The organism is Acinetobacter sp. YH12096 (assembly GCF_013419215.1).
GTDB lineage: Bacteria > Pseudomonadota > Gammaproteobacteria > Pseudomonadales > Moraxellaceae > Acinetobacter > Acinetobacter amyesii.
On record NZ_VPAM01000001.1, the window covers coordinates 1 to 57,671 of the forward strand.

At 37.9% G+C, this 57,671-nt stretch carries 46 protein-coding genes and 1 tRNA gene; 18 read left to right on the top strand and 29 right to left on the bottom strand.

The window, feature by feature from the left end; genetic code table 11:
- Positions 1–164 precede the first annotated feature (164 nt).
- From FTU36_RS16860 to FTU36_RS00020, 4 genes are all read left to right on the top strand, one after another.
- Positions 165–3,026, top strand: coding sequence for a phage tail protein (locus FTU36_RS16860; protein ID WP_180116574.1), 2,862 nt, complete (start codon positions 165–167; stop codon positions 3,024–3,026).
- 6 nt (positions 3,027–3,032) lie between these two features.
- Positions 3,033–4,043, top strand: a complete 1,011-nt coding sequence (locus FTU36_RS00010; protein WP_180022567.1) for a leucine-rich repeat domain-containing protein — start codon at positions 3,033–3,035, stop codon at positions 4,041–4,043.
- Between the two features lie 173 nt (positions 4,044–4,216).
- Positions 4,217–4,510 carry a phage holin family protein gene (locus FTU36_RS00015; RefSeq protein ID WP_131275820.1) on the top strand — a complete coding sequence of 98 codons (294 nt, stop codon included), beginning with the start codon at positions 4,217–4,219 and terminating at the stop codon, positions 4,508–4,510.
- Positions 4,494–5,270: an N-acetylmuramoyl-L-alanine amidase gene (locus tag FTU36_RS00020; RefSeq protein WP_180022565.1), complete on the top strand. Its 777-nt coding sequence runs from the start codon at positions 4,494–4,496 to the stop codon at positions 5,268–5,270. Before FTU36_RS00015 ends, FTU36_RS00020 begins: the two co-directional genes overlap by 17 nt.
- Positions 5,271–5,354: 84 nt before the next feature.
- Here FTU36_RS00020 and FTU36_RS00025 read toward each other — a convergent pair whose 3' ends face one another.
- Entirely contained in the window at positions 5,355–6,566 is a 1,212-nt protein-coding gene (locus FTU36_RS00025) for an integrase arm-type DNA-binding domain-containing protein (protein WP_180116575.1), read from the bottom strand.
- Between the two features lie 378 nt (positions 6,567–6,944).
- On the opposite strand from FTU36_RS00025, the gene icd reads away from it, so the two are divergent.
- Positions 6,945–8,198: an NADP-dependent isocitrate dehydrogenase gene (gene icd / locus FTU36_RS00030; protein ID WP_180004095.1), complete on the top strand. Its 1,254-nt coding sequence runs from the start codon at positions 6,945–6,947 to the stop codon at positions 8,196–8,198.
- A gap of 405 nt (positions 8,199–8,603) precedes the next feature.
- The gene (locus tag FTU36_RS00035; RefSeq protein ID WP_180116576.1) at positions 8,604–8,768 is read left to right on the top strand and encodes a hypothetical protein; all 165 of its coding nucleotides are present in this window, start codon (positions 8,604–8,606) and stop codon (positions 8,766–8,768) included.
- Positions 8,769–9,085: 317 nt separating this feature from the next.
- Here the strand turns inward: FTU36_RS00035 and FTU36_RS00040 are convergent, their stop codons facing one another.
- Positions 9,086–10,261 (bottom strand): YbfB/YjiJ family MFS transporter, encoded by a 1,176-nt coding sequence (locus FTU36_RS00040; protein ID WP_180116577.1) that lies wholly within the window; start codon positions 10,259–10,261, stop codon positions 9,086–9,088.
- Positions 10,262–10,494: 233 nt separating this feature from the next.
- Positions 10,495–11,925 (bottom strand): pyridoxal phosphate-dependent aminotransferase, encoded by a 1,431-nt coding sequence (locus FTU36_RS00045; protein WP_078189059.1) that lies wholly within the window; start codon positions 11,923–11,925, stop codon positions 10,495–10,497.
- Positions 11,926–12,154: 229 nt separating this feature from the next.
- Here FTU36_RS00045 and msrB point away from each other — a divergent pair, with 229 nt between their 5' ends.
- The 4 genes from msrB (at position 12,155) to FTU36_RS00065 (ending at position 16,195) form a co-directional block, all read left to right on the top strand.
- Entirely contained in the window at positions 12,155–12,574 is a 420-nt protein-coding gene (gene msrB, locus FTU36_RS00050) for a peptide-methionine (R)-S-oxide reductase MsrB (RefSeq protein ID WP_078189058.1), read from the top strand.
- Positions 12,571–13,059 (top strand): glutathione peroxidase, encoded by a 489-nt coding sequence (locus tag FTU36_RS00055; RefSeq protein WP_078189057.1) that lies wholly within the window; start codon positions 12,571–12,573, stop codon positions 13,057–13,059. Before msrB ends, FTU36_RS00055 begins: the two co-directional genes overlap by 4 nt.
- Before the next feature lie 115 nt (positions 13,060–13,174).
- Positions 13,175–13,684, top strand: coding sequence for a TonB C-terminal domain-containing protein (locus tag FTU36_RS00060; RefSeq protein ID WP_180116578.1), 510 nt, complete (start codon positions 13,175–13,177; stop codon positions 13,682–13,684).
- A 321-nt stretch (positions 13,685–14,005) separates the two neighbouring features.
- Positions 14,006–16,195 (top strand): TonB-dependent siderophore receptor, encoded by a 2,190-nt coding sequence (locus FTU36_RS00065; protein WP_180116579.1) that lies wholly within the window; start codon positions 14,006–14,008, stop codon positions 16,193–16,195.
- A 143-nt stretch (positions 16,196–16,338) separates the two neighbouring features.
- Here FTU36_RS00065 and dapC read toward each other — a convergent pair whose 3' ends face one another.
- The 6 genes from dapC to FTU36_RS00095 all read right to left on the bottom strand — a co-directional run bounded on the left by dapC (position 16,339) and on the right by FTU36_RS00095 (position 23,439).
- Positions 16,339–17,508: a succinyldiaminopimelate transaminase gene (gene dapC / locus FTU36_RS00070; RefSeq protein WP_168379650.1), complete on the bottom strand. Its 1,170-nt coding sequence runs from the start codon at positions 17,506–17,508 to the stop codon at positions 16,339–16,341.
- Positions 17,509–17,531: 23 nt separating this feature from the next.
- Positions 17,532–20,198 (bottom strand): [protein-PII] uridylyltransferase, encoded by a 2,667-nt coding sequence (gene glnD / locus FTU36_RS00075; protein WP_180009460.1) that lies wholly within the window; start codon positions 20,196–20,198, stop codon positions 17,532–17,534.
- 29 nt (positions 20,199–20,227) lie between these two features.
- Entirely contained in the window at positions 20,228–21,442 is a 1,215-nt protein-coding gene (gene purT / locus FTU36_RS00080) for a formate-dependent phosphoribosylglycinamide formyltransferase (RefSeq protein WP_171263820.1), read from the bottom strand.
- A gap of 158 nt (positions 21,443–21,600) precedes the next feature.
- Positions 21,601–22,218: a hypothetical protein gene (locus tag FTU36_RS00085; RefSeq protein WP_180116580.1), complete on the bottom strand. Its 618-nt coding sequence runs from the start codon at positions 22,216–22,218 to the stop codon at positions 21,601–21,603.
- Between the two features lie 124 nt (positions 22,219–22,342).
- Complete coding sequence (gene ygaH / locus FTU36_RS00090) at positions 22,343–22,690, bottom strand: L-valine transporter subunit YgaH (RefSeq protein WP_078189050.1); 348 nt, start codon at positions 22,688–22,690, stop codon at positions 22,343–22,345.
- Positions 22,687–23,439 carry an AzlC family ABC transporter permease gene (locus FTU36_RS00095; RefSeq protein WP_078194362.1) on the bottom strand — a complete coding sequence of 251 codons (753 nt, stop codon included), beginning with the start codon at positions 23,437–23,439 and terminating at the stop codon, positions 22,687–22,689. Before FTU36_RS00095 ends, ygaH begins: the two co-directional genes overlap by 4 nt.
- 103 nt (positions 23,440–23,542) lie before the next feature.
- Between FTU36_RS00095 and FTU36_RS00100 the strand changes: the two genes are divergently transcribed.
- Together FTU36_RS00100 and FTU36_RS00105 are read left to right on the top strand one after the other, a co-directional pair.
- Positions 23,543–24,022, top strand: coding sequence for a hypothetical protein (locus FTU36_RS00100; RefSeq protein ID WP_180116581.1), 480 nt, complete (start codon positions 23,543–23,545; stop codon positions 24,020–24,022).
- Positions 24,023–24,452: 430 nt separating this feature from the next.
- Positions 24,453–24,611, top strand: a complete 159-nt coding sequence (locus FTU36_RS00105; RefSeq protein WP_180009458.1) for a hypothetical protein — start codon at positions 24,453–24,455, stop codon at positions 24,609–24,611.
- Positions 24,612–24,707: 96 nt separating this feature from the next.
- Here the strand turns inward: FTU36_RS00105 and FTU36_RS00110 are convergent, their stop codons facing one another.
- On the bottom strand, positions 24,708–25,415 hold the full coding sequence (locus tag FTU36_RS00110; RefSeq protein ID WP_180056007.1) for a Crp/Fnr family transcriptional regulator: 708 nt from the start codon (positions 25,413–25,415) through the stop codon (positions 24,708–24,710).
- 100 nt (positions 25,416–25,515) lie between these two features.
- On the opposite strand from FTU36_RS00110, the gene FTU36_RS00115 reads away from it, so the two are divergent.
- The gene (locus FTU36_RS00115; protein ID WP_180116582.1) at positions 25,516–26,055 is read left to right on the top strand and encodes a DUF962 domain-containing protein; all 540 of its coding nucleotides are present in this window, start codon (positions 25,516–25,518) and stop codon (positions 26,053–26,055) included.
- A 66-nt stretch (positions 26,056–26,121) separates the two neighbouring features.
- Here the strand turns inward: FTU36_RS00115 and FTU36_RS00120 are convergent, their stop codons facing one another.
- Both FTU36_RS00120 and ychF read right to left on the bottom strand, forming a co-directional pair.
- Complete coding sequence (locus FTU36_RS00120) at positions 26,122–26,514, bottom strand: hypothetical protein (protein ID WP_257224772.1); 393 nt, start codon at positions 26,512–26,514, stop codon at positions 26,122–26,124.
- Between the two features lie 273 nt (positions 26,515–26,787).
- A complete protein-coding gene (ychF, locus tag FTU36_RS00125; protein ID WP_078189045.1) occupies positions 26,788–27,879 on the bottom strand; it encodes a redox-regulated ATPase YchF in 1,092 nt (363 codons plus the stop codon).
- Positions 27,880–28,148: 269 nt separating this feature from the next.
- Between ychF and FTU36_RS00130 the strand changes: the two genes are divergently transcribed.
- Both FTU36_RS00130 and FTU36_RS00135 read left to right on the top strand, forming a co-directional pair.
- Positions 28,149–28,913, top strand: coding sequence for a glutathione S-transferase family protein (locus tag FTU36_RS00130; protein WP_168379640.1), 765 nt, complete (start codon positions 28,149–28,151; stop codon positions 28,911–28,913).
- 321 nt (positions 28,914–29,234) lie between these two features.
- Entirely contained in the window at positions 29,235–29,705 is a 471-nt protein-coding gene (locus FTU36_RS00135) for an Lrp/AsnC family transcriptional regulator (RefSeq protein WP_111885999.1), read from the top strand.
- A gap of 89 nt (positions 29,706–29,794) precedes the next feature.
- Here FTU36_RS00135 and FTU36_RS00140 read toward each other — a convergent pair whose 3' ends face one another.
- From FTU36_RS00140 to FTU36_RS00195, 12 genes are all read right to left on the bottom strand, one after another.
- Complete coding sequence (locus tag FTU36_RS00140; RefSeq protein ID WP_078189042.1) at positions 29,795–30,547, bottom strand: YebC/PmpR family DNA-binding transcriptional regulator; 753 nt, start codon at positions 30,545–30,547, stop codon at positions 29,795–29,797.
- A gap of 302 nt (positions 30,548–30,849) precedes the next feature.
- The gene (locus FTU36_RS00145; RefSeq protein WP_078189041.1) at positions 30,850–31,419 is read right to left on the bottom strand and encodes a 1-acyl-sn-glycerol-3-phosphate acyltransferase; all 570 of its coding nucleotides are present in this window, start codon (positions 31,417–31,419) and stop codon (positions 30,850–30,852) included.
- 1,245 nt (positions 31,420–32,664) lie between these two features.
- Complete coding sequence (locus tag FTU36_RS00150) at positions 32,665–34,689, bottom strand: DUF3987 domain-containing protein (RefSeq protein ID WP_180115300.1); 2,025 nt, start codon at positions 34,687–34,689, stop codon at positions 32,665–32,667.
- Positions 34,686–34,892, bottom strand: coding sequence for an AlpA family transcriptional regulator (locus FTU36_RS00155; RefSeq protein WP_180115299.1), 207 nt, complete (start codon positions 34,890–34,892; stop codon positions 34,686–34,688). Before FTU36_RS00155 ends, FTU36_RS00150 begins: the two co-directional genes overlap by 4 nt.
- 109 nt (positions 34,893–35,001) lie before the next feature.
- The gene (locus FTU36_RS00160; RefSeq protein ID WP_180115298.1) at positions 35,002–35,976 is read right to left on the bottom strand and encodes a hypothetical protein; all 975 of its coding nucleotides are present in this window, start codon (positions 35,974–35,976) and stop codon (positions 35,002–35,004) included.
- Positions 35,977–36,011: 35 nt separating this feature from the next.
- Positions 36,012–38,888 carry a type I restriction endonuclease subunit R gene (locus tag FTU36_RS00165; protein WP_180116583.1) on the bottom strand — a complete coding sequence of 959 codons (2,877 nt, stop codon included), beginning with the start codon at positions 38,886–38,888 and terminating at the stop codon, positions 36,012–36,014.
- Positions 38,889–38,927: 39 nt separating this feature from the next.
- Entirely contained in the window at positions 38,928–39,755 is an 828-nt protein-coding gene (locus FTU36_RS00170; protein ID WP_180115296.1) for an HNH endonuclease, read from the bottom strand.
- 82 nt (positions 39,756–39,837) lie between these two features.
- Positions 39,838–40,296: a hypothetical protein gene (locus FTU36_RS00175; protein WP_180115295.1), complete on the bottom strand. Its 459-nt coding sequence runs from the start codon at positions 40,294–40,296 to the stop codon at positions 39,838–39,840.
- A 72-nt stretch (positions 40,297–40,368) separates the two neighbouring features.
- The gene (locus FTU36_RS00180) at positions 40,369–41,622 is read right to left on the bottom strand and encodes a restriction endonuclease subunit S (RefSeq protein ID WP_180115294.1); all 1,254 of its coding nucleotides are present in this window, start codon (positions 41,620–41,622) and stop codon (positions 40,369–40,371) included.
- Complete coding sequence (locus FTU36_RS00185; RefSeq protein ID WP_180115293.1) at positions 41,622–43,190, bottom strand: type I restriction-modification system subunit M; 1,569 nt, start codon at positions 43,188–43,190, stop codon at positions 41,622–41,624. The genes FTU36_RS00180 and FTU36_RS00185 overlap by 1 nt, the downstream gene beginning before the upstream one ends.
- A gap of 379 nt (positions 43,191–43,569) precedes the next feature.
- A complete protein-coding gene (locus FTU36_RS00190; RefSeq protein ID WP_180115292.1) occupies positions 43,570–44,442 on the bottom strand; it encodes a hypothetical protein in 873 nt (290 codons plus the stop codon).
- A gap of 78 nt (positions 44,443–44,520) precedes the next feature.
- A complete protein-coding gene (locus FTU36_RS00195; RefSeq protein WP_180115291.1) occupies positions 44,521–45,243 on the bottom strand; it encodes a hypothetical protein in 723 nt (240 codons plus the stop codon).
- A 126-nt stretch (positions 45,244–45,369) separates the two neighbouring features.
- On the opposite strand from FTU36_RS00195, the gene FTU36_RS00200 reads away from it, so the two are divergent.
- A complete protein-coding gene (locus FTU36_RS00200) occupies positions 45,370–45,708 on the top strand; it encodes a helix-turn-helix transcriptional regulator (protein WP_180115290.1) in 339 nt (112 codons plus the stop codon).
- 31 nt (positions 45,709–45,739) lie between these two features.
- Here FTU36_RS00200 and FTU36_RS00205 read toward each other — a convergent pair whose 3' ends face one another.
- From FTU36_RS00205 to FTU36_RS00220, 4 genes are all read right to left on the bottom strand, one after another.
- Positions 45,740–46,738: a hypothetical protein gene (locus FTU36_RS00205; RefSeq protein WP_180115289.1), complete on the bottom strand. Its 999-nt coding sequence runs from the start codon at positions 46,736–46,738 to the stop codon at positions 45,740–45,742.
- A 1,738-nt stretch (positions 46,739–48,476) separates the two neighbouring features.
- Positions 48,477–51,320, bottom strand: coding sequence for an ATP-binding protein (locus tag FTU36_RS00210; RefSeq protein ID WP_180115447.1), 2,844 nt, complete (start codon positions 51,318–51,320; stop codon positions 48,477–48,479).
- 181 nt (positions 51,321–51,501) lie between these two features.
- Positions 51,502–52,731 carry a site-specific integrase gene (locus FTU36_RS00215; protein WP_180115288.1) on the bottom strand — a complete coding sequence of 410 codons (1,230 nt, stop codon included), beginning with the start codon at positions 52,729–52,731 and terminating at the stop codon, positions 51,502–51,504.
- A 194-nt stretch (positions 52,732–52,925) separates the two neighbouring features.
- Positions 52,926–53,002: transfer RNA gene (locus tag FTU36_RS00220), tRNA-Ile, on the bottom strand.
- A 368-nt stretch (positions 53,003–53,370) separates the two neighbouring features.
- On the opposite strand from FTU36_RS00220, the gene FTU36_RS00225 reads away from it, so the two are divergent.
- Positions 53,371–55,575: an OsmC domain/YcaO domain-containing protein gene (locus FTU36_RS00225; protein WP_180116584.1), complete on the top strand. Its 2,205-nt coding sequence runs from the start codon at positions 53,371–53,373 to the stop codon at positions 55,573–55,575.
- A gap of 536 nt (positions 55,576–56,111) precedes the next feature.
- A complete protein-coding gene (locus FTU36_RS00230) occupies positions 56,112–56,336 on the top strand; it encodes a hypothetical protein (RefSeq protein ID WP_180116585.1) in 225 nt (74 codons plus the stop codon).
- A gap of 127 nt (positions 56,337–56,463) precedes the next feature.
- Here FTU36_RS00230 and bioB read toward each other — a convergent pair whose 3' ends face one another.
- Complete coding sequence (gene bioB / locus FTU36_RS00235) at positions 56,464–57,456, bottom strand: biotin synthase BioB (RefSeq protein ID WP_180116586.1); 993 nt, start codon at positions 57,454–57,456, stop codon at positions 56,464–56,466.
- Between the last annotated feature and the right edge of the window lie 215 nt (positions 57,457–57,671).

Sequence of the window (57,671 nt, forward strand, 5' to 3'; positions counted from 1 at the left end):
TGTACACAGCGCATTGGGTTATGTATCGCCTTTTGAGTTTGAAGCAATGTACTATGATAAGATTAACCCGTTAGGTCACGTGGCCTAACTTAAATAAAAATGTCTCCGACAAACCCGGTACGGTTCAGTTTATTGCGATTAATTTTGATAATCGCGGCTGGATTGTGCATGACCCGATAAAACATCCACCTAATTTATTACCTGTGAACAAGCCGAGCCTGTTCGGGCAAGATGCAGGCGGTGTGGTTGGGAATATTGATATTGAATTTGGCTATCCACAGCCACAGCAAAACCTAGCATATAAACAGTATTTTGACTTGGTTTCTGCATACCCTTATCAGTCTTATTTGGTTTTTCGTGGCACTGGAGGGGAAAAATCAAATGAGGGTGGCTTGATTGGTGGCATTATAAATGCACTATCGGTTAGTGATAGAGATGCGTTTTATTTCGGCAACTCAAACTACATGAAAGAGATGTTGCTATGGGTGAAGCGTACGCGTGTTAGAAATGATGGTCAGGGGCAGTGGTATGAAGTTCGCGGAGATGGAGCGGTGGTTTGTGAGATCGGATCATACTACATTAAAACATTAATCGACCATTCAAGAATGGTGGGTAATGGCGTAATGCTGGAAACTAGAATATCTGATAATGAAACGGAAATATTCACAGAGTATAACGATGGTAGCGATTGGAGACTGGAAAATGTTGATAAATACGTCATAGTTGATCATAAAACAAACCATGCTGGTGGTATTTGGGTAGAGAACAATCCAGTCGGCTATGTTGGCTCAACAAGCGCAAGCGCAAATGTTAATTTTGAGATTGACTGTAACTTTTTGGTTGAAGTCACTTTCAACATAGACGGAACGAACTATTCTCCCAAAATAACACACAGTAGAGCTGATATTTTGTCATTTGAGGTGGAGGAATTTGCAGATGGTGACTCTAGTTATAAAATTGTTTTTCTGGCACTAAAAGATTTTAGCTTCAATGTTATCGTTGATCCGCACAGAGTTAATGATACGACAATTTTTTCAAATCACCTGTATCCTTTCTACGTTAGAGTTTTTTATCCTAGATCAGAAATAACAGAAACTATCGAACTTGATTCGCCAGATATTAATCCCATTCATAAAATCCGAGAGATTTTAACCGATGATATAGCAATGGCTAAGCCTGAGATTGATGTAAATGATGCTAATTTCATTAAAGCAGCTAACAGAATTTGGGATGAGGGATTAGGTATCTCATGGGCAATTGATGAGAAATCTTGCATTGATGCAATTGAGGAGCTTTGTTACCACATTGAAGCTGGTATCCGAGTAAACCGCCAAACTGGTTTATATGAGATGGTTTTGTTCCGTGATGATTGGCTTACTGATGAAGAAATACACACAATTGCAGAAAACAAAATCAAAGACTTATCGCTTGAAGTGATGAACTCTGATGATATTGTTAATCAACTAAACGTGACGTATTACGACAGAAAGCGCATTAAAAACTCGACATTCTCGGTTTATGAAAATGGCTCAATTTTAACAATTGGTAAAGCTAATGCAGAATCAATTGATTTTCCGTATTTCATGAATATGCGAAATGCTGAAATTGTAGCGAATTGGAAGTTGAAACAATACTCAACACCAGCATGGAAAGGCACACTCACAACTGGATGGCGTGAAGCTAGAAAGTGGAATCGCTATGACTTAGTTAAAATCAATTGGTCTAAAAAATGGCAAGGCACAATTTTAGCTCGAATTATGAAAATTGATTTGGGTAACGGCTTAAACAATGAGGTGATGATTGATTTTGAGGAAGTTGTACCATATTCAGGAGAAATGAATACAAGCATCGTGGTTGATGACTCTACTGAAGAAAAAGCCGAGCCTGCCATGCCCGCAATTGGTGAAACTTTTGAGGCACCTTACTACATTGCAGTCCAAAATATCGGTCAGCGCAAAATTGATGAGGAACTTGCGCATAATCCAGATGTAGGTTTTACATTCTCAACATATCGAAGACCACAGTGGAATGCTTTATATGCAGAGGTTTTAACTTCGGATGTAGATAAGCCTGAAAATGGATGGGTTGTTGAGGGAAATGCTGAGTTTGTTACAAGCGGTCAATTCGATCAATTGGTCTCAAGAACAGCAACACAGATTCCAGTCAAAAATCTACAGATTGAAGATTACTTGAATCCGAATGACTTGATTGTTGTTGGTACTTGGTTATCAGGTGAATTTGGCTCTTATGAATTTATGATTGTTGAATCGTTTGACGCTGAAACAAGCATCTTAACCGTTAAACGCGGTGCATTGGATACCATTCCAAGGGGTTGGGATAATGGCATGTATTTTTTTAGATCCAATCCTGATGATGGATTATTCTCACTAACTGAATATTCGGCAGATCAGAATGTAAGGGAATCTACATTAACGGTTACACCAAGCTCTAAGCTAGAGCAACTTGGCAGTGCGCCTGTTTATATGCGCTCAAGATTATCTAGACCATACCCACCTGCCAACGTGAAAATTAATGATGTTTATTATCCTGAAACCATTATCACGACAAACGATATTGTATTAACTTGGCTTGGTCGGAATCGCTTGGCGAATCAAATTATTGATTTTTATGATGCTTCAAATGATGCGGAATTAAACACAACATATTCTTATGAATTAATTTCTGAAAATGTTGTTTTGGGTAGTGCAAGCGGAATAACTGGAAATACAGCAACCATTCTATCTAGCGCGTTAATTCCAAATAAACCACATACATTGAGATTATGGTCTGTGCGGGATGGGTATTACTCATATCAAGTATTTGAACATTCATTCTTTGTTGAGTCAGCAAGTTTGATCTTGACTGCAACAACGGACGGCTCAAGCGTTACTGGAAACACAGTTCCGACTTCCAATATCTCTGTAAATGTGGATGAATCACTTAGCGCGAACATGAAATTTGATGGCTCATCAATTTCAGGGAAAGCCGAAGCAGGTGCAACTATTACAATTGAAATTGAGGAATAAGAGATTATGGCAACTTATACAACAGTTGCGGATGGAAACGGTGATTTTGCCGTTTCTTTCCCTGCCAGTTATACAGGTGGTGAAAAAATCACGGTTACATCTGAAAAGGATTCTGCGACAAAAACCATTGAATTGTATGCTCCAAGTGAAGTTATTGGTGGTGGAGCAATTCAATTTAGCGGAACAATGGATAATTTTCCATTAAATATAGGGAATGTAATACTGAGCAATGCTATAAGCGGGGTTATTCAAAATAACGCACTAATAGCAACGCAGCAGGATAATAATATTTTTTACAGAGCAACTGGATTAATCATTAGTGGCAGTGTGACTGAGATTAAAAATTACTCATTTACAGATTGGAGATATGCGTCATTACTGCAACTACCAAGTACATTGCAAAAAATAGGAGAATACGCTTTCCAAAACTTCGGTTCATCTGCACCTGTGTTTTTTGATTGCGTACTACCTAACTCTGTCACAAATTTATCCAACTATTGCTTTAGCAGGGCTGGATTCAAGAACTTTGATATTGGCTCTGGGGTATTAACCATACCTGACAACTCATTTGAATACACATCAAAACTTGAAACATTTAACTACAGAAACGTAAAAACAGTAAACGGTTCTGCTTTTTATAGCTCAGCTATTAAGTACAATATAATTCCAGACACTGTGACAATGATAGGGGGTGGGGCATACCAATATGCTGCTTCTTTGGAAGTAAATACAGGCAATGGAATAACATCAATACCTGCGTTTGCTTTTGCGGGCAATGATAAATGCACAAAATTCACAATTGGATTAAATGTGTTAAGCATACTTTCAAATGGAATTGCGGGGCTGACCAGTTGTAACGAGTTGATATGCCTTCCAGTCAATCCTCCGGACTTAAATTCATCTGGATTGTCTTCATTAAAATCTACATGCGTCATAAAGGTGCCTGTCGCTTCATTATCTGCATACCAAACAGCGCCGAACTGGTCGGCTCATGCCGCAAAAATGGTGGGTGTTTAGTGTTTTGCGCTTCTGGTACTACGTATCATTTAGGTGCCAGAGTTTTTATTACAAACCAAGTTAATTTTCGACCTGCGCCAAGTGGGTCGCATTCAGAAATAAAAGTTTAGATTTAAAAAAAATAAAGCACCTTTCGGGGTGCTTTTTTTATTACCAAAATTTAGGGGAATTTAATGGACGACTTTTCTAAACAAGTCGCTGAATCAGTAAGTCCTTTTTATACAGCCATTGCATCATTTGTAATGGCTTTTTTAATGGCTTTATTTCGTACCGCTAAGAAACGAGGGCAGGCCGATTGGCTTGAAGCGTTTATGTGTGGATTTTTTGCAGTGGGCTTTTGGTCGCTGACAACATGGCTAGGCTTTCCTGAAATCATTTCAGTGGGCTTTGCATCAGTTGTTGGCTACAAAGGCACGCATTTCGTAAGTAAGAAAATAGATAAGGTGAGTGATGAAACTAATCGATAACTGGAAACAAGCTTGGAAACTCAAGTCGATACAAGTAGGCGCATTAAGCGCCTTTTTTTATGCTCTGATTTTATTTTCAGAGCAATTTTTAAATATCTGGAATGTTATTCCACAGGAACTTAAAAACAAGATTCCTGAAAACATTGCAGAGTGGGTTGGTATGTTGGTTGGTGTGGCTATGGTTCTTGCCCGCCTGAAAAAGCAACCTGAACTACACGATGTAAATCAATTTGTGACGATTACCGCAGGGCATAGCAATGCAGATCCGGGTGCTGTCAGCGGCAAATATAAAGAAGCTGAATTGGTGCGACAATTCCGAAATGCTGTAGCACATTATCTTGCAGCCGCAGGTCTGTCTTATAAAACCGATGGCGCAGGAACAATCAACCTTCCTCTAACGAATGCAATTGCCCTAGCCAAGGGTGCATCGATTGCAATTGAATTCCACATGAATGCCTCTGTAAATGATCAGGCGAATGGAATTGAAACGATTGCTCTTCCCAAAGATAAGGTCTTGGCTCAAAAACTATCTAAGGCCGTGGCCGATGTTTTTGGATCTCGATTGCGTGGACAGAATGGTTGGATTGATCAATCAGAGTCAGCACGTGGACGGCTTGGATTCATCAATGCTGGTGGTTTGATTGTGGAGCTAGGCTTTATTTCAAACGCAACAGAACTTGCAGCATTTCATTCAAAATATTGGTCGGCTGCGAAAGCGGTGGCGCAAGTAATTATTGAACATGAAAAAGCCCTCAAGTAAGGGCTTTTGGTGCAAACCCTACGCAACTCGACGTGTTGGGGTTTGCTATTTTAGAATACATTAAATTATTAAAGTATGGATAAATTACCACTCATCTACCATATCAGCCCAATCTTGCATCATTTTTCTACGCTCATTTAGATGTTTGGCGTGATTATATGAAGCTTTAGTTCTATTGCCGCTTACATGGGCCAACTGGAGTTCAATCCAGTCTTCTTTATAACCCTTTTCGTATAAAGCTGTTGAAGCAGTTGCACGAAAATCATGTGCAGTAACTGCTGACATCCCCATGTATTCAAGCATTCTATTTAATGTAGTCCTAGACAACATATTATTGCGCCGTTGAGGTGAAGGGAAAACATAAATTTGATCACCTGATAGTGCGTATTGCTGCTGAAGCAAATCAAAAAGCTGTGACGAAATTGGGACGATATGAGTCCTATTTTTCTTCATAACACGATCTTGCTGCGTTTGTCTTGATGATCGGGGGAGCGTAATAGTCTTGGATTCAAAATCAATGTATGACCATTCTAACTTCCTTATCTCCACCGTCCGCAACATTGAATAAAGCATTGTTAAGCCAGCATTTCTGACAACTGTAGAGCCGTTATAGCTATCAATTTTTCTACGCAGTTCTTTTCTTTCATGTGGATCAAGCGCTCTCGCATGTTCGACTGCTGGTTGAGATACCACACTACGTAATGCGTATGTAGGATCATTATCCAATCGAGATGTGATAATTGCATAACGCATGACTAGGCCGATAAATCTACGATTTAAGTTTGCTGCTGCTTCACCTGTTCCGAATTTAGGGGATGCACTAATGCGACTTATGGTGTTTTTCATCACAGATAATATGTGAGCAGATGTAATGTCCTTAATTGGTAGTGAGCCAATTTCTTTATACACATCCATCTGCATGCAATTTTTAAATCGCTCAACATAATCAGGGGATTTGTGTTTCATTTGCTCAGCTGCATATTCTTCTGCTATAGCCTTGAATGTATTGCTGGCTTTAATTCTTTTTTCTAATTTTTCTTTCTTCTTTTCTTGTGATGGGTTTAATCCTTTAGCTAATTTTGCACGTGCATCATCTTTTAGTTTTCTCGCTTCCTGCAGGGTTACAGCAGGATATTCACCAAAACTAATAGTTCCTTCTTTGCCATTCAGTGTGTATTTGAAGCGCCATATCTTCGTACCAGTAGGGCGAACCTCTATATAAAGCCGCTCAGCATCTAAAATGCGATAAGACTTATCCTTAGGTTTAAGTGTTTTTACTTTTGCATCTGAAAGCATGACGGGTAACACGGGTAATTTTAATGTTACCCGTCAAGATACCCGTTTTTGATACGAATTAAAATGGAATTTATCGAACTGTAGCGAACTTTAATTATTCTAATTTAAAGGTTAATAGCAGACGTGGCGAACTATATAGGATTATAACGAATTATTATTATCAGAATTGTTTAAGATGACGATTTTCATAGGAAATAACTTCTATTAAATACAATAATTCAAATTGGTTAAGATTTATTCAATAGGGAAATGCAGCTATTTCCCATCTAAATCTCAAAAAAGGTAGATTTGCTTTAGAGTATTATGCGTGAAGCGCAATTAAAAGTCTTATCAAACAGCAATTATTTTTTCACTCGCTTCTCAGGGAGGGTCATAAAAATGGGTTATCAAAAGATCGTCGTTCCAGTGGATGGGACAAAAATTACAGTAAATTCAGACTTATCATTCAATGTTCCCAATAATCCAATTATTCCATTTATTGAAGGCGATGGTATTGGTGTTGATATCACTCCAGTGATGAAAACCGTGGTGAATGCCGCAGTACAAAAAGCTTATGGTGGAAAACGTGCCATAGAATGGATGGAAGTTTATTGTGGTGAAAAAGCCAATAAAATTTATGGTACCTATATGCCCGAAGAAACCTTTGAGGCTTTACGCGAATTTGTGGTTTCAATTAAAGGGCCATTAACGACGCCTGTCGGTGGTGGCATTCGTTCGCTAAATGTTGCACTACGTCAAGAATTAGATCTCTACGTCTGTGTGCGCCCAGTACGTTGGTTTAAGGGCGTTCCTTCACCTGTTCAGCATCCTGAACGTACAGACATGGTGATCTTCCGAGAGAACTCAGAAGATATCTACGCTGGGATCGAATGGAAAGCAGATTCACCTGAAGCCAAGAAAATGATCAAATTTCTTAAAGAGGAAATGGGCGTCACTAAGATTCGCTTTGAGGAAAATTGCGGTATCGGTATTAAGCCTGTATCTAAAGAAGGTTCTCAGCGTTTGGTACGTAAAGCTATTCAATTCGCCATTGATAATGATAAGCCGAATGTCACTTTGGTGCACAAAGGTAATATCATGAAATATACCGAAGGGGCGTTTAAAGAGTGGGGTTATGAAGTCGCACTTGAGCGCTTTGGTGGTGAATTGCTAGATGGTGGTCCTTGGGTCAAAATAAAAAATCCAAAAACGGGCAAAGAAATCGTGATTAAAGATGCGATCGCGGACGCTTTTTTACAGCAGATTCTCATGCGTCCGACCGATTATTCAGTCATTGCTACCCTAAATTTAAACGGTGACTATATTTCAGATGCTTTGGCGGCTGAAGTTGGCGGCATTGGTATTGCACCGGGTGCCAATATTGGTGGCGCGGTACAAGTTTATGAAGCGACACATGGCACTGCACCTAAATATGCGGGTCAAGACAAAGTAAACCCTGGGTCTATTATTCTGTCTGCAGAAATGATGCTGCGAAATATGGGCTGGACTGAAGCGGCAGATCTAATTATTAAAGGGATCGCAGGTGCCATTGAAGCCAAAACGGTGACCTATGATTTTGAACGACTCATGCAAGGTGCAAAACTATTACGTTGTTCGGAGTTTGGACAAGCCATCATTGAGCATATGGACTGAGTTTATTTGCCAATCTAAGTGTAAAAAATGCTAGGTGAAAAAAGGACTGAATGATTCAGTCCTTTTTTATGGGAATTAATTAAACACACAGAAAAAGGGTTACTCAAGGCCATTTAAAAATACGAGATAAAAAGATGACTTCACGCAATCAATCAGATGGTTTGGCATGCTTGTCATGTTACCAAAAGTTTAAAACCACACTATTCGAGTGAACTTAGGTAATGCAGAAAATAGAGGGGGATTGATTTCAAATTAATTATTCTCCAGAAATTTTACAATGAAGTAATTCGAAACATTTATCGGCTTGGTTCCTTGAAAATTAGCGGTACATTGGTTGTTGTCCTTTAGTGGAAGTACATCTAGTAGTAGTACATTGCGACACTTGTGATGAAAAGGAGAAATGAAATGTCTCGTAAACAGCATCAACAAAACCAACAATCTGATCAACAACAGCAGCAAAATGATCAGCAACAGCAACAGCAACAGCAACAGCAACAGCAACAGCAACAAGACCAAAAGAAACAGAAACAACAGCCACATCAACGAAATCAGCGTCAACAACATCATTAATAGGCTAAAGACTTTGTGAGTCAAAGTTCATTTGGCCGAACGATTTACTCATTGAACTAAATTTAAGATTTATACGTAGACGAGAAGGAGATGAATTTGTCTAAGAAAACCAAATCACTTAAAAAGGAAATTAAAGCGAGGTTGAACAAAATTTCAAAGCATAATTCTGCTCTGAAAAAATTAAAGAAAAAGCTGAAAAAAGCTTAGCCCATTCACTCTTTATCAAAATGAAAAGACCTATTTATATAGGTCTTTTCTTTGTATGCATGACTTTTGTATGTGTGAATGGTGATGCAGTTGAATGTCTTGTGATCGACCTAGACGGTATTTTTGCTCAATTTTGCTGTGCGAGTAAACCAAAAGAGTTGTAGTGTTCCAATGCAGAGTACGCATGCGGCCAAAATAAATTGCTGTGAATAATCAACACCGATTCGCTGTAAAAAACTAAAGCTTAAACCGCCAATCAATTGAATAGATGCAAAGCACAGGGTTGCAATACTCCAGAGCTTTTTATAGGCGCTACCATAGATTTGCAGAATGGTATAAGAGGTGAGAAAAACCACTGCCGGATTGAGCAAACCTGTAGCAAAAGAAGAAAAAAAAGTAAAAAATGGATGGATATTAATAATCGCTATAAAAATCGCGAAGACATAGCAGCTATATAAAATTTTAAGAGCACTGATATTTCCCTGTTTTTGTGCTAGGCAGTAAGCAGCAAATGCCCCTAAAGCACTCCCTAGACCATATAAAATCCAATTGAAATTGATCCCGATCGGGCTCAGGTGTAGGGTGTGAGTTAAATAGTCAATCCAAAATAATGAATGGGGCACGTAAGCAAAAGCACTGGTGCTATACACGATTAAGAGACAATAGAATATCCCATCAACTTTATGTTCTGCAGCTGAAATCGTGGTGAATGTTGTGAGCTGTGATTTAAAACCTTTTAAAAGCACGCTGAGTAAAATACAAATCAGGCTTGAAAAAGAAAATAAAATCAACCAAGCCCACTTTGTCGGCATTTGTTGGATGTAAGGCAAAAATAGCGTTGCCATTAACACCCCTAAGCCAATACCACTGAAACCAATAAAGTTGATTTTAAAGCGGTCTTGAAGCTGTGAACATTGGGCCACAACACTTGGGGAGAGGATCATTAGTAAGCCGCCGCTGATCCCTGAAATAACGCGCCAAGTGCTATACCAAAGTTCTGAAAAACCTGAAAATGCACAACTGAGTAAACTGAGTGTCCCTGCAATAGCTGCGAGTTGGATATAATTCACCATGCTTTTATTTTGGGGTAATTTCATGGCCCAAAATGCACCGATCAAGTAGCCGAGCAAATTGGCACTGCCTAAGATGCTGGCAAAACTTGGGCTCCAACCAAATGCTTCACGGGTTGAAGGGAGGAGTGCGGTATAGGAAAAACGTAAGATCCCGATGCCAAGGCACATGCTTAGACAGAGAAATAGGCTCAGTTTAATTTTGTTTGAGAACATCCTGTACTCATGTGTTTTTATGATTGGTTAAAAAATAACATGAATATGCTGTAGAAAAATCAACAGATCTTAAAGTTTTGACTAAGGTCTAAGCTCAAAATAAATTATTAAAAACTTAACTATTCAAAAAGATAGCTACGGTGTGAGTACAGTATAGAAATCAAATTTAAGCATACAGTAATAAAAAAACCGTACAGCACGTACGGTTTTTTTATTTTTAAAGCACTTATGAATTAACGCATTTTCGCCAAGAAACGACCTAAACGAGTCAGTGCTTCACGTAGTTCATTTTCAGCAGGCAAGAACACCACACGGAAGTGATCTGGTGTTGGCCAGTTAAAGCCCGTACCTTGAACCAAAAGTACTTTTTCAGCACGGAGGAAATCCAACATGAATTTCTCATCGTCTTGAATTGGGTAAATTTCAGGATCCAGTTTAGGGAAGCAGTACATAGCACCCTCTGGTTTAACACAAGACACACCCGGAATATCATTCAACATTTCCCAAGCAATGTTCCGTTGTTCATATAAACGGCCGCCCGGACGGATGAGATCATTAATCGATTGATAACCGCCTAAAGCTGTTTGAATCGCATATTGCGCTTGGTGGTTGGCACATAGACGCATTGAAGCCAACATGTCTAAACCTTCAATGTAGTCTAGCGCACGTGATTTATCGCCTGTAATTGCCATCCAGCCTGAACGGTAACCGGCAATTCGATACGCTTTAGATAAGCCATTGAATGAAATACATAGCTGATCGCCTGCTAAAGATGCAACAGAGACATGCTCAATGCCGTCATAAACGATCTTGTCGTAAATCTCATCAGCAAATAAAATTAAGTCGTATTTCTTCGCAAGAGCCACAATTTGCTCAAGCACATGACGTGGGTAAACCGCACCTGTTGGGTTATTCGGGTTAATCACCACGATACCGCGAGTATTCGGTGTGATTTTACTTTCCATGTCGGCAATATCTGGATACCAGAAATTTTCTTCATCACATTTATAGTGAATAGCTGTACCGCCAGAAAGGTTAACTGCCGCTGTCCAAAGCGGATAATCCGGCATTGGCACCAGCATTTCATCGCCATCGTCAAGCAAACCTTGCATCGCCATCACGATCAGTTCAGATACGCCATTGCCGACATACACGTCATTCACGTGCATGTTTAAGATGCCTTTTTGTTGATAATACTGACAAATCGCCTTACGCGCAGGGAAGATGCCTTTTGAGTCGGTATAACCAATTGCATTTGGCAAGTTTAATGCCACGTCGTTAATAATTTCTTGAGGCGCTTCAAAACCAAAAGGTGCGGGGTTACCAATATTTAATTTAATAATTTTATGGCCTGCCTCTTCCATCTCATTGGCCGCTCGCAACACTGGTCCGCGAATGTCGTAGCAAACATGCTCGAGCTTAGACGATTTCTTAATTTCGCGTGGGGTGTTAAACGTATTCGGCATTTTTATATTCTCGGAAAGAGTGGAGGTCACTTTTGCATAACGGTATAAATAGCTTTTAAATGTCTCGGTCGTTACTAAATCGAGATGATGTTCGTCTCTGAGTAAAGCAACTATTTTTTCATGCGTAAACCCTGCCTGTTGATATTGTTTGATCACGGGCAGCAGATTTTTAAAAATTACGCTCTTTTTCTGCGACATTTTTTAATCCTGAGCAAGAGTAGCGCTAAGATTATCACTAAAGTTGCTCACAAAAAAGCATTTAATTTGGCATTTTGCTTACCATTGATTTAGATTTGCTTACCTTTTGCTTTTTTTGGTCATTATATAGATTTTGTAAATTGTTGAATAAAGACTAGAAATTTAAGAATGAATGACGTAAATATAGGATTATCCTATTTTAAATACCACGATATAAAGGGACGTCATCATGGGAAAACTCAATAAAACAGAAAGAGAATGGCAAAGAGAATTGTCACCAGAAGAGTTTCGCATAACGCGTCAGAAAGGCACGGAGCAAGCTTTCACTGGAAAATATTGGAATACTAAACAAGCTGGTACTTATGTATGCCGTTGTTGCGGGGAACCGCTTTTTTCTTCTGAAACAAAATACGATAGCGGTTGTGGTTGGCCGAGCTTTTATAAGCCGATTGAACCTGCTGCGGTGGAAGAAAATGTAGATACGACACACGGTATGGTCAGGACAGAAATTGTTTGTCATCATTGTGACGCACATTTAGGGCATGTTTTTGCTGATGGCCCACAGCCGACTGGATTACGTTATTGTATTAATTCGGCATCCTTAGAATTAGAAACAAAAGAAAAAAATGATGAGGAAACTTATCCATGACAACTATTCACCAGTTTGAAGCAGAATTACTGGACGGAAGTAATAAATCCTTTGCAGATTATGAAGGTAAGGTTTTATTAATTGTAAATACCGCCAGCAAATGTGGGTTCACTCCTCAATTTGCAGGTTTGGAGAAAATTTACGAACAATATAAAGATCAAGGTTTGGAAGTTTTAGGCTTTCCATGCAACCAATTTGGCGGACAAGATCCGGGTTCGAATGATCAAATTGGCGCGTTTTGTCAAAAAAACTATGGCGTATCTTTCCCGATGTTTGCCAAAGTGAATGTAAAAGGCCCTGAAGCGCATGTGATTTTCCGTTACTTAACCAATAACTCGAAAGGTGTATTGGGAAATGGCATTAAGTGGAATTTTACGAAGTTTTTAATTGGGAAAAATGGTCAGGTCTTGAACCGCTATGCACCCACGACCAAGCCTGAAACCTTGAATGAAGATATTGAAAAAGCTTTGGCTCAGTCAAAATGATGTGAATCATTGGCTAAACTAAGGTTGATATAAAGGCGCGAAAGCGTCTTTATTTTTTTTTGGATGTTTTATACTGACGGCTCTTTATTTGAAGGTCATCACATTGTTTAAGCAGATGGTTAAACGTCGAATTTGTGTTTTAACGGTTTTTTTACCCGTATGTGTGGGTACAGCTTGGGCAGATAGCAATTTGAATGCTTCTGAATCTGCAGAAACTTCTGTTGATGCTATCAATCTAGACCGCACGACAGATGCTCAGGTCAATGCATTATTGCAATTATTAAAAACACCTGTAGAAGAATACCAACCTACGCGTGTTGCCGATGTAATTGATCCACATGTCAAACCGAAAATGTATGAAGTCTCTTGGGTGAATGCACCACAATATGTGCTATCTGCGTCTGAAATGAAAACATATAAGCATCCCGTCAAACTACAGCTCACCGTGATTGCTGCAACAGGCTATATTGTTAGCTCAAAACTCATTGCAAGTTCGGGCTCTAAAAGCTTTGATCAAAAAGTACAAAAATCCCTATTGGTTGCGCGACTTGAACCCATTCCGATGGTCGATAAAAATCTCAGTTATACCGTTGAACATGAATTTGCTATTCATCCACCTCAATAAGCCTATAGCAGAAGGCATATGTTAATCATTGTTCTAAGCTCCCCGAATGATCTGTCAATGTTTGGGTTTTCATCTGATAGATGAAGCTTGAAAATTGGTTTCATGAGTGGAAATTAAATGACTTAATCCTTGTGTATTTGATGAATGAAATCGCTCTTCGGCAAGCAGGTGGGTGTAATTCATTAAGTTGGGCTTAATAAAAAATTACAATTAAAAAATAAAAAGTAATAAATAAAAAGCATCGTAAAAGATGAAATGAAAGAATAAATGCTAATAATTATCATTTATTATGTGGGCGTATTTTCTAGGATCATTCTCCCAATGTTAAAAATGAAGCAGCTCTGTGTGATGATGGCGTGTGCTACACAAGGGTTCACATATGTTTATGCGAATGAAATCGCTGAAAAGGAACATCCCGCTGCCAATATCGATACTACTGAAGTTCAAACGCTAGAAGCCATTAATGTGGTCGTCAGTGCGGATGCTTCTGCAAATGGTTTAATGAAGCCTTATGCAGGGGGGCAAGTCGCCACAGGTGGTAAAGTGGGTATTTTTGGTAATCAGAAAAATTTAGAAACACCATTTAATATCACCAGTTATACCCAGCAATATATTCAAGACCGCCAAGCGAAAAGCGTCGGGGATGTGCTACAAGCAGATGCGGGTGTGCGTACGGCCAAAGGTTATGGGAACTTTCAAGAAGCTTATTTTATTCGTGGTTTTACATTGGCATCTGATGATACTGCATATAACGGCCTGTATGGCATATTGCCACGCCAATATATTCCAACAGAACTGTTTGAGCGGGTAGAAGTCTTTAAAGGCGCTTCGGCATTTTTAAATGGTGCAATCCCAGGTGGAACAGGAATTGGTGGTTCAATTAACTTACTTCCGAAACGTGCCAGTAATGATCCATTAACACGTGTGACGGTGGGTACAAACTTCAATGGTGCCTATGTGGCGTCGGATGTATCACGTCGCTTTGGGACAGATGATCAATTTGGGGTGCGGGTCAATACCGCTTACCATGATGGCGGAACCGAGATTGATCAAGAAAAGAAAACACTTGGATTGGCTTTGATTGCTGCGGACTACAAAGGAGAGCGTCTCCGCCTATCTGGTGATTTGGGATATAACAATAACCGCCTTTCAGAAAATCGACCAAGTTTACGTTTAACCAATGCGGTTACACAGCTTCCGAGTGCTGCTCAGTATGCTAATTATCATGGTCAAGCATGGACTTATTCAAACGAAGAAGATTTATTCGGAAGTGTACGCGCTGAATATGACTTAACCGATGCAACGACAGCCTATGCAGCATATGGTTTTCGCAAATCAGAAGAAGCCGGTGTTTACTCAAGTCAACAATTAAGTGATACTGCAGCAGGAACGGCAAAACTTTCTGCATCGATGATTCCACGTAAAGATCGTAATCACTCAGCAGAACTGGGTGTGAAAACTCAATTTGAAACAGGTGCTTTAAAACATCAAGTGGTCGCTTCTGGTTCTTTATATCGTGCAGATAAACGCTATAGCTATGGTTATGCCACCAGTTTGAATGATAATTTTTATGATCCGATTTACACCGAAGATTCAAACATTGATAAATGGTTGGGGGTAGAAGGGACTTATCCGAAAGCGGGTGTCAGTACCTTGAAAAGTTTTGCCTTGGGCGACAATATTTCGATGTTAGATGATCGTTTGACCCTCATGCTTGGTGCGCGTTATCAGGAAGTTGATCAAGACGTATATTCTTACGGAACCTATAAATACAATATTAATAAAAATCAGCTTACTCCGGCATTGGGCGTGAGTTATAAATTAACGCCTGAATGGTCTATGTATGCCAATTACATCGAAGCTTTGGTTCAAGGCGAAGCGATTTTGGATAGTGAAGGTAATAACTTTATTGCCGATCCATTTGTCTCGAAACAAAAAGAACTGGGCGTGAAATATGAAAATGGCTTGATTGGCGGAACATTGAATTATTTCTATACAGATCGCCAAAAAGCCTCAGTGAATAGCTCAGGGACAGCACAAATCAGTCAAGCGACGAATATTCACCAAGGGCTTGAATTTAATGCCTATGGTCAATTAACAGATTCAATCAAAATATTGGGCGGCGTAACTTGGATTGATACCGAACAAAAAGACACATACCAAGGTTTATTTGATGGACATCGTGTGATCGGTGTGCCGGAGTTCCAAGCCAATGTCGAAGCGGATTGGAAACTACCGATTGAACAAGATGTTAGTGTAAATGGGCGCGTTGTATATACGGGTTCAACTTATGCAAACAATGCCAACACATTGAAACTTAAAGATTGGACACGTATAGATTTGGGTGCAAACTATAAAACGCAAATCAAGAATGTACCCACCAGTTTGAATTTTAGTGTGACTAATGTTTTAGATAAAGACTATTGGGCCTCTGCATCGGTGAACGACTATACGTATTTGTCACTGAGCGAACCTCGAACATTTAAATTGAGTGCTACATTTGATTTCTAATGGTTTTCAATGATTTCTCAATAATTGTTTATAAATAATTATTGCTAGATGATTAGCTTTGAATGATTGTTAAGAAATGACTCAAATAAAAATGCCCCCAAATCTGGGGCATTTTTTGTTTTAAGCAAAACGCTTTAAATCAATTAAAGTACTGCTTTTAAGCGACGAATGACTTCTTCACATTGGGCAATATCAGCAACAAGGGCTAACCGGACATGGTTTTCACCCGGATTACCTTGTGCCGTATCACGCGATAAATAACGGCCTGGAAGCACTTTAACGTGTGCTTTTTCCATGAGCATTTTGGCAAAGCTTTCATCATTATCCACTTTTAACCAGTAGTAGAACCCTGCATCAGGTTTTTGTAATGGTAGTAGGTGACCCAGTTCGCGTTGGAATAATTCAAATTTTGCACGGTACTGGACGCGGTTTTCTTCGACGTGTGCTTCGTCATCCCAAGCTGCAATTGAAGCTAACTGGTGTTGAACAGGCATCGCAGCGCCATGATAAGTACGGTATTGTAAATAAGGTTTTAAAAGCGCAGCATCACCTGCAACAAAGCCAGAACGCATACCCGGTAAGTTAGAACGCTTAGACAGTGAGTGGAATACCACGCAGTTCTTATAATCATCACGGCCTATTTCAGCACAGACTTCAAGCAGACCAACAGGTGCTTCATCAAACCAAAGCTCTGAGTAGCATTCATCAGATGCAATCACAAAATTATATTGGTCAGACAGTGCAATCAGTTTTTTAAACTGTTCTTTAGAAAGTACCGCACCTGTAGGATTACCCGGTGTGCAGACAAACAGTAAAGCGGTTTTTTCCCAAACTTCAGCTGGCACAGCGTCAAAGTCGCCAAGGTAGTTATTTTCTTCTGTACAGTTAATGAAGTAAGGTTCTGCACCCGCAAGTAAAGTTGCGCCTTCATAGATTTGGTAGAACGGATTTGGCATCACCACATATGGGGCATCTTCACGTTTAATCAAAGCTTGTACAAACGAGAAGATCGCTTCACGTGTACCAGACACAGGCAATACGTTGGTGTCTGCACTGATGCTATTGAGTTTAAAGCGACGAGTTAACCAATTTGCAATGCTCGTGCGAAGCTCAGGTAAACCCTTGCTGTTTGGGTAAGTAGATAAGTGTTGAAAATTATCAATAATGGCCTGTTTCACAAACTCCGGTGCAGGATGCTTTGGTTCACCAATCGATAGTGGAATCAAAGGTAAATCTGCTGGTTTCACATCTTGAAATAGCTTATTCAGCTTTTCAAATGGATAAGGGTGCAATAATGACAAACTGGAGTTCATGGAATGGATACCGATAATTTAAGTTAATGATGACTACAAACCTGATTCGATGCTTCATCGAGTGCTGACTTTAACTGTGCAGCAAACGTTTCCGCTTCTGAATCACTCATAGGTGAGCCATCTTTTTTAGTGACATAGAAAATATCTTCAGCACGTTCACCGAGCGTTGCAATTTTCGCAGAGTGAATATCTAGACCTTGCATCATAAATAAACCACCAACTTTAGCAAGTAAGCCCGGATGGTCAAGTGTCGCAATTTCAACCATATTTTGTTGAAGTGCTTCATTGAAAGAAATACTCACGGTATTTTCAATATCAAAATGACGCAGTTGACGTGGGATACGACGTTGCATCAGGCCTGGATACTTGTCAGATTGGCTCAAGGCTTGTTTGAGTGCTTCAATAACAGTTTGCTCACGTTCAGGATCTGTTAATAAAGTGCCAAAACGGTCAAGTACAACATAAGTGTCCAAACTAAATGCAGTGGATGCAGTGATAATTCGAGCATCCTGAACATCTAGATTCATTCTGTCCAAAATAGCCACTGTGGTCGCAAACAAGTTAGGTTGATCTTGAGTGTAAATAAAGATCTGTACCGCATCTTGTGCAAATTTGCGATGTGCTCGCATCATCACCAATGGTTCTGCATTATTGCCATGTTTTAAAATGGCGCGCGTATGCCATGCGATTTCATCGGCAGATTCTTTCAGGAAATATTCATCACCGAGTTCTTGCCAAACAGTTTCTACATCGTAGAGCGAAAAATCGTTGACTAATAGTTCACTGGCCGCAAATTTAGTGTCTTCGATCAGCATTGGATAATCTACAGGACGACCCAAACCAGAACGAATCACATCACGCGCTTGTGTATACAGTTGGCGCATGAGGGATGCACGCCATGTATTCCAAAGTGTCGGATTGGTTGCGTTGATATCAGCAACTGTCAAGGTGTAGAGATAGTCGAGATGCTCCATATCGCCCATTTTCTCAGCAAATTCTTTCACCACATCTGGATCGGAAATGTCTTTTTTCTGAGAAGTAACGGACATCAATAGATGGTTTTGAATCAACCATGCGACAAGGTTGCATTCACGTTCAGTAAACCCATGGGTACGGCAGAATTTAATTGCATCTGCTGCACCAAGTTCACTGTGGTCACCGCCGCGACCCTTGGCGATATCATGGAAAATTGCCGCTAAATAAACAATGTCACGGCGCGCCAGTCGTTGGAATACGGAGCTAACGACAGGGAAGTCCTTAGCAAATTCAGGCTCTTTAAAACGGTTTAAATTACGTAGTAGTAATAGGGTATGGGCATCGACAGTGTAAATATGGAACAAGTCATATTGCATGAGTCCCATGATTTGCCCAAAGGCAGGAATATAGTTGCCGAGCACGCCATAACGTTTCATCGCCACCATGGTGTCGTATAAACGGTAGGGTGAGCGAATGATCGCCATAAATAAGGCTTGATGTGCAGGATTGTCACGGAAGTTCTGATCAATACGTTTTGCTGCAAGTGACAATAGACGTAAAGTTCGGGCACGAATCCCTTCAATTTCTGGACGATTCGCCAAGAGGTAGAAAATTTCTAGAATAGCACTTGGATTTTCAGAAAAAATTTTATGATGCTGCACCGCCAATTTGCCATCAACTAATTTGAAGTTAGCATTGATCTCTTCAATTTTACGTTCATAGTCAGGCAAGCGCGGTGTGATGACCGATTCATTGAAATAAGCCAAGAGCATTTCATTTAACGTCGTCACTTGCTGAGCGCTACGGTAGTAACGTTTCATGAACTGTTCGATTGGATAATTCGGTGATTTACCTTCTTCACGTTGATAGCCAAATTTAGCGGCAATGTCACGTTGATAATCAAACAATAATCGGTTTTCGTCGCGCTTGGTTAAGCGATGTAAATGATGACGGATTTCCCAAAGAAAGCTTTCTGTTTCTTCAAGAACGCCAAGTTCAAACTCTGAAATAAAACCTAGATGTACAAGGTCATAGATGCGATTGACACGGAAATGACGCTTTGCAATCCATCCGATTTGGTTGATATCACGGATACCACCGGGCGCATTTTTAATATCGGGTTCTAAGTTGCTTTCGGTATTGTTATGTTGAGCATAGCGTTTTGCTTGCTCTTGCATTTTTGCATCATAGAAGGTTTTATCCGTCCATGTCTGCGATACGATACGGCGTGGCCATTTGGCTAGGTGTTCATTGCCCACAATCAAACGTGCTTCGATCAGCGCTGTTGCCACAGTTAAATCATTGGTGGCTTGAGCAACACAATCATTAATAGTACGTACACTGATGCCCGGTTTGAAATTACCAACATCCCAAAGAGTTGAAATAAAGCTGGAGATGAGTTTTTCTTGTTCTGGGCTGATTTCATCTTCAGACAAAATCATGATATCGACATCGGAGTAAGGCAGCATTTCGCGGCGACCATAGCCACCGACAGCAAATAAACCGAGATCGGTTTGGTCGAGTTCAGCATGTGTCCATAAGAACTTTAAGGCTTCATCGATTAGATTCGATCGAGCCAAAATCACATCACGAATCGACTGTCCATTTTCAAAACATTCCTGTAGCTGATTTTCAACATCTGAGCGCCATTGGTTAATCGCCTGAATGTCGTGGTTACTTTTAATGTAATTCAGCAGAGGAAGCGTATTGATCATGAACAGTGGTCCGTTAAGGTGTTACAAACTTAGTTTTGTTGAACACTGACTTGTTGTGCAGCATGTTGAGCAAGTTCACGCGCATGATCTGTGGTTTCAGCACGTGCTGTTGCTACGCCCATACGGCGACGTTTAAAGCCTTCTGGTTTACCAAAGAGGCGTAAATCGGTGTCTGGATTAGCCAAAGCAAGATTTAAGCCAGTAAATGATAAATTGGTATCATCCACGCCTGCATAGATGACTGCGCTCGCAGCAGTACTGTGTCGAGCAGTATTCACAGGCAGACCAAGAATGGCACGTGCATGCAGTTCGAATTCGCTTTGGAATTGCGATGCAAGCGTGACAAGGCCTGTATCGTGTGGACGAGGTGATACCTCACTAAACCATACTTTATCGCCTTTGACAAACAGTTCCACCCCAAAAATGCCACATCCACCTAATGCAATGGTTACTTTATTGGCAATACGCTTGGCTTCCTCTAAAGCAAGAGCAGTCATGAGTTGTGGCTGCCAACTTTCTACATAGTCACCAGCGTCTTGGCGGTGGCCAATCGGGTCGCAAAATGATGTTTCAATTTCACCTGTTTCTGCATTTTTTGCACGAACAGTCAGCAGGGTGATTTCAAAGTCAAAGTCAATTTGTGATTCCACAATCACTGTACCTTGATTTACACGTCCACCTGTTTGTGCATATTCCCAAGCAGCATCGACTTCATCAAAGCTTTTTACACGTGACTGTCCTTTACCCGAAGACGACATGACAGGCTTAACAAAGTTTGGATAACCAATGTCATCGCATGCAGCACGGAACGCTTCAAGGGTATTGGCAAATCGGTAGGCTGAAGTCGGGAGTCCAAGCTCTTCGGCAGCTAGACGGCGAATCCCTTCACGGTTCATCGTCAGGTTGACAGCTTTTGCAGAAGGAATGACAGTGGCAATATTTTGTTCTTCGATCTCGACTAAAACTTGAGTCGCAATAGCTTCAATTTCAGGAACAATCAAATGAGGCTTCACTTGAGAAATTAAAGCTTTAAGTGCCTCAGGATCTGCCATATTTAAAGTATGAGAAAAATGTGCAACTTGCATGGCAGGAGCATGGTCATAACGATCGGCAGCATGAACTTCTACACCCAAACGTTGCAATGAAATCACAACTTCTTTACCGAGTTCACCAGAACCTAACAGTAAGACTTTATACGCTGAAGACTGAAGTGGAGTACCAATAGTGACGCTCATGTAAATCATCCATGCTTGATTTTATGGGAATTTAAGCATAGCAGAACTTGTTCGAGAGATAAGAGAGTGTTCACATAAATAAATGATATTGTCCAACAATTTTTTTTATATCTTTATGGGGGCGTTCGCTTAATTATGTACCTGCGAAAATCTTTAAATAGTGGTGTTTATTTGTTTTTATTTAAATTCACTTTAAATATGCCAGCATTTTTTACAGATGCAGGGAATGGCTCAATATCCAAATTTGCACATTGAAGCGCACGGAGCTGCACAGATATTTGACGGAAGTTGGGCCAGTATAGCAATCCGAGCAGTGGTACGGCGCATATACATAAAATCAATATTAAGCCAATTAAAATGGCAGTGAAATAGAGTGCGTCTGCAACTACCGATAGAATGTGAAATGATGAATTGAGCCATGAACTGAGGCTAAAAATGCACAATAGAAAAATCAATAAAAAACCCGCCAGCTGCAGAAAATTGCTGAACAGGCGGGGCATCGATATGTGTGAAAACATCAGGCGGCGTGGATGTAAGTGCAGAATCTGCTGTGTGTAGTTATATAAGCCCACAATCGTCTTTTGCTGATTTTTCTCTATATAAATGGCGCGGATCTGATCTGCAGGTTGGTAATGTACAGCGCAGAAATTACCACTGAACAGCTGGCTTTGAATGAAGCATTGAAAATATGTACTTTCGATGGGTTTTTGCAGTCCCCAACTCAATTCAGATGGTTGTCTAGAATGAATATAAATTTTGCCTTGAATACAATGGTACTTTGCCATCTATGGGGTTTCGCTAGATTTTTTATGTTATGCGTTGACTATCTCATAAATATTGCTAATTAAAAGGCACAGGCTGAAGAAGCTTGTGCTTGAGGTTTTTATTTGGATTGTCGCTGACTCAGCTTTAGAGATGAAAAGGTATATAGGTATAGACTAAGCCGTAAGTCAGTGCCGCAGTCAGTGTAGCAGGGACAATTTTTTTAAACTTGAAATACAAGCCTGCAAGCACAGCAAATCCAACTAACATGGCAAAGCTTTTATTTGGAGTTTCAAGCAGCGGCGGTAAGGTTGCAACCACCAACATTGAACTAATTGCGGCAATACCAATCGAGCCCAAAGCGATTTTGAGCCATAAAGAACCACGCTGCTGTGAACCTTGCTGAAATTTCTGAATTACAAAGAATGGCCCAAACCGTGATGCAAAATTCGCAATCCCGACCAAGATCCCGACCAGGATAATTTCTAGATTCATGATGCTTCACCCATATGTTCAGGATCAGGTTTTTTTAAGACATAATGTTTGAATAAACCGGCAAAAATACCAGAAGAAATACCGATAAAAATCGCAGCAGACAAGTCGATAAAGTAGCAGGCAATCGCAGAAACAATAATTGTAACCGTGACCACAAATGTATGTTTTTTCTCAAATGCGGCAAGTAAAAAGCTTAAAAACAATGCAGGCAGCAGGAAGTCGAGTGCGGCTTGTAAAAATTGTGGAAGGTTGCTGACTTGATCGGCAAATAAACCGCCTAAAAATGAGCCTGTTGCCCATGACAGCCAACTAAATAAGCTGAGTCCTAACATCCAAGATTCTGACCATTCTTGACGACGTTGCGACAGTTTAATCATACCTGATGCAAAAACTTCGTCGGTTAAACCCCAAGCCCAAACTGCCGTTTTCTTTAAATTGAGTCGGTCTTGAATCAGGTTTTGTAAAGCAGGACCGTAGAGCAAATGGCGTATATCGAGAGCAATCACAGTGAGTGCAGTCATCCAAATAGATGTTCCACTTCCCAGTAACGCAACGACGAGAAACTGACTGGCACCTGCATACATAGAACAAGATAAAAATAAGGCTTCCCACGCAGTGAAACCAAATTGAGTCGCAGAAACCCCAAATGCAAAAGAAACAGGAAGATAGGTAAAGATAATGGCTTGACTATCTTTAGCACCTTGCCAAAAACCCGCAGGCTGAACTGTAGGAAGTTTGTGCTCAGACACGACACACCTTTGAAAGAGTTGAACAACAGGTCAAATGATGATTGAGTATTGTACTCGAATTCACTAGCATATTGCCGAATATGTTTGCTGAAATGAGCCGGATATGCAGAGGTTAAAGATGCGTGGGATACTGATTGTTTCATTATTGAGCAGCACGGTGTTGTTGCAGGCCTGTGGTAATGATGGAGCTGAACAAGCTCAAGTCGAAATTAAAGCAGCACCTAAATTAACCAATGATGCAACGGAGTATGCTGCCAAAGCTTGGGCATTTATCAATGAAGTCGATCCGATTGTTTATGCAAAGCAAGTTGATCAGATGGAAGAGAAAGTCCGTGTTCCAGCGCGTAAATTGAGTACGGAATGGCGTATCAATGTCAAAATGACCGATTCTGTGACTGAAGGAAAATATGCACTGTGTCGTAAGGCTTTGACAAGTCTAGAAATTTGGGCACGTGAAAGTATTGATCAGAGTTCGGCTGTTGCACAGAAGCAAGCTGATTATGAGCGTGATAAAAATCAATGCAAAGGTGCGATTGAAAACCCTGAATTCGGAAATACCGATCCGAAAAAAGTAGGCGTTTAATCCGATCAAAGCAGTGAATTTTCACTGCTTTTTTTGGAAAGTATCAAAAAACAAGAATAAATCTATAATAGAGGATTGGAAAATTCTCCTCAAAGTATCGCTATTTCATATAAAAAATTAAATCAGTGCGCTGCCGTAGTATTGAGCTAAATTTCAAATTGCATGGTTGTTTTCTGAAGTTAAATAGATAAAAAGCATTGATTATTAAATACATAATTATTTTTTTATAAAGACTCATTGATAAAAAGCACTCCATTTTAGAACGCTAGTCGTCTGTCTTTTTCTTAAATTAATATCTTTAAAATATTAATAATACAAAGTATAGATAATGTGATAAAAAATTAAAATTATCATTATTTGATAAAATATGTAAAAATTACTGCGTAAAAGATGAAGTGTGTAAATTAAAGACGTTGAATAGGTGATTAAGATGAAAAAAACATTAATGATGTTATCGGTTTTGGCTGTTTTGACTACAGCGCTCAATGCACAAGCAGCGACTGAAGACAAATCAGAAGCATCAACTCAAGAAGTTGCAGCATGTACAAATGGTTTTGACAGTGTAAATGTTTGCAAATTATTGTCTTGATCAAAACTCAATAAAGCGAAGTGCTACAAATAAAAGCAAAATAACTATAAAGAATCATTCTGGTGCAATTAAATGCACTTATTTAAATCACAAATGTCAGACATCATGCACAGGAAGTGCATGAGCAATCTGATGTAACTCCGCTAGATCTAAAATTTCAATTTGTTTAAACGCAACACGAAGGACCTGCATTTTTTCCAATTGCTGAAGCTCCTGATTGACTGATTGTCTTGAGCAATTCATCAGTTGCGCAAGTTGTTCCTGCGAGATATGTATGGTGTGTTGCTCAATTTCCAAATGATTTCCATATCCATTTAAAATAAACAGCAGACGCTGTGCGAGACGTTGACTTAAACTTTGCGTTTGTAAGGCTATGAGTTCCATAAAGGCATAGCGAAGTTTTTGACTGGTGAGCTGGGCAATATGAAACCAAAACTCAGGGTGTTGTTGTAATAATTGCTGAATTGCTTGAGCCGGTAAGTGTAATAAGGTGGACTTTTTGGTACAGATGGCATCGTGAGAACGTGGTAATTGGTCAACCAAGGATATTTCGCCAAACCACATAATCGGCTCAGCAATGGCGGCAATCGCTTCTTTGCCATGAATATCAATATAGCCTAAGCGAACTGCGCCTTCTAAGACCGCATACATACCATTAAAACGCTGTCCTGATAAAAAAACGCGTGCGTCTTTTTCGAAAGCTAAGGTTAAGGCATGGCGGCAGATAAAGTCTTGGAAGGAAAGATTTAAGCCTGAATACCATACATTTTTATTGAGTTGATGCACATATTGAGCGTCCAGCACAGCATATCCTTATTTTTTGGTCCAACTTGTCTATTAGCTGACAACTTTATTGATGCATTTTTTATATAGTGAAATGAGTAAATGAACAAGGAGTAAGTTAATGAGCAAACTTGAAAGACTGCTAAGCCAGTATGCAGCATATCATTTAGATCGAAAAAATGTGCTAACGCATTTTGTGGGTATTCCGCTTATTGTGTTTTCGATTATGTGCCTAACAGCACGAGTAGGGCTAATGATTTCAGGTTTTGAACTGACCCTTGCATTGTTGTTGATTATTGCCAGTGTAATCTATTACCTGAGTTTAGATAAAATTTTCGGTTTGATTATGCTTTTGGTGTTTGCGGTTACGTATCCCTTAGCCTTGATGATCGCAAAGATGAGCCTCATGTCATGGTTGATCTGGAGTGTGGGGATCTTTGTGGTGGGTTGGATCATCCAATTTATCGGTCATTATTATGAAAAGAAAAAGCCTGCGTTTATGGATGATGTCATTGGCTTGGCAATAGGGCCTTTATTTGTCCTAGCAGAGTTTGTGTTTCTACTAGGCTTTCGTAAAGAGCTTGAACAACGCATGCTGACAGAAGCAAGAAGACAGCGCGCAGAGATGGATGCAAAAGCATTACATATTGCTCACCCATAAATGATTTGAATAAAAAAGCCGGATAATTCCGGCTTTTTTTTGCGCGATGTATTGATTCTCAACTGTTTAGGATTTCACAGCAGTTTTATGTTGTTCCACTGCCACCTTTTGTGCAGCGATTTTTGCTTTTGCGTCAGTATTTGCAGCTTTGGCAGCATGGGCTGAAGTTTTAGCTTCTGATTTTGCTTGTGTTGCAAGATGCTGTGCTTGAGCTGCATCATGTTTTGCTAATTTTTGATTATGTTTCACTTTGCTCTGAGCCAATTGGCTGGCTTGTTTTGCATCGTGTCGAGCGACTTTTGCATCATGCTGCGCAGCTTGTGCTGCATGTGTAGCAGTACGTTCCTGATGTTTTGCATCTTTAGCAATGGAAACACAAGTACCACCTTTATGGTTTGCACCTGTACCACCTGTAAGTGTGGTGCCTTGTGGACATGCAAACGCAGTTGCACTAAGCATTGTAAAGATACCTGCTGTTAGAATTGTGCTGATTTTTTTCATTGCTATTGTTCTATGAAAATAGGCATTAGTGCCTATGAGTAAATTTATAGCAGAACGGTAGAGATTTAAGTCGTTGCACTGTGGTGACTCAGCAACCAAATCATGTATTCGTGTCGATATAATTTTGTTTTTAAGCAGGTTTTAAGTTTTTAAATATGCTTATTTTTTGGCTTCATCATTTGCCTAAAATTAAAGAAGCCAGCAAATTGCTGGCTTCTTATGGGTGCTGTTTTATACGTTAAAACGGAAGTGTAAAACATCGCCATCTTGAACGATGTATGTTTTACCTTCTAAACGCCATTTACCTGCTTCTTTAGCGCCAGCTTCACCATTGTATTGAACGAAGTCGTTGTAGGCAACACATTCAGCACGAATAAAGCCTTTTTCGAAGTCAGTGTGAATCACACCTGCAGCTTGAGGTGCAGTTGCACCAATTTTTACTGTCCAAGCACGAACTTCTTGTACACCCGCTGTGAAGTATGTTTGAAGACCAAGTAAGCCATAACCTGCACGAATAACTACGTTTAGACCAGGTTCTTCCATGCCTAAAGCTTCAAGGAATTCAGCACGATCTTCATCTTCAAGTAATGAAATTTCTGCTTCGATTTGGTTGCAAAGGGGAACCACAATTGCATTTTCTTCAGCAGCTAATTTTTGCACTGCTTCTAAGTGAGGGTTATTTTCGAAACCATCTTCTGCAACGTTGGCAATATACATGGTTGGTTTAAGGGTTAAGAAGCCATAACCACGCACCAATTTACGTTCATCTTCATCAAGGTCAGCTGCACGCGCAGGTTTACCTTCATCCAGTAAAGGTAAGATTTTGTCTAAAACAGCTTTGGTCGCAATCGCTTCTTTATCGCCACCTTTTGCAGATTTTGCTAGACGTGTAATTGCTTTAGAAACAGCTTCTAAGTCAGCAAGTGCAAGTTCAGTGTTGATTGTTGCGATATCGTCAAGTGGATCAATTTTGCCATTTACGTGAATGACATTCTCGTCTTCAAAACAACGTACAACATGTGCAATAGCATCCGTTTCACGAATGTTAGCTAAGAATTGGTTACCAAGCCCTTCACCTTTAGATGCACCAGCAACAAGACCTGCGATATCCACAAATTCCATCGTGGTTGGGACAACACGTTGTGGGTTTACAATTTCAGCAAGTTTATCCATACGTGGGTCAGGTACAGGTACGATCCCAGTATTTGGCTCAATTGTACAGAATGGGAAGTTTTCAGCAGCAATCGCAGCTTTGGTTAATGCGTTGAAAAGCGTTGATTTACCAACGTTCGGCAGGCCGACAATACCACAGTTAAAACCCATGAAATAACTCACAAAGTATTATAAAAAAATTGTGGATGATTTTACATGAAAGCCATAATAAAGTCAGGTGATATGGGCAGGAGAATGTATATCTTATTGAATCGCGCTGAGATCGAGATGAATTCACGTCTGAATAAAGCTTAAGTTGCACTACGGATGCAGAATAGGTGCAAAAATGACATTGTGTTTCAATAACACAGTGACTAAAGTATCCCTATAAAATTACTGGGTTTTATAAACCACAGTTACAACAAAAACTTGGAGCATTTATGCGAACTCTCTACCAGTTTCCACTCTCACATTTTTGTGAAAAGGCGCGCTGGTTACTCGATCACAAAGAGTTGGATTATGTGGCTCATAATTTAATGCCGGGTGTGCATCGTGCATTTGCACAGCTTAAAACAGGGCAAAACAAATTACCGATTTTACGTGATCAAGATCATTGGGTTGCAGATTCAACTCAAATCGCCTTTTACTTGGATGCGACCTACCCCGAACATAGTCTGATCCGTCCAGATGTCAAACTGCGTGAAGACGCTTTAGAAATTAATGAACTCTCCATTGAGTTAGGCCAACATGTGCGCCGTTGGGGGTTGGCACATGTATTAAATGAAAGTGAAGAATCACTTGATATTTTAATTGGTGAAAAAGGCTATTTACGTCAGTTTGAAAAATATTCAAAACCGATTATAAAGGCACTGGTTTCTAAGGGTTATCAATTAGATACAGATAAGGTTGCGGCTTCACGTGAGCGACTGGATGAAATTGTGGTTGATTTAAATCAACGTCTGATTGAACAAGGTGGGCGTTATTTTGTGGGCGACCGATTAGGTTTAGCCGATATTGCGGTGTGTTCAATGTTAGCGCCGTTATTAGAGGTTGTCGGAACGCCGTGGGAAAAAGAGCATGGCGAAACCTTGTCAGAAGAGTTCAAAGCTTATAAAGCCTATTTGAGCGATTTGCCTTTAGGTCAATATGTACAACGCATATACCAAACAGAACGGAATGCACGGGTAGATTGGCGTGGTGTATAAGCCCTTTATATAAAACTTTGCGTCATACTGCTTAAAAAAAGCGCGCCTAATGGCGCGCTTTTTTTAAGCCACTTAATACTTACTTGGTAATATAAAAAATCAAACCGTGATGAAAAAACATTCATTTAAACACGATATATATGCAAATTATTATGTTCATAATGCATATGAGCTTTATTATTTTTAATAAATCATGCTATACATGAGAAAACTTGCACATAAATGCTGATTTTAAAACTTAAAATAACATTGAAAATGACAACAGGTGTTTGATGAATCGGGATCATCAGCACTGTTTTCAAAAATGGCTGGAGTAGACTGATGGAACTAGACCGTTTTGATAAACAAATTTTAGAAATTTTGACCCATGAAGATGTCAATTTAAATGAACTGTCAGAGCGGGTGAATTTATCGGTCAGTTCAGTTCATCGTCGGATCAAACAATTGATTGATCACAATATTATCAGTGGTCTGAAACGTGAAATTAATTATCAAAAATTGGGCTTTAGTTTGCATGTGCTGCTACAGGTGTCCTTAAGCAAACATGATACAGATACTTTTGCTAAATTTTTAGAAGCATTAGAAAGTATTCCAGAAGTCATTAATGCATTTTTGGTGACAGGGCAGTCTGCCGATTTTATTGTGGAAGTCGTTGCACGGGATATGGAAAACTATAGTGAAATTTTACTCAAGCGCATTGGTAAAATTGAACACGTAGTTGCATTACATTCGAGCTTTGTAATTAAACAATATAATGTTTTTAACTGTAATGGCTTATTAAATAAGGTTTAAATGCAGCCCTCATATATAAACTCAAACAGTTGAAAGCTAGGCAATAAAAAACGCACCGAAGGGTGCGTTTTATACTTCACTCGATTGAATTATAGAGCTTCTAACTCAGCCATTACTTCATCGGTGAATTCAACGTTGGTATATACGTTTTGAACGTCGTCAAGATCTTCAAACATATCAATCATTTTGATGATTTTTTTCGCTTGTTCGATATCTGAAATTAACGCTTTAGTTGAAGGGTTCATCACCACTTCGGCGTTATCAGATTTTAAACCTGCTGCTGCTAGCGCATCCTGAACTTCACCGAAAGTTTCCGGTGTAGTGATAACTAAAATTTCTTCTTCGTCCACTTCGATGTCTTCAGCACCCGCTTCTAAAGCGATGTCCATGATTTGATCTTCTAAAGAAACATCTTCAAAAGTAATCTCACCACGTTTGGTAAACATATAAGCCACTGAACCTGCAGTACCTAAATTACCATCAGTTTTAGAGAAACAGTGACGAACGTCAGGAACAGTACGGTTCAAGTTGTCAGTCATTGTTTCAATGATGACAGCAACACCACCAACGCCATAACCTTCGTAAGTGACTTCTTTTAGATCAGCATTTTCTTCACCGCCTACACCACGTTGGATTGCACGGTTAATGGTGTCACGTGTCATGTTTGCAACTAATGCTTTTTCAACAACAGCACGTAAACGTGGGTTAGACGCTACATCACCGCCGCCTAAACGTGCAGCTGTCACGATTTCACGGATAAATTTTGTGAATACTTTAGCGCGGCTCGCATCTTGTTTTGCTTTACGATGCTTAGTATTAGCCCACTTGGAATGACCCGCCATGCGAAATATGCTCCTTGTAGATTGGCCTTATGCCTATCAAATTGAGCAAATTCTACCATAATGGCTTTTTTGTGTGAAAGTACTGGATTTCAGGAATTGAGTAGTTGAAAAAAAAATATCCAAATTTGAGAAAATAATGCGAAATGTCTAAACGCTCGTACTGTAATTTTTCTTATGATGAGAATTGGGCTGAAAGGAGCGAGGTGATCTTGTTATAAAAGGAAGATATAAATGTACAATGCATGGAGCACGATACATTTATATCTTTAAGTACGTATATCTTAAAAAAACGTGAATGGCACTTAGTCTTTATTTTTAGGTTCTGGGATCACGATGTCTAAACCTACTTTATCTTTATAGAGCTGCTTAATTAAAGCTAAATCGTGATCGAGGTCAGTTGGGTAAATCTTACCGAAAATACCGCCTTGTTTGGTTTTTGAGTTGGCATACATTAATACAATTGGCACACCTGCAGCTTTAGCAATATACCAAAAGCCTGTGCGAATCGGTTTTCGTGCTTCACCACGTTCTGCTCGTGTCGCTTCTGGAGCAATGACTAAATTAAATTTTTCATTGGCTTCAAAATGCTCAACCATTTGAGTCACGATGTCTTTATTGGCTTTACGGTCTACAGGAATACCGCCAATCGCTTCAAGAACAGGTTTAAATGGACCTTTAAAGAGTTCTTTTTTAATCAGCGTGTGAATTTTAATGTCGTAAATTTGGCAAAGGGCCAGTGAAAGAACAGCATCCATCATTGAGGTGTGTTCAAAGCCGACGATCACTTGTTTATTTTCTAAAACATCAGGCTCTACGTGGTATTTCCAGCCTGCCAATTTAAATGCAGATTCGCCAATAAACTTTTTCAACATAGTCGGTGGTACGGTGATTTTAAAAAGGTGTAATTTCTGCTTGTTTGGATCATCAGTCAAGAGGATTTAAGTGAGCTTTGATCTGAATTATGCATATATTTCAAATCGGAATAAGAAGGGGGGATTGAAGAATTATACTTTTTAGCAATAAATCGGTTAAATTTTATATAGCAAAGCTATCATCATAGATAAAAATACTCTTAAAAATTTGCTAAATATGGCTAGGCAACGTCAGAAATTCTTATTAGACTTTTGTCGTAGGTTAAAATTTTTAACCTGTTGGTCTTAACTCGTTTTCTAACGGAGAACTCAAGCATGATTTATTTAACTGCTGTGTTATTCGCTGTTGCTATGTTTGCTTTGATTGTTATTTGGTCAATTGTTGAGTTTTATTTGGACTTAAGAAAGCCTGAACAGGTTGAGTCTTAATATTTGTGCTTTTAAAGTGTGAAATATATAGTATTTCTAAATGTCATGAATCAAAAAACATTTGCTTATAATGAATAAAATAATACCTTTTAAGTATAACAAATCGTGACTTTATTTAAGGGTATCTAGAACTTAAGCTTTTAAATTTTTCTTGAATGTATTTCTTTATAACCTACTTCTCGTATTAACCAATCGTAGCTTACTCAAGTTGACTTGAAGTTTTGTACGTATCTATATGTTATCTGCCATATCTTTTAAAGGCTTAGACAAACTTTACTTAGCTTTTAACATTAAAAAACCCCTCACGATTAATGCACGTAAGGGGTTGTTTTATATGGTGGGCCCACACGTTACCATACTTTAACTTAAATTATTGTTTTATAAAAAATTATTAAAGTGAGTGGAAAAAGATACAAACTTGGATACATGGGTTGTTTTTGTTACTTTTTTGTATTTATTTTTCATTTTTTTTCTTAGCGCTAAGAATTGAACTGATTCAGCACTAATTTAACATCATCATTCAATAGATAATATTCTGGCAAATACTAGCTATTTTTCTAAATTAGCCCTTTATAATTTTATTCCGGAACTGCTTTCTGATGTTTTAATTTTCTAAAGTTTGCTAAAGCTGCTAATTAACTATGAACACCTTGCTGTGCAAGATATTAGCTTTAGTAAAACATTTTGCTAAAGCTGGCTAATTCTGCTATTTCCCGAAAAATTAGCATTTTTAGCACAGCCTAGCATTTGTATTTTCTAAAACGTAACCTTCACTATATAAGGCTTACAACTACTTTTAGCAGGTTTAGCATGTTTTCATAAAAGAGTAGAATTTAAAACTACATAATCCTTTCCACTAATTTTTTCTATTCGCACATAATTACAGTCACAAAGAGTTGTCAAAGCATCATCACGAATATTTTTATTTCTTAATTTTGCAGGTGATGCGTGAGTAGAAATTCTCGATTTTAAAATCTTGCTACCGTTTTCTTTCATTAACCACTTAAGCAATAAGTCGCTGTCGGTTTCTTCATCTTTACCGTAGTACCTTATCCATTCATCAAGTGAGTAGGTACATAGAGCAATAGCACCTTGCATAGTCTTTGCATCAATACAATCTAACTCAGGTGTGAAATACGCTAGCACTGTTGCAACTCTTAAGCTGTATTGAATCATCCGTAAAGCGTTTGGCCGGATACTATGATATTTTCCGCTTTTGTCTGCTGCCTCTTTAATGTGGTTCTCAAATTCAATATGCAGTGCATCTGCTTCAGCATCTTTCATAAACTGAGTACGCTTACCGCTGAGATAATCAATTTCTATATGTGGTGGATATTTCAATCGTTCTGATAATTCATTAAAAGCAATGATTGCAGAATCTTCACTCGCAATAATGCACCGTGTTTCCTTAGTGACCTTGCGCCTAGCTAAAGGCTCAGGTGCTGCAAATAAAAAACGCGCTAAAAAACCTTGATGTCGTAATGCTTCATTATTAAGTGCCTTTTTTGCCATTACATCCTGAATGCATAAATCCACGCTAAACCTTTTATCTATGACAATCTCGGGTTCATCATTGCCGTGCAAGGTGCTAGAGCTTTCTCCTTGATCTATAAGAGTATTAATCACCCCTAAAGATTCGCCCATCGTATCGCTGGTGAGAGAGTAACCACCCAAAACCATTGCGCCCTCTGTAGTTTGCCATGCAAAGCTAGTGCGGATTGAGCGTGACATAGCTTTTACAATACCTTGTGTCGTACCTTTCGTGTAGAGAGTGACTGGGTTAATGGGTAGTGGTATATCTTTCTTTTCTTTGGGGGGGAGAGCTTCATAAGCGCGCTTCTCAGCAAGATAACCCACCTTGTCTTTTCTATCTCGATCTACAATAGATTTTGCCAATAGATTTCTAGTTTCATCTTTACCACCACCGCTTTCAAATACTGAAAGTGTACCAAACGAACACGGTTGCCCTTTGATACTTTTATCACTCGGAGCTTGTGCATGTTCTTGCGCAACATACACCATCAATCCCAATGCTGTTTGTCCCGCTAGTGCAAGAGGTACATGGTTGTAATATGCCGCTTTTTTTACGGCATTCTGTACAATTTCTGGAAAAGCATGGATTGGATAAGATGCATTTGATTCTTTCTGTACGAGTGGTAACAATTCTTCCCATTGCTTTAATGGTTCTCGAATAAATGTGTTAGGGTCAATTGCTTGCTTGAGCTCGTTAATTTTTTCTGAAAAAAAATACTTTATTTGTGTAGATTGAAGTTCTTTAAAACTCTCGTCCAACTTTATAAATAAATCCTGATTTTTTTTAGGTTGATTAAAGCCTGTCATAGCCCTAAAAATTGTTTCAGGCATACCGCTATTGATAATCCGATACGCGACATCAATATCAGAATGGAATATGACTGATTCACCAGCCTTAGCAAGTTTTGCAAATAACTCTGCGCTATCAGTACCTAAAACATACTGCATAGAGGTAGTATTTTTAATACTTGCAACGATTCCTTCTTTACCAATCAAAAAAGATACTTTTTTAGAATCAATCTCTTTGTGTGGTGTCTGAGTTATATCCCATTTCTTCGCAATTCCACCAATTCGATAACCAATAACCTCTTTAAGCTGCTGGGGGTTTACAAAAGGAAAAACTGTGTTTTCTTCGCAGTTATATTCCGGCAATTCAGGATGGATATAGCTTTCAGGCTTAACTTTGAGATTCTGCTCATCAATACAGCCTTTTGCAAAATCTTCAATCGAATGATATTCGGTTTTATTGCCTGTCACCGGATCGGTGCTTGCTGCAAACGGTTCGTTAAAAATGATTTTTACATTCATTTTTCACCCTCCAGCTCAGAATCTGAAGGATTTAAACTCAAAACCCAATTTTTTATTTCATTTTCACGATAAAAAATTCTAGCTTGTTTTTTATCTCCAAATTTTATTGGCTTCGGAAACGAAGAATCTTTTTGTTGCAAGTTATACAACGTATTTCTACTAATTTTTAGAATACGGCAAACATCTTTAATCTTCAAAAGCATTTGTGAGCTCCAATAACAATGCTAGGAACCATCATGGTTTTTTTTGAAGTTATAAGCCCTTATGTTTTTTTAATATTTTTACAAAAAAAACCTAAATAATTGAAATATATTATTTTATTTTTAATATTTCTTTAACTTTAGCCTTTGCCGCATCATCATTTAGTACATCTAAGTCGGTGTAAAAAATTTGAATTAATTTAGAAATTATATTTATATTGTACGGTCTTTTATTTGGGAAAATCTCTGCCTTTCCGTCAATATCCCATATGTCTTTAATAAAGAATGTTCTGTGCGATGTATTATCAACTCGTGGAGATTTCATATTTAATATTTCTGTTTCTATTTTTTTGTAAAAAAAATCAAGCAGATCACTATCCACAAATTCAATATAATCAATTAATTTATTATATATTTTTTCACTTAGTAAAATATCATTATATTTTCTTAAAAACTTATATTCTGGTATTTTTATATCATCTTCCATACCACTTAAAGGAGAAATATAATTATTATCTTTCATAAAATTAATAAAATCATCAATATCTTTATTATCATATTTTTTTGCATATTCTTTTAGTTCATGAAATCTTACATCTATCATTTCCATATCTATAACAGCAATTATTTTTTCTTTTCTCAAATAATTCACAATCTTATTAACATAGCTTGAACTTAAATAAAAAACTGTTGTCTTGGTTTTCGACAATGGTGATGTATTTAATAAATTTATCATTTTATTTTTTGCTGACTCAAGCTTATTGAGCCATTTTTTTAATTCAGTTCCACTATATACTAAACTACTATCCAGTTTTTCCTTATATTTTATTGAGAAATAATATTTTTTAGAAAAAAGAATTAAATCACTTAGCTTTAATTCACATTCCAATATTTTTCTAAAAGACTTATCCTCTAACAATAAATAAATTTTCTCAACATGGAAATCCTTTTCCTCATTACTAAGGTAAGTTTTAAATTTTAGATTATTACTTATAAATTTAATTTTAATAAATTTATTATTAAGTTTGCTATATTCTTTTAGAAATATAGCTACTTCCTCTTTGTCTTCTTGTGTAACTCTTTCCATTTAATTATCTCAAATTGAAATTCAGCGTTACTGATTTATAAACCAGTATAAAACTTCTCAATCAACTGACGTGTCTTGACCATCAAGTGAGTGAAGACGTTATCCCGCTCAAACAGCTTAACCTTATAGTTAGGCAAGTCTTTCAACTCTTCTTTACGTGGTAAGCGTTTAGTGAACTCATAATGCTCCAGAACCTGCTTCATGGCTTCTGGTTTCAGGTTTTCTTCTTTGCAGAGATGCTGATAGGCCTGTTCTTTTTCAGCATCCCAGAATGCAGCAAAAGCCGTTTGGACGCTCTGCCCATTGATCATCTTCGGCATGTTTTCTTCAATGAATTTTTGAATAAGGTCTTGCTTATCGTGCAAACTAATATCGCTACTGATTAAGTCATAAATTTGCGCTTGGTACTTCTGACGCTTGTCCTCTGAGTCTGTATCAACAACAAGCTGTAGGAGGTTGATGATATAACCAACATTAATGCGGTCACTGTGCAGTAAATCCAGTTGAAAATCGACATCATCCAGTACCGATACTTTGTCTTTCTTGGTGGTCTTTCTAACGGCACGACATAGGTCAGCATACTTAGAGGCAAAATTCGCAAAGTGCTGCTTATCGAGTTGTGTTTGGTCTTGATCGTATTCAATAAAAGTTTGTAATTGCGCGTTATAGCGCATCACTTCACGGAAAGCTTTAATAAATTCCAGTTGCTGTTCTTCAGTGACAAGATCATCGACTGATTGGTAATTGGGCGTTAAGGCAAACAGTTTGCTCACCGCTGCTTGGTAATCCTGTTCGATTTCCGCATAGCTTGGAACAAGGACGATCTTGGTCGTTTCTTTATTGGAAAATAGTGCCAGCGCTTCATCCGTTGCACGTTTTAGGTTACGGAAACAGATGATATTGCCAAATGGTTTTTTATCGTTATAGACACGATTGGTACGAGAGAATGCTTGAATCAAGCCATGATATTTTAGATTTTTATCGACATACAAGGTATTCAGAGGTTTGGAGTCAAAGCCAGTCAGGAACATATTGACCACGATTAGAATATCAATCTGCCTGTTTTTTACGCGCTGTGCAATGTCGCGGTAGTACGCATAAAATTGATCACCTGAATTATAGTTAGTTTTGAACTGTCGGTTGTAATTGGCAATGTAGCGATCCAGCTTATCCCGACTGGATGAATTGACCTGGCTTGGAATATCTGCGGCTTCTTCATGAATCAAGCCAGTTAAGTCATCAGTCGGTACAGCCTCATTTGCCGCATAGGAAAAAATGGTTGCAATAGTCAACGGTTTAAATATCCGACCTTGTGCTTCATCTTCAATTTGTTTTTCAGCCTGCACCTTTTCAAAGATGTCGTAATATTGAGTCAGTGTTTCGACTGAACTGACACAGAACATTGCGGTAAATTCACGATTACGGGTTTTGGTATCGTGAATATTGACAATGTAGCGGGCAATCATTTCTAGGCGTTGCGGGTTGTCATACAGTTCTTTGGTATCGATGCCTTCTACATCTTCCTCATAACTGTCATTCGTCGCCATGCCTTTGGCGGTGTATTTGCCCCGATAATCAATCTGGAACTGCAAGACGTTACGATCACGGATGGCGTCCACAATCACGTATTTATGCAAACACTGATTAAACAGGTAGTCTGTGGTGAGTTTTAAACCTGCTTTGCTTTGGCTGTTCTTTTCAAAAATAGGCGTACCGGTAAAACCAAACATTTGTGCATTGCTGAAGAATTTTTTGATGTTCTGATGGGTCTCACCAAATTGACTGCGATGACATTCATCAAAAATAAAGACCACTTTTTTATTTTTAAGATAATCAATCGATTCTAAATAACGCTCGGTGCTGATGGCCCGATTGAGTTTTTGGATGGTGGTCACAATCAGTTTGTCATGACGTTGATCCAGCTGTTTCACCAAGGTCGATGTGTTATCGGTGCTGTCGACGCTATCGGCTTTAAAAGCATTAAATTCGCGTGAGGTTTGCGTGTCGAGGTCGTTACGATCCACCACAAACAGGACTTTTTCCACATCAGGCATTTGCATGATGATCTGACTGGCTTTAAATGAGGTCAGGGTTTTGCCTGAACCTGTAGTGTGCCAGATATAGCCGTTCTGATCGGAGTTTTGCACATGCTCAACAATTTTCTGTACTGCATAAATCTGATAGGGACGCAGCACCATCAGGCTTTTGGTGGTTTCTAGCAGCACCATGTACTGAGTCAGCATTTGGGTCAGATGCTGCTGATTTAAAAATGCGTCGGCAAAGTCGACAATTTCATTGATGTGTTTATTGCTGACATCCGCCCATGGAAAGGCAAACTCGATGCCTGTGGTGCCGTTAGAATAATAACGGGTATTGGCGCCATTACTGATGACAAACAATTGCACAAAGCTAAATAGTCCTTGTCCAGCCCAATACGCTTCACGGGTATAACGCTGGGTTTGGTTAAAGGCTTCGGCGATTTCCATACCGCGCTTTTTCAGCTCGATCTGTACCAAAGGCAAACCATTGACCAGTAAAGTCACATCAAAACGGCTGGTTCTGCCATTATAGTCGCGGTGGTCGATGGTGATTTGATTAGTGACTTGATAAATATTTTTGCTAGGATCATCGGACAGGAAAAAAAGGTGTTTACTGGTTCCATCATCAAATTTGACTGGGAACAGATCACGCAGATTCTTGGCGCGTTCAAACACGGTGCCCGTGTTTAAAAAACTGATGACTTGTTTCCATTCCGTTTCTGACAGGGGCGCAAGTCCATTGGCGCGTTCGACTTGGGTTTTGAGGTTAGACAGTAGTTGGCTTTCGTCCTTGAGCGTCACTGAGGCATAACCTAATTGTTGCAGCTGGCTAATCAGTTCATTTTCAAGTTGGTATTCGCTTTGTACTGTCATTTCACCCTCTATTTTCTAAACTAAATTTTATACTTTGTTCTATTTTGAATTTCTTGAGACTTCATATAAAAGTTTCAATCTATCAACTGTCATGGGAATACCATTTTCCTGACGATGCAGCATTGCATGGCAATTTGGGCAAACAGGAATTAAATCCGTTTTAGGATTGACCTCATAACTCTCTGAAATTTGATGTAATGGAGTTTTGTGATGCACATGAATAAAATCTTTAGCGAAAGTGCCATAAGTTTCTGCAAAACTCATCTTACAAATTTCACAGCGCGTTCCATGAATTTCTAAACATTTGGCACGTGCTACAGGATTACGTTCATAGCGATTCACTTGAACGGTTTGCTTTGCACCTTCAGGAAAACTTTTATTTTCAGTGTCAGCTTCATCTGGGTAATCTGTAGCGACAGTTTCGTGATTAAACTCATTCACAATATGCGCTAAGAAGATGCGAATAGGGTCATTCGGAGCTTTGTCACGATCTGTACGGCGACCTTGAATTGGAGCATCAGGGATTAATTTATTCTGGACAAAGTAATCAAAGGATAAAGTAGCTTTATCGACTTTTTTTAACTTTTCAAAAACAGCATAGCCCTTAATGCTATTCAGTTGGGTCCTATCTTTCCAAAATGCTTTTTGTGCAAGAGGATATTCTGATGGATCAGCATGTCCAATCACTTTGAATTGATACATGACTTTAGATATTGGTTGAGTGACATAGACATAAACAATATCGTTAATCTGTAACCCTTTACCTTCAGTCGTTGCTGAGTTTTTCCAATAAATTGTAGGTAATGCTTCAAAGGCTTTTTCTAAATCAAATTCATCGAAATTAACAGTAACTAACCAATTCGCCATAACAATTCCCCTTACACAAACATCTACTGCAACAAGCCATTTTCAAGTTTTTGGCTTATCTGAATGCATTAACAAAACAGCTTTAATACTGAGTTTCACACTTCACTGCTTTTGCAGGCGTTATATTTTTTGCTGAAACCAAGTGTGTTAAGTCAAAACCTTCTGTTTCTTCAACAAACAAGTTGTAGTCTTTAATGGTAATGGTTGCCTTACCTTCATAGCTGCAATAGTCTTTTTTAATGGTATCTGGCAATTTAAATGTTTTTTTGGCTTGCTCAAAATTGCTAAAGCAGAACCATGCAGTTCGTTCATCACCTTTTGGACGAGGAACAAGTGCAGATGATTTTTTATCAGGTTCAAAGCAAATCCCATCGCCCATATATTCTAAATATTCAGGGTCTAAAGTACGTGAGTAAGTTCCTGTTATGGTTACGTCTCCTTTATAGTGCTTAAAACCAGAAATATCTTTTTGATATTTAAAAGGTTGAGCCTGTGCCAACATCGGCAATGCCATAAAAGCAACGAGTATAAGTTTTTTCATGATGGTCCTATTTTAAGTTTTATAAAGTATTAAAAAGCAAAGTGACTTTATCACTTTGCTGATATGAAAGTATTAAACAAACATTTGCTGCAACAAGCCTTTTTTCCACTGTTTGGCTTGTTCAATTTGCTGTGTCACAACTTCAATTTTTTGATCGGTACTCAATAAAAAATTAGCGATTTTGGTTTGTTCGTCTAGGCAAGGAACTAAAATAGGTAATTGTTTTAAATCACTTAAACCTATTCGTTTTCTTGTTGACCCAGTACTAACATCTGAGGCTTTTTGCCTAAAATCTTGATAATTAATCTGGTAAAACATGAAATGTGTGGAATATTTATTTTTATTAACAACTAATCGAATACCATCAGAACACATAAGGTAGCGATCATGATGATTTGGAACAATACAGCAACGAGCTACAGGATCGCCCATTTTTGAAATTAAAATTTCATTAGGATAGATATTACAACTTAGTAATTCATCAGCCTTTTCAAGTGAAGTAAAAATTTTATAATCATTTAAAAATAGCCCATCCCCGATATTCTGAAGTTGGATAATTCTTATACCTGATTCAGTATAATCATCTGATTTTAGGTTTGATCCAAAAGGACCGCCTGTAAAGCTCCATTTGATACTAGAATCAATAGAATCAATTAAAGTCTTTTCCTCCCACTCCCCAAACTCACTACCATCATCCGCTTTAAAACGAATTTCCTGACTAAACAACTTCTGCATCATGCCTTGTTTATATTGGCTGAGTAGCGCATGTTTTTGCGTGAGTTGGCTAATCTTTTCATCCACGGTAGAAAGAAAAGAGGCGATTTTGGTTTGTTCTTCTTTGGATGGAAAATTAAAAATTAGCTTATTCAGATTCGCAATTGTTAAAGCTTTTTGGGTTGAACCTATCGCACTAGCTAAGACATCATTTTTTCTAGCATCTAATAGAATCATTAAAAAGTTTGGATCTGCATTAATATCTTTAAACCAAATTAGGTTTCCATCTTTAAAATAAAATTCAAAATCAGTGTTAATCAAGTAAGTATTCGCTAACGTACCTACTGCAGTCATCAAAATTTCATTATTTTGAGGTGCTCCAAATTTTTCTTTAAAGTCCTCATACTGTTTTTTTGAAATATACAAAATATCTTTAGGAAAAATTCCTGATTTAAGTTCGGTAATTTCTTTACCTCTAAAAAATGGAATTCCTTCAGACACATAATCAGATAAATGAACTCGCTTACTAGATGTGAGATTTGCAACTTGTGACAGCTTTTTAGCCGTCCAATCCTCATCAAAATCTTTAAATCTTAACTTAGGCGCAGTCATTACTTCACCTCCGCAAAAGGCGATGTAATGCCTAGCTCTTTGCAAAACTCTGCAATGATAGCATCGGCCTTTTGGCTGTCGTGTTCCAAAGCTTGAAGCTGTTTTGCAATCGCATCTAAATCAATCTCGGCTTCCGCCTCAAAGGTATCCACATAACGCGGAATATTCAGGTTGTAGTCGTTATCTTTCACTTCTTGCAAAGTCGCCACATGCGCATATTTTTCAATATTTTCACGCTTTTCAAATGCTGCAACAATCTTATCCAAATGCTCAGGCAATAACTTGTTTTGGTTCTTCTGCTTTTCAAACTCATTGCTGGCATCAATAAACAGAATATTGCCGCTCTGCTCACGGTTTTTCTTCAACACCAAAATACAGGTCGGAATCGAAGTGCCATAGAAAATATTGGCGGGTAGACCAATAATGGCATCCACCACATTCAACTGTTCAATCAAATACTGACGAATCACGCCTTCACTCGAACCACGGAATAATACGCCATGCGGTAACACCACCGCCATCGTGCCGTTGTCATCCAGTTGATACAGCATGTGCTGTACAAATGCCATATCGGCTTTAGAACTTGGCGCCAGTTTGCCATACGCAGCAAAGCGTTCATCTTGTAAAAATAACGGATCGGCAGACCATTTTGCAGAAAATGGCGGATTCGCCACCACCGCATCAAACTTTTTATCTAAATGCTGCGGACGGGTTAAGGTATTTTCCTGCTTGATGTCGAACTTGGCAAAATGCACATCATGCAGAATCATGTTCATGCGTGCCAAGTTGTAAGTAGTACGGTTCATCTCCTGACCGTAAATCATATCGACATCTTTCACTTCACGTTTTACCCGTAGCAACAACGAACCTGAACCACAAGTCGGATCATAGACTGAACGTAAACGCTCCTTGCCTTGGGTGACAATCTTTGCCAGTAAAGTCGATACCGTTTGTGGGGTATAGAATTCACCAGCTTTCTTGCCCGCGCCTGAGGCAAATTCACCAATCAGGTATTCGTAAGCATCCCCCAGTACATCGGCTTCGGTATTACTAATATCAAAATCAATATCATCTAAATGACTCAGGACTTTCGCCACCAGTGCATTACGGTCACTGGCATTATTGCCAAGCTTGGTCGAGTTTAGATCTAAATCTTCAAACAGGTTGGCAAAGTCATCGGCAGAGTCGGTGCCTAAGGTGCTTTGTTCAATCGATTTTAAGGTCGCAGTTAAATCATCCAGAATGAATTCGCCCTGACGACCACGCTCGGCTAAGGTATGGAATAGCTGTTTTGGTGTAAGCGCATAACCCACTTCGGCAATGGCATTCTTTTTAATTTCTTCGATGTACGGTACATGCTCAGGATTATTTTCATCTAACTCTAAAAAGCTGAGGTCTTCGCCATCGAGCAATTCATTGGCAAAGTTCACCGACTTTTCCGATAAATATTTAAAGAAAATAAAACCCAGAATGTAATCACGGAATTCATCGGCGCCCATGGTACCGCGCAAAGTATTGGCAATATTCCACAGTTGTTTTTGTAATTGTTGCAGTTGTACGTGGGTCATTGTTATAGGAGTCCGATGAAAAGAATAAAACATGACTAGTGTACCGAAAATTAAAGTTTTTTCAGCAAAATTGGAAATAGAAAGACAAAATTTGTCGCACTAAACTTATATCAATATTTTTGATATAATTATTGATTTTTATAAAAAGTTTAAATAACAAAATTATCACTTATGATGGGGTAATACTCCCAAAATTAAACATGCATAAAATTTAAATCATTAGTCAAAAGTAACTACAATCTTAGAAAAATAATTGCTAATTTTTTCAACACAAAGTGGAACTGAATGAGAGAAAATCATAAAAATATGAAATTCAAGATGATATGTCTAACTAAAAAGTTGACTTGTCGATTAGCAAGTCAACTTTTTAGAAAAAATGTTAATACATACAAGTGTACCAATTTTCTTTACTGTCCCAAATCACGCGACCAGATTCCAATGGCGTTTGTTTGTACATAACATTATTTCCAGAAGCAATGCTATTGTTACTACTTAACCAACCTTTGATATTAATTTTAATGTTGTTATTGCTAATTGTTTCTAAACTTGCAATAACTTTTGCACCATCTACAGTTCTAAATTGTGGCTGACCAAGCACGATTAGACCAGTATATTCAGAAACTGAAGTATCCTTACAGATAGTGCGACCGATATCATTGGATTTAGGCGCATTAGCAGAAATCATGCGTTGATAATTTTGTTGTTGATTTCTAATCTCTTGATTACGTTGTTGTATTTGAGCATCAAGGTCTCTTTTCTTTTTCATATCAATCATATGATAGTCACTTGATGTATATAGAAGATCAAGTGGATTTGCTATTTCAGTTTTTAAAGTCATAAACGTAAGTTGTGCATTACGATTGTACCTGTTTGAAATCGGTTCAATTGTTACACCCCACGGTTGGGAAGCTGTACAAGTAAAACCACCAATATATGGGAGTGCGATGTTTGTATAACCTTGAATTGGCTTGGTTAATCTTGAAAATTTTGATTGATATGTCTGTGAAAAACGCCCATTTTGAGATTCACAATATGTCTTTAAATAAGTATAAGGAATTTGGTGATCAAGTAATACGTCACTCGTTATGTACTCTTTCCCAGTGCCATCTTTTCCATTCAATTTTTTGGAAGTAATAACTTCATTTGGACCTTTAAATTTTGATACATCTGAAGTTTTTATATGATCGACAGTCACGCACCCAATGATACTAGTTACAAAAGAAAGCCCAAGAATAGATGTAATTGTCTTCATTATGTGTCTCTTTGAGGTTTTGCTTATTTTATCTGAATGCAATAAATTAATACTGGATAGAATCTTAGAGTAGGAAACTTATTTATATGTCCGAATTAAAGAGTCTTCTAAATAACGATTTGAAAAATTATTTTCAAACCAACGCAAAGCATCTTGAGCAAAATAAATATTGGTGTATGTACGGCTATCGACACCGATAGCTGAAATTGTTTGCCATGAACGCGTCATAATCGCTACAGGACTACCATTTTTATCAAACTCTACAAAGGCAGGGTCGACATCATAACGATTTTGAGCACCATTAAACTCGGTAATTGATTGTACTAATCCATTGTTCAAATCTTTATTAATATTCTTTTTATACATACGGACTTGATGTCCTTTTGCTAATGCTTGTTCAATAAACATTTTTGAGGCTAAATCTTTTTCTGAAATATAAATACCATTGTTAATTTTTCGATTTGCTTCGCTAAAGTTTGCTTCATGATTAATATATTTTTCTAAATGGATTGAACCCATTGTACGTTTTTCTAATTTAAATTTATCATTGATCAATGATGGGTTTAGAACAATTACATTATTATTAGAGTTATTTGAAAGGACTAAAAATTTGTTTCGTATTTCTTTATTTGACATTTCATCCCATACGCGTTGAGTACCTTTACTTACCCAGCCATCATAGGCGTTTACTCCTTTCGTTATAGCACCTACCGTACTGTCTGCTGCTGTTTGGATATGTTGACAGCCTGTTGCGTTAATTAAGACGAAAGAAATCGCTAAAAATAAAAAATTCTTATTCATTTTACCCTCTGAGTGTTGGATCAATATTATAAAGCATAGCTATGCTGATCATAATACTAAGTAATCCTTAGTAATTTATCAATTCAAAACTAAGAGAATCTTAGTTTTGAATTGATTATTAAACATATGGAAAGCAAAAAATCCAATGTATTTTCAATGCGTCTAAAGGTTGCTCGCAAAGCGAAGAAGCTTTCTCAAGAACGATTAGGAATACTTGCTGGCATTGATGAAGCTTCGGCTAGTGCTCGAATGAATCAATATGAAACAGGAAAGTATGCGCCCGATCTTCTGACGGCTATAAAAATAGCTGAAGTTTTAGAAGTACCCGTAGCTTACTTCTATATTGAAGATAATTTAATGGCAGAACTTGTTACAAAACTCTATTTTTTGACTGAATTACAGCAGAAAGAAGTATTAGATTTTATTAATCAAATAGCTCAAAATATAAAAAAAACAAATATATAAATTTTTAAGTATAAGTATATTTGATATTTTTTTATAAATCCTGCGCTTTAATGTATTCACTGATTAACTGCCAATCTTCAGATTTTGAAATTTCTCGTGGAAGCTCCGCTTCAAAGGACTCATAAAAATATCTACGCATACAATACTCAATATAAGAATCCGCATAGGTTTCATAACGCGCGATGATTGTTAAGTCCATCACAGGCATTTGTGCTTGATCCCATCGTTGTCTTTTCCGACTGAAAAAGAATAGTTTCCCGAAGGTATATAAACGTCCCGCCTGTTGTCGATTGCCTCTGAATACAGCATAAACTTTAAAATAATTCTGCCATGCAAGAAGATCATTGAGCGCTTTGGTCTGATCTTTCTGTGAAATCACTCGATTGAGAATTTGGGTTAATTCTCTTTTTAGTTTTTCTATTTCAGTTTTCTTAAATCGCCACGTCCATGAGAAATTCTTGTTACTTTTACGGTAAAACTTAGTCTGATGTTCAGCATACTTTTTATGGCTTAACCGTACTAATTCAGCCTCACATTTCCCAAAATCTAAGCATAGATAAGGTTTATTCAATATGAAATTAAATTGTTCATTGTCTTTATAGTAGTGACGGATAAAAGTTAATTCTTGCTCGACTGTAATTTTGTCCCAGATGACAGGTTCAAGTTCAGCAATTTTATCTTTTGATGTATATGCTGAACTAGTTGTTGAAGTCACTTTGCCTATGGTTTCTTTGCTGTGACGATGGCTATTAGGGGTTTTGATCAACAAGACAAATAACCATGCATCTTTATAAAGAATGTCTTGAACAATGAGATCAGCAACAGGTAATCCTTGTTTTAGTCGATATGTTCTTTGCCGACTGGTTAAATTTAATGAATATCGTTCGGTTAATTTATGAATAATCTTTTCAATATCAATTTTACCTAACTCAGTTTGCACTATAAATTTGCAGTAAAAATATGATCCTCTTGTGACCTTATCTTGAATTTTTTGTGCGGTGTATTTTGTGTGGGGGCTGTAATCAATCATTTTATGTCATCCAACTATGCACTTTTCATGTCAATCAACAATCCACTTCAATCCAAATTTCTTCATCCATTTTTGAATTGTTCATCAACAATAATTTTCTCTACATTTCCCATTTTGCTGAGTGCGTCAGCAATCAGCATTAATCAAATTGCGCTAGCACTGTCACCTCACGTTGTAAGGTGACAATAAAGTAGTTCCTAATGCGCATTACGAACCTTGATCAGCAAATCTTATACTTGTTTAAATATTATATCAATATTATTGATATAATAAATTAACTTTGATAATATGGCTGCATATCAATCGAATTGTGGATTGACCATCCATTCCAACTTTCTTTTTTTGAAGTGGTTTGAATGGCTGACCACCATTCAAAAACTTTGATACATATTGCCATGAGTACACGAATTAACCATTTTTGTACTGCCGATGTAGCGGACTGCTGGGGAAACCTCGCTCGGTACGTTGCAACGGGGGCTAGAGGATTGCAATATCCTCTTTCTATCCGTTCATTCACTTTTTAAGAGTTCCAAGCAAATAAAAAGTGGTTGGGCGACAAGGAAACGGGAGCCTATAAGCGATTTATCGTGAAATGGTCATTTGGTTAGTAATAGCCAAGTTAGGTGTGAAACTATGAAAATAGTGGATCATTGAAACCCTGTTCAAAGTGATACAGTCAGGAGCAGCATAGGATGTGCGATAGTCTCCGTTAATAGCTGAATGTGTATGCTTGATCGAACAAGTTTATTTACTTGGAAAAGTATGCTCATTTCCAATCACGATGGCTGCTGAGAGTGCCGTAAGGTACTAGGGCTTTGAGGCTAACGCTGGAAAAGCTGGCACCATTTTGCGCAAGCTGAATGGGTCGCTGGATAGCTTAAACGTGTAACGGCATTAATCGATAGATGCTGATTGGAGTGTAAGAGTTTTACCCTTTATAAAGTTATGTATACATCATATCCCGATATTTTTTAAGGAACTACGGTCGGGGGAAACAGGAAGCATGTATACAGGCGAGAGGATAAACGGTCTGCACATTAAGACGCTTTGAAATAACTTGGGAAGCACTGAATAAAAAGGCTTAAATTGGTTAAAAGTCTGTTGTATTTTTTCAGTGTGGGAGCGATGGTGAGTAGCGCATATAAAGCAAGTATCTACTTGCGGAAATTGTGATACAAATCTTAATAGTAAGATTTGTATTAAATGAGATAGCTAGCTTAAAGCGAATCCTAAAACATTTCGATTTTTTTCAGTCGGGATGCTCATTGCGAAAACTTGAGTCGGCACATGCGTGAGCATGTTGGACAATATGTAGAAAAGAAAGGTTAATGGAACACTGGTCGTGTTTCTCAGTCGGGGATTGGTCTCCTTGACTAGGCCGAGATTGGTACAGTGTAAGTATTCAGAAGTTTGGTCACTGATGAAAATATACTTATACGGGTTTGCCTGAGACTTAAATCAGGATAATGCTACACCAGCATGAAAAAATCGTGGCTTGTTCTTCCAGATTAGACAAGCATAAAACTATTGCCTAGCAGTAGAAATATGAAATGGAATATGGCCTAAGTCGGCATGAAAAAATTGAACCGCCAGAACAGGCGTAATCATCTGCTCAACAAAGAGCATTAACAAATGAAATTAGGCTCGATCCCTTAGGGACGAGCCTTACTTTAGATACTTATAAAAACTATATAATCAATTAAGAGTTTTACTTATTTTCTTAATCTAAATTAGTATCTTACTGAAGTATATTATGAATATGATTAATTAAATCTTGATTCAATCTTTTAATATCTTCAATCTTAATTTCATTATTCTTTCTATGATTGAATACCCAATTAATAAAATCATCAGATTCTTCATAAAATTCTTTATCTGTAATATCATATTTAAAGTTTAGAGGTAGAACTAAAAAGTCAGATTGGAAAGAAGAGTAATCATATATATCTACCCAACTAAATTTTTCTTTAATTGAAAGACCTCTAAAATCCCCCCAAGCGGGAATAATAAGTCTACAACCAATAGAGTGTAATCCTCCTTTACTTTTTTCAATAAGGTGATTTTTAAATAAATGCTTAGCTATTGGCTGAATATCATCTTTAGAAAAATTAATAATTTCTAAATCATGTGTTTTATAATTTTGGACATAATAAAGTCCATCTTTTGTTATTAAAAATTTAATAATATGAAATAAACCATTGCGTGAGGTATTTAAAATACGGTTTTGTATTTTTTCTTCTTCGGTAGCATCATTTCTAAAACTATCAATTATAGAAAGGCTTTTAATTTCTCCACTTTTAATATTGCTTATTAAATCCTTAAGAAGAATAGTAGATTTATCAAGTAAAATTGGAAATTTATCCAAATAATTTAAAAACTTACGATCAATTTCATCATATTTTTTCTCTGTCAGACTAACAATATAACTTAATGCAGCATAAGGTTTTTTTTCCTCATCCAAGTTATCAAAAAAAATTTCAATATAATTACATATAGCTTTACGTAAAACCTTGCTGGCTTCTTTCTTCGCAGTGGGTAATATTTTTTCACGGTTATATGTTAAGAACTTATCGGAATTTGTATGATAAAAATCAACGATAAAGCTAACACATTCATAATTTGTGTAAAAATCTATAAAGGACTGTCCTCTGAAATAGGTTTTATAATGATTTCGAGGAGAAAAATCGCCAAAATCTATAAGATGAAATAAAAGATTTGTTTCCTTATCAAAATAAGCTTTTCCTTCTTTGGAAGGTAATTTTAGATTGGATGAAATAGGAGAGTTTAATAAAAAGTTATTAATACTATTGTGTATCTTAATTGTTTCTACAAAAGATAAGTTTGAGTTTGGATCAATGAAGTCAAATTCTTTTAATTTATCGTCAATTAAAGATTTTTCATCAAATGAATAAGAAATATTTTGGGGTAATTTTTTGATATCGATATCAATTATAAATTCAGTACCAAAATCTATATTTTTATTTATTTTTTCAACAATTACACTTTTATTTTTATTGTTAAAGCTAATTTTTAGTTTTTGATTATCCAAAAATGAATGGGTAATCATAGTGAAACTATCTGCAAGCAAATAAGCACTTTGTAAACCAATACCAAATGCTCCTGAAGGTTTAAACCACTTAGGCATTTCTCTAATTCTTTTTTGCTTTTCCTTGTTTTTGAAAGAACTACCTATTTCTAACATATACTTTAAATCATTTGAACTTATGCCTGTTCCTTGATCCTTAATTTTTAACACCCATTTATTTGATTTTTTCTCTTTAGGTTCAAATGTTATAGTCATTTTATAATTATCGTAGATTTCTTTTAATCGAGCTGATGTTGGGATTAAGTCCTTAATCTCATCTTGGTTTTCAAGCCATATTCTATGCAATGTGGAATCAACGGCATTTTGTAAAATTTCACGAATACTGTCAAATTTCGAAGAATATAAGCCAGTTCCTCTTACTAATTTTAAAATAGCTTCTTGATTAACTTTAAAACTTGGTTTTCTTCCTTGACTTAGAATTAAATAGGGTTCATCTATATCAACGATAGGTGTCATTAAGGTTGGCAAACGACCTAATTCTTTGCACGGAACTATTTGGTCCCAATGTTGAGTCTGTTGATGGTATTCTTGCTGTAGCCAGTTAAACCAATCATAAGCAGCCTCGTATGATTCAGGGGTAGGACATAAACATTTAATTTCAATTCGTTCCGCATCAAGTCGAAAATGTTTAATAGAATGATGCTTATCATAATGAGCTTTACTTAAGTTAGGCAAATTATGACCACACATTGACATCATGATTGGACAAAACCGATTGTCATCTATGTCTAATAAATCACCCATTCTAAGTAAACAAGCAACATAAAGAGGATGGCAGTCTTCGGATGCCATGCCTGCTTCTGCTTTCGGTAGTGAATTTATTAAAGCATCAAAATTATCACCATGTGATTTACAGATATCTGCCAGTACATCAAATAAACGCTTTGGTAATAACTCATTACGTGATGAATTCAATCCTATTTCTTCAACTGGATTTCTTACTATTTTTGCTGAGTTTAGAGGGTGTTTTTGTCTATACCATTCGGCTAATAACTGAATATATTGGTGAATAAAATCATGGGCTTCTGCTTTTTGAGGTAAGACAGCCTTTTTTTTAATCCATTTTTTTGCAAATTTTTTTAAATTATCATCTGAGCTATCTTTTAATGAATGAACAAACTCTTCAAATTCAGGAGTATTCATGTCTTCAATTTGTTTTTGAGTAATAACCATTCCTATATCATGGTTATATGCTGCCTCTAAAATAAGCCATGTGTCAGTAGCACTTAAAAACTTTATTTTATCTCCAAGTAATCTTTCAATATTTACTATTATCTGACGAGAATGAGAAACATCATGACGACTGTAATGTGGAAAAATAGTACTTACATTTTGAAGGGCTTTACTAATGAGCTCTTGATCAAACCGCCATTGTGATTCTAATAATTTTAAATGAGGGTGGCGGTTACAAACCTTCTCAAAATGCCTTTCTAAGCTGTATAATTCTTGATCTAATAAAATTGAGTCGTTAAGCATTTCTATTACCCTATTTGTTTTCCCAACCATATTTTTCCCCCACAAATAATATTCATTGATGGGTTAATATTTTCTAATTGCAGATACGAAATCTACCCAACATCCTTTAACTCTAAAGGTCTAACTTCATTGTATCTAAGACATTGTTATTAATTGCACTAATCATACATTCGATAGTGAATTAAGCAACTTTCATTGTGACTTTTTTATCCGAATATAACTGTTCTAAATAATCAGCCCACCACTGCATAATTTCAATTCGTTCTTCTAAATGTGTAGCTTTGTCATAAACAGCTTTTACACCCTGTTTTTTATGCGCTAAACAAGCTTCAATAACCTGTTCTTTATCACTGAATTGATTATTTAAGGCAGTACTTGCAATATGTCTAAATCCATGTGGACTTTGACGGCCTCGATAGCCTAGATTTTTCAAAGCATTATTTAAAGTTGCTTCACTCATTGGCTTTATAAGGCTATCTCTGCTAGGAAATAAAAAATCCGATACTGTCCTAATTTCTTTTAATTTAAATAACAGTTCTATTGCCTGTTTTGGTAAAGGTACAACATGGGTAATACCACATTTCATTGTTTCGGCAGGCTTTATCCAGATTTTTTTCTCAAAGTCAAAATCTTGCCATTTTGCATAGCGCAATTCTTGTGGTCGAGGAAAAAGAATAACAAGTAACTCTAAAGCAATTGCCGTATGCGAATTTCTATAGCTTCGAATAGACTGCACCAACTCGGGCAGTTCCTGAAGACTGACATGCTTCATATTCCCTTTACTACCTTTATCAAGATACTTCAAAATTCCATCCAAAGGGTTCGACTCTATTTGTCCATGAAACTTTGCAAGATCATAGGCATTGCGACAATGTGAAACTAGTTTCTCTACACGATTGTAAATACTTTCACTTCTGAGCATATCCTGAAAAAATGTCAGCCATTGTTGAGGTGAAATTTTGGTGAAATCCAATTCACCAAAAACAGATAAGATACGTTTTTCAATTGATTGAGTTTCTTTCTTTATTGTTATTGCAGCCCAAGTTGTTTTCTTAGTATCAAGCCAGTCATACATCAAGCTTTTTAAATTAAGTTGTTGCTTCTCAATTCTTTGCAATTCAATTTCTTTTTTTGTTAATACTTTTTCATTTTGCTGTAACTTGAGAAAAATAGTTGAAGCTTCAAGTTTAGCTGCTACAAGCGATAACTGCGGATAACTTCCAATACTATGCCATTTCCACTTCCCAGCTTCATCCTTAAAGCGGACTTGCCAAGTTTTTTTCCCTTTTGGTGATACACGAAAATAAAGCCCAGCATCGCATGAAATACGATACTCCTTATCTTCAGATTCAAGATTATATAAATGCGAGTCTTTTATCTGTTTGATGCCATTTAGGGCAGTTCTTTTCATAGCTAAACACCTTGTATCCGAGTAATGCAGAAAGAGTATCGGATACAAGATTGGATACACAAGAGGGTCAAATAAAGCTGTGCATAGCCGAACATAGTTGTGCAAAAAGCAGAAATAAAAAACCCATGAATCATTATAATTCATGGGTTTATATATCAAATCATTGCAAAGTTGTGCATATGATTACAAAAAATTGGTGGGCCCACACAGACTTGAACTGTGGACCAACGGATTATGAGTCCGCTGCTCTAACCAACTGAGCTATAGGCCCTATATTCTGAATGTGTTATTTATCAACAAGTTCAGACGCAAAGCATACTAGCGAAGATTTTTTTAAAAGACAAGCCTTTTTCTTCACGGCTGCACACTAACACAACAAATTGGCTGTAGTTGCAGCAGTTAAGCTTTGATTCGACCAAAATGCACAAAGTGTCGAATCCTATCGTGATGTAAATCACGACAAAAGTTATCAAACAGTCAAAATAACCTTATAATAATGCCCATTCTTGTCAGTACCGTGCCCAACAGCGCTTAGATTGGTACTGGCCTCACATTTTTAAGTCAATGTCCTACAGTTATTCGGCTTATGTTTTCATTTTTATGTGTTGCACTGACACATAAGAATATTTAGGTGCCCACATGGAAATTAAGGTTAATTATCTCGATAACCTTCGACAAGAAGCCAAATTTGATGACTTCACGGTAATTGCCGACCAACCTATTCGCTATAAAGGTGATGGTTCTGCTCCCGGACCATTCGACTACTTTTTGGCGTCGTCAGCATTATGTGCAGCGTATTTTGTAAAAGTGTATTGTGCGGCGCGAGACATTCCGACAGATAATATTCGCTTATCACAAAATAATATTGTTGATCCTGAAAACCGCTATAAGCAAATTTTCAAAATTCAAGTTGAACTGCCTGCGGATATTTCTGAAAAGGACCGTCAAGGTATTTTGCGTTCAATTGACCGCTGTACGGTCAAAAAAGTGATTCAGACTGGTCCTGAATTTGTCATTGAAGAAGTAGAAAGCATTGATGCAGATGCACAAGCTTTACTTATGCCAAATTTAGCGTCAGAAAGTACCACGTTTATTCCAGGTAAAGATCTGCCATTAGAAGAAACCATTGCCAATATGTCAGGTATTTTGGCTGGTTTAGGCATGAAGATTGAAATCGCGTCATGGCGTAACATCGTACCGAATGTTTGGTCTCTACATATTCGTGATGCACAATCGCCAATGTGTTTTACCAATGGTAAGGGTTCAACCAAAGAAAGTGCCTTAGCCTCGGCTTTGGGTGAATTTATTGAACGTCTCAATTGCAACTTCTTCTATAACGACCAGTTCTGGGGTGAAGAGATTGCCAATGCTGACTTTGTGCACTATCCAGATGAAAAATGGTTCCAACCCGGCCCAGAAGGCGAGTTACCTGTCGAAATTTTGGATGACTACACACGTGTAATTTATAACCCAGAAGATGAGTTGTTAGGCACACATCTATATGACACCAATTCAGGAAATACAGCACGCGGTATTTGCTCTCTTCCTTTTGTCCGTCAGTCAGATGGTGAAACAGTGTATTTCCCATCAAACTTGATTGAAAATTTATACTTGTCAAACGGGATGAGTGCAGGGAATACCTTGGCAGAAGCGCAGGTTCAATGCTTATCTGAAATCTTTGAACGTGCAGTAAAACGTGAGATTTTGCAAGGTGAATTGGCATTACCAGATGTTCCTGAAGAGGTTTTAGCCAAATATCCAAGTATTGTTGCAGGTATTAAAGGGCTTGAAGAACAAGGTTTTCCTGTATTGGTAAAAGATGCTTCACTGGGTGGTCGGTACCCTGTGATGTGTGTAACCTTAATGAACCCACGTACTGGTGGGGTTTTTGCATCTTTTGGTGCGCACCCTAAACTCGAAGTGGCTTTAGAGCGTAGCTTAACCGAGCTTCTACAAGGCCGAAGCTTTGAAGGTCTAAACGATCTACCAAAACCAACGTTTAGCTCGAATGCAGTCACTGAGCCAAATAACTTTGTAGAACACTTTATTGACTCAAGTGGTTTGGTATCTTGGAAATTCTTTAGCGCACAATCAGACTATGATTTTGTAGAGTGGGATTTCACATCTGAAGGTGAAAATGCCAATGCGGAAGAAGCTGCAGCGATGTTTGCGATTCTAGAAGACATGGGCAAAGAAGTGTATATGGCGGTCTACCAGCATCTTGGTGCTACGGCATGTCGTATTTTAGTTCCGGGTTATTCTGAAGTGTATTTGGTTGAAGACTTGGTTTGGGATAACACCAACAAAGCTTTGGACTTCCGTGAAGATATTTTAAACATTCATCGTCTAGATGAAGACGAGTTAGTGTCACTGGTTGAGCGCTTAGAAGAGCTTGAAGTGGATGACTACACGGATATTGTGACGCTCATCGGGATTGAGTTTGATGACAATACCGTATGGGGTCAATTAACGGTTCTTGAGCTCAAACTACTGATCTATATTGCGCTACAAGAGTTTGAAGAAGCAAAAGAGTTGGTCGAAACCTTCCTTCAATACAACACCAATACGGTCGAACGTGGTTTGTTCTATCAATGTATGAATGTGGTTTTAGAAGTTGAATTGGACGATGACTTAGATCTCAATGACTATGAACATAATTTCCGTCGTATGTTTGGTGACGAACGTATGGATGCAGTGATTGGTTCAATGGATGGCAGTCTTCGCTTCTACGGTTTAACTGAAACCAATATGCAACTTGAAGGTTTAGATCGTCATTTACGTCTGATTGATAGCTATAAAAAATTGCATGCTGCACGTGCGAAGTTTGCCAGTCAGAACGTTTAAATCTGGGCTTGTGAATAACGTTACTCATGTGATCATCTATTTGAAAAAACTCTCCTAAGGGGGAGTTTTTTTGTGCGAAATTTGCTGAAAATTAATCTATATCTGTGATGTTGATATTAATAAAAATCCTTATAACTCAGGTGAATATAAGGGAGGCTTAAAAATAACCGATTATCCGAAATTGTGTCATTTTAAAGTAAAGATATTTGACTCATTGGAAAAATATGATAATAAATTAGCTATGGCGTGTTTAGGCATGTTCATAATATTTCAGGACGAAATATTCAGAAGCACATTAATAAATAAATGGGAGTTTTAACAACATGCTTCAATTATTCAGAAAACTATTTTGCATGCATATTTACGAATACGAGCAAATGGAAGAAATCGGTTCGCACAAGGAATGTCGTAAGTGCGGTGTGACAAAGTAATGCAGAGTCTAAGCCGAAAAAAAAGTGAGCGAAAGCTCACTTTTTTAATGCCGGTCAATATTGAAATCATTAAAATAGAATCACATCCACAGTTTTCATGCAGATATGAGTAAAGATTTTCAAGCCGAGCGTTATACCGTCGATGCCAATATGGCAGATACCATTGCATGGTTATTACAACATCAGGATTGCTTTGAATCTTTTTATTATGATGCGATTCAGCAGCAATTGGTGGTTCAACATGCTAATGGTCAAGACATTATTCGTGAAGGGGATTATTTAAATGCAGGCTATGGAATTTTAATAACAGCACATAACTTTGTTAAGTAAACGATATATTTTCCCTACTCATGGTGATTTAGCCATTTCATTTGTCCGCACCATCTCTTGCATTGCACTTTGATACCTATCACTGATCATTCAATTGAACTAAGCCCCGAACTTCGGGGCTTAGATTTTAAGCCATTTGCATGGCATCAGTTGAAAGCTGTGCAGCATTTGGTTTGGGCTGTTCCGCGATTAAACCGAGTTTGCTAAATAAAAGCTGATCTTTGCCTTCGCCTGCATTTGGCGTGGTCAGCAGTTTTTCACCGGAAAAGAGTGAATTTGCACCTGCCATAAATGCCAAAGCTTGTTCTGAATCACTCAGGGATTCACGACCTGCAGAGAGTCGAATATAGCTTTTTGGCATAATGATCCGTGCGACTGCAATGGTGCGAATCCATTCGATCACATCAAGTTTCTCAACCTCTGCAAGTGGGGTACCTTGAATAGGGACAAGGAGATTAATCGGCACGGATTCAGGATGAATCGGCAGCGTTGCCAACTCCATCAAAAAGGCGATACGGTCATCACGGCTTTCACCTAAGCCCACAATTCCGCCGCTACAGATTTTCATTCCAGATTGGCGAACATAGTCTAGCGTCGTTAAACGGTCATCATAGCTACGCGTGCTAATGACATTGGGATAATACTCACGAGAAGTATCGAGGTTATGGTTGTAATAATCTAAGCCCGCCTCATGTAAGCGCTCTGCTTGAGACTGATTCAGCATGCCAAGGGTCATACAGGTTTCAAGTCCAAGCGCTTTGACTTCACGCACCATTTCTAACACATATGGCATGTCCCGTTCATGTGGATTGCGCCATGCAGCGCCCATACAAAAACGCGAAGAACCTGAGGCAAGCGCAGCTTTCGCTTCATTAATGACTTTTTCCACAGCCAGACGTTTTTCAGCCTCTAATCCAGAGTCATAATGTGCGGACTGTGAGCAATATTTACAGTCTTCAGGGCACTTACCAGTTTTAATCGAAAGTAATGTGCTGACTTGAATATGATTGGCTTGGAAATATTCACGGTGAATGGTCTGTGCTTGGAATAATAAATCCATCAATGGTTGTTGATACAACTCTTGTATTTCTGGATGTGTCCAGTCATTTCGGTAGCTCATAAATGATCCATATTTTCTGCCTAATGCAGATCATCATACGTAAAATTTGCAGACTTCCAAGACTATTTTGTAACATTGCAATTTAGCTAAAATGCATTGAAATGACTTTTTCAAAGAACTTTTGATATTTAAGATGCTTGCAAAGTTATGCTAAATGACAGCACAATCGCTGCAATGTTTATTTTGAGCTAAAAAATTAATTTTCTTGGATTACG

Bases quoted from the DNA above. Each gene is read 5' to 3' on its own strand.
- FTU36_RS00010 (WP_180022567.1), top strand. From the start codon at position 3,033: ATGGCAACTTATACAACAGTTGCGGATGGAAACGGTGATTTTGCCGTT.
- FTU36_RS00015 (WP_131275820.1), top strand. From the start codon at position 4,217: ATGGACGACTTTTCTAAACAAGTCGCTGAATCAGTAAGTCCTTTTTAT.
- FTU36_RS00020 (WP_180022565.1), top strand. From the start codon at position 4,494: ATGAAACTAATCGATAACTGGAAACAAGCTTGGAAACTCAAGTCGATA.
- FTU36_RS00025 (WP_180116575.1), bottom strand. From the start codon at position 6,566: ATGCTTTCAGATGCAAAAGTAAAAACACTTAAACCTAAGGATAAGTCT.
- icd (WP_180004095.1), top strand. From the start codon at position 6,945: ATGGGTTATCAAAAGATCGTCGTTCCAGTGGATGGGACAAAAATTACA.
- FTU36_RS00035 (WP_180116576.1), top strand. From the start codon at position 8,604: ATGTCTCGTAAACAGCATCAACAAAACCAACAATCTGATCAACAACAG.
- FTU36_RS00040 (WP_180116577.1), bottom strand. From the start codon at position 10,261: ATGTTCTCAAACAAAATTAAACTGAGCCTATTTCTCTGTCTAAGCATG.
- FTU36_RS00045 (WP_078189059.1), bottom strand. From the start codon at position 11,925: ATGTCGCAGAAAAAGAGCGTAATTTTTAAAAATCTGCTGCCCGTGATC.
- msrB (WP_078189058.1), top strand. From the start codon at position 12,155: ATGGGAAAACTCAATAAAACAGAAAGAGAATGGCAAAGAGAATTGTCA.
- FTU36_RS00055 (WP_078189057.1), top strand. From the start codon at position 12,571: ATGACAACTATTCACCAGTTTGAAGCAGAATTACTGGACGGAAGTAAT.
- FTU36_RS00060 (WP_180116578.1), top strand. From the start codon at position 13,175: ATGGTTAAACGTCGAATTTGTGTTTTAACGGTTTTTTTACCCGTATGT.
- FTU36_RS00065 (WP_180116579.1), top strand. From the start codon at position 14,006: ATGTTAAAAATGAAGCAGCTCTGTGTGATGATGGCGTGTGCTACACAA.
- dapC (WP_168379650.1), bottom strand. From the start codon at position 17,508: ATGAACTCCAGTTTGTCATTATTGCACCCTTATCCATTTGAAAAGCTG.
- glnD (WP_180009460.1), bottom strand. From the start codon at position 20,198: ATGATCAATACGCTTCCTCTGCTGAATTACATTAAAAGTAACCACGAC.
- purT (WP_171263820.1), bottom strand. From the start codon at position 21,442: ATGATTTACATGAGCGTCACTATTGGTACTCCACTTCAGTCTTCAGCG.
- FTU36_RS00085 (WP_180116580.1), bottom strand. From the start codon at position 22,218: ATGGCAAAGTACCATTGTATTCAAGGCAAAATTTATATTCATTCTAGA.
- ygaH (WP_078189050.1), bottom strand. From the start codon at position 22,690: ATGAATCTAGAAATTATCCTGGTCGGGATCTTGGTCGGGATTGCGAAT.
- FTU36_RS00100 (WP_180116581.1), top strand. From the start codon at position 23,543: ATGCAGAGGTTAAAGATGCGTGGGATACTGATTGTTTCATTATTGAGC.
- FTU36_RS00105 (WP_180009458.1), top strand. From the start codon at position 24,453: ATGAAAAAAACATTAATGATGTTATCGGTTTTGGCTGTTTTGACTACA.
- FTU36_RS00115 (WP_180116582.1), top strand. From the start codon at position 25,516: ATGAGCAAACTTGAAAGACTGCTAAGCCAGTATGCAGCATATCATTTA.
- FTU36_RS00120 (WP_257224772.1), bottom strand. From the start codon at position 26,514: ATGCTTAGTGCAACTGCGTTTGCATGTCCACAAGGCACCACACTTACA.
- ychF (WP_078189045.1), bottom strand. From the start codon at position 27,879: ATGGGTTTTAACTGTGGTATTGTCGGCCTGCCGAACGTTGGTAAATCA.
- FTU36_RS00130 (WP_168379640.1), top strand. From the start codon at position 28,149: ATGCGAACTCTCTACCAGTTTCCACTCTCACATTTTTGTGAAAAGGCG.
- FTU36_RS00135 (WP_111885999.1), top strand. From the start codon at position 29,235: ATGGAACTAGACCGTTTTGATAAACAAATTTTAGAAATTTTGACCCAT.
- FTU36_RS00140 (WP_078189042.1), bottom strand. From the start codon at position 30,547: ATGGCGGGTCATTCCAAGTGGGCTAATACTAAGCATCGTAAAGCAAAA.
- FTU36_RS00145 (WP_078189041.1), bottom strand. From the start codon at position 31,419: ATGTTGAAAAAGTTTATTGGCGAATCTGCATTTAAATTGGCAGGCTGG.
- FTU36_RS00150 (WP_180115300.1), bottom strand. From the start codon at position 34,689: ATGAATGTAAAAATCATTTTTAACGAACCGTTTGCAGCAAGCACCGAT.
- FTU36_RS00155 (WP_180115299.1), bottom strand. From the start codon at position 34,892: ATGCTTTTGAAGATTAAAGATGTTTGCCGTATTCTAAAAATTAGTAGA.
- FTU36_RS00160 (WP_180115298.1), bottom strand. From the start codon at position 35,976: ATGGAAAGAGTTACACAAGAAGACAAAGAGGAAGTAGCTATATTTCTA.
- FTU36_RS00165 (WP_180116583.1), bottom strand. From the start codon at position 38,888: ATGACAGTACAAAGCGAATACCAACTTGAAAATGAACTGATTAGCCAG.
- FTU36_RS00170 (WP_180115296.1), bottom strand. From the start codon at position 39,755: ATGGCGAATTGGTTAGTTACTGTTAATTTCGATGAATTTGATTTAGAA.
- FTU36_RS00175 (WP_180115295.1), bottom strand. From the start codon at position 40,296: ATGAAAAAACTTATACTCGTTGCTTTTATGGCATTGCCGATGTTGGCA.
- FTU36_RS00180 (WP_180115294.1), bottom strand. From the start codon at position 41,622: ATGACTGCGCCTAAGTTAAGATTTAAAGATTTTGATGAGGATTGGACG.
- FTU36_RS00185 (WP_180115293.1), bottom strand. From the start codon at position 43,190: ATGACCCACGTACAACTGCAACAATTACAAAAACAACTGTGGAATATT.
- FTU36_RS00190 (WP_180115292.1), bottom strand. From the start codon at position 44,442: ATGAAGACAATTACATCTATTCTTGGGCTTTCTTTTGTAACTAGTATC.
- FTU36_RS00195 (WP_180115291.1), bottom strand. From the start codon at position 45,243: ATGAATAAGAATTTTTTATTTTTAGCGATTTCTTTCGTCTTAATTAAC.
- FTU36_RS00200 (WP_180115290.1), top strand. From the start codon at position 45,370: ATGGAAAGCAAAAAATCCAATGTATTTTCAATGCGTCTAAAGGTTGCT.
- FTU36_RS00205 (WP_180115289.1), bottom strand. From the start codon at position 46,738: ATGATTGATTACAGCCCCCACACAAAATACACCGCACAAAAAATTCAA.
- FTU36_RS00210 (WP_180115447.1), bottom strand. From the start codon at position 51,320: ATGCTTAACGACTCAATTTTATTAGATCAAGAATTATACAGCTTAGAA.
- FTU36_RS00215 (WP_180115288.1), bottom strand. From the start codon at position 52,731: ATGAAAAGAACTGCCCTAAATGGCATCAAACAGATAAAAGACTCGCAT.
- FTU36_RS00225 (WP_180116584.1), top strand. From the start codon at position 53,371: ATGGAAATTAAGGTTAATTATCTCGATAACCTTCGACAAGAAGCCAAA.
- FTU36_RS00230 (WP_180116585.1), top strand. From the start codon at position 56,112: ATGAGTAAAGATTTTCAAGCCGAGCGTTATACCGTCGATGCCAATATG.
- bioB (WP_180116586.1), bottom strand. From the start codon at position 57,456: ATGAGCTACCGAAATGACTGGACACATCCAGAAATACAAGAGTTGTAT.